Here is a 53,905-nt window from a genome sequence, read left to right as displayed (position 1 = left end):
GCGAGAGGTCGACCGTGAAGTGCCGGTAGTCGTCGTTGGTGACGTCCCAGTCGGGGGCGTACGCGAGCATCTCGCGGTCCCGGTAGCGCCAGGGGTACATGTTCTCGACGGCGAACCGGACGTCGGTCTCCTCCGCCATCCGCCAGATCCCGGTCACGAAGTCCTTGGCGTAGTTGCGCTGCCACCGGAACGGCGGGTGCACCACGACGGTGGAGGCCCCGAGCTTCTCGGCGGCGGCCCTGGCCCGCTGGAGCTTGACCCACGGGTCGGTGGACCAGACGCGCTGGGTGATCAGGAGGCAGGGGGCGTGCACCGCGAGGATCGGGACCCGGTGGTAGTCGGAGAGCCGGCGCAGGGCCTCGATGTCCTGGCTGACGGGGTCGGTCCAGACCATGACCTCGACGCCGTCGTACCCCAGGCGCGCGGCGATCTCGAAGGCCGTCGCGGTGGACTCGGGGTAGACCGAGGCCGTTGACAGGGCGACCTTCGCATCGGGGATGCGCACCACTGGTTCTGCCACCTGGACAGCGTACGGGCACGGGTGCGCCGCGCCGAGGGCTCCTGGCGGAAAGTGACCAGGGCCATGGGGTCGTCACCGTACGTCACCGAGCGGTGCGGTTCGTTCCGTCGTACGTCCTCCCGGCGGTACGGTCCGGGGCCCGCCGGCGTACGCCGTCACCCCAGCAGTGCGGCGCGTTCCGCGGGGAGGTGGTCCAGGCGGCGCAGGATGACGCCCTCGCGCAGGGCCCAGGGGCAGATCTCCAGCTCCTCGACGCCGAACAGGTCCATCGCGCCCTCGGCGACCAGGGCCCCGGCGAGCAGTTGGGCGGACCGGCCCTCGGAGACCCCGGGGAGCCGGCCGCGCTCCTCGACCGTCATGGCCGCCAGCCTGGGCACCCAGTCCTCCAGCGCCTTGCGGCTCAGGGAGCGCTGGACGTACAGGCCCTCGGTGGAACGGGCGGCGCCGGCGATCCGGGCGAGCTGCTTGAAGGTCTTGGAGGTGGCGACGACGTGGTCGGGGCGGCCGGCCCGGCTGAACTCGCCGACCGTCCGCGCGATGCTGGTTCTCACGTGCCGGCGCAACGCCCTGACCTGCTCGGGGTCGGCCGGGTCGTCCGGCAGCCAGGCGGCGGTGAGGCGGCCCGCTCCGAGCGGCAGGGAGACGGCGGTGTCCGGCTCCTCGTCGATGCCGAAGGCGATCTCCAGGGAGCCGCCGCCGATGTCGAGGACGAGCAGCTTCCCCGCCGACCAGCCGAACCAGCGGCGGGCGGCGAGGAAGGTCAGCCGGGCCTCCTCCTCACCGCTGAGGACCGCGAGGTCGACGCCGGTCTCGACCCGTACGCGCTCCAGGACCAGGTCGGCGTTGGTCGCCTCGCGGACGGCGGAGGTGGCGAAGGCGAGCACGTCCTCGCACCCCTTGTCCTCGGCGGCCTGGACCGCCCCGGCGATCGTCGCCACGAGCCGGTCCACGCCGAGGGGGCCGATCGCGCCGTCCTCGTCGAGGAGTTCGGCGAGCCGGAGCTCGGCCTTGTGCGAGTGCGCGGGCAGCGGGCGGGCGCCGGGGTGGGCGTCGACCACCAGCAGATGAACCGTGTTCGATCCCACGTCGAGGACTCCGAGTCTCATGGGGGAACGCTACTGCGCCACGGGACTTACGCTGTCCGCGTGCCAAAGACGAAAAAGGCTAAGCAGGACAAAGCCACGAAGAAGCAGAAGTCGAACAAGCAGGCAGCACAGCCGGAGGCGAGCGGACCGGACCCGTCCGACGAGAAGGGCGTCGACTTCGCGCGGGCCTGGGTGGAGTTCCCCGACCCCGCCGACGACGAGCAGGTCTTCCGCTGCGATCTGACCTGGCTGACCTCCCGGTGGACCTGCATCTTCGGCAGCGGCTGCCAGGGCATCCAGGCGGGCCGCGCGGACGACGGCTGCTGCACCCTGGGGGCGCACTTCTCCGACGAGGACGACGAGAAGCGGGTCGCGGGGCACGTGGCACGGCTCACTCCCGAGCTGTGGCAGTTCCACGACGTCGGTACGGAGACGGGGTGGGTCGGCGTCGACGAGGACGGCGAACGCCAGACGCGCCGCTGGGAGGGCTCCTGCATCTTCCAGAACCGGCCCGGCTTCCCCGCCGGGGCGGGCTGCTCCCTGCACATCCTGGCGCTGCGGGAGGGCAAGGAGCCGCTGGAGACCAAGCCGGACGTCTGCTGGCAGCTGCCGGTGCGGCGGACGTACGACTGGATCGACCGGCCCGACGACACCCGCGTGCTCCAGGTGACGATCGGGGAGTACGACCGCCGGGGCTGGGGCCCGGGCGGGCACGATCTGCACTGGTGGTGCACGTCGGCGACCTCGGCGCACGGGGCGGGTGACCCGGTGTACGTCTCCTACCGCCCGGAGCTGATCGAGCTGATGGGCAAGGAGGGGTACGACCGGCTCGTCGAGCTCTGCGAGGAGCGGCTGTCGTCGCTGCTGCCCATGGCCCCGCATCCGGCGGACCCGCCGCTGCCGGCGCCTTCGAAGAAGGGCTGAGGCTCGGGAGGCCGGGGCTGGGCCGGGGGCCTGGCCTCCCCAGCCTCTTGGGCCGTCAGCCCGTCAGCCTCCAGCCCGTCGGGCACCGGACGGTGAGCCCCTCAGTCCGTCGGCCCGTGAGCCCGTCAGCCTGTGAGCCTGTGAGCCTGTGAGCCCGTGAGCCCGTGAGCCCGTGAGCCCGGCATGGGCCCCTCAGTCCGTCGGCCCGTCAGCCCGTCGGGTCGGGTGCGGAGGGGCCGGGGTCGGTCGGGGGCGGGTCCGTGGGGCCCGGGTCGGTCGGGTCCGGTGTCGGTTCGGGTGGGCCGGTCGGGTCCGGCGGGTCCGTGGGATCCGGCGGACCGGTGGGATCGGTCGGGCCCGGTCCGGGATCGGTGGGGCCGGGGTCCGTGGGACCCGGATCGGTCGGGCCCGGGTCGGTCGGGGCGGGACGGGTCGGGCCGGGGCCCGTGGGGTCCGGGTCCGTGGGCCGGGGAGAGCCCGGCCGGGTGGGGCGCGGGCCGCCCGTCGTCGGGGGCGTGCCCCCGCGGCCGTCGACGAGCACGGCGGAGCCCGAGGGCGTCAGCGAGATCCGGGCCCGCCACGGCCCGCCCGGCTGCGCGTCCCTGATCACCGTGACCGCGATCGTGGTGCTCCCCCCGGCCGCGAGCGTGCCGGACGTGCGGCTGAAACGCAGCCACGGGGCGTCCGTCGCCGCCGACCAGCTGACCGGACCCCGGCCGGAGGCGGTCAGGGTGAGCGTCGTGACGGCACCGGAGCTCCGGGCCGTCACCGTGAGCCGGGCGTCGCCGCTCGGCACGCCGCCGGTGCTGACCACCTCGGCGGTGATGTCCGGGACGCGGGCGCCGAAGCGGTTGCCCGGGCTCCCGTCGCCGGTGTCGTCGGAGGGAGCGCCGCTCATACCCCCGGCGCCGTCGACCTCCGTGGCGGTGACCGAGGTCCCGTCGTGGCCCTCGCCGGTCTGGGGCGCTCCCCGGTAGGCGGCCCACAGGGCGATGACGGGGGCGGCGACCACCGTCGCGACGACCGTGGTCGTCACGACCCGGGCGCGCAGCCGGTCCCGGCGGGCGGCCTGGTCCTTGGGGTCGAGCGGATACCCGGCCCGGTCGAAGCGCGGGCTCGCGGCACGGGAGCGCTGGGCCTGGGCCATCGCGACGTACACGGAGGGGCGGGGGGCCTCGACGACGGGCAGGGCGCCGGCCGGGGCCGGGGCCGCCCCGGGCCAGGGCCCCGCGGCGTCGGCCCGCTCGGCGGCACGGCGGCAGCGGGGGCAGTCGTCGACGTGCCGGACGAGCTCGCGGCGCAGGGCCGCGGAGAGCAGCACCCGGTGGTCGCCGGTGATCCGGGCGACGGTGGGGCAGCCGCCGCCCTCGACGACGGCGAGGGCGGCGCGGGTGCGCTCCACCTCGCAGGCCGCGCCGGCCAGCAGCTCCCGGGCGGTGGACGGCTCCAGACCGAGGACGGCGGCGACGGCGCGCGGGGCGAGCCCGTGGCGTACGGCCAGTTCGAGGGCCTCGCGCTGCTCCGGGGTGGTGCCCGCGGCCTCGGGCCAGGCGAGCGTGGCGAGCTCCCGGCGGCGGGCCTCGGCGGCCGGTGACTCGGAGGGGGCGGGCGCGGCGGCGTCCTCGGGGGTGGCGGGCGAGCTCCGCGCGGGGGTGGCGGGCGAAGTGTGCTCCGGCGTGCGCCGGGCGGTGTGCGCCCCGTGGGGCCAGGGCGGCGCGGAGTTCGTGGAGCCCGTCCGCGTATCGGAGCCCCTGCGCGACTCGGAGCCCTGCCGCGCCTCGGAGGCCCTGGCGGTGGCGGAGGCCTTGGCCGTGCGGGGCGGTTTGACCGTCCCGGAGGGGCGGCGGTGGGCCTGGCGGCCGCGCCTGCGCTCGGCGAGGGCGCGCAGGCAGGTCCAGCGGGCCAGCGCGTACAGCCAGGATTTACGTTCCTCCTCGGCCGTGGGACCCCGGGCGTCCTGCCGGTCCGCGACCGACAGGGCGGCGCCGAGCGCGTCGGCGGCCGCGTCGTGGTCGCAGAGCACGGAGAGGCAGTAGGTGAAGAGTCCGTCGAGATACGGCTCGTAGCGTGCGGGCGGTCGCTGAGCCGGGGCGTGGGGTGCTCGGCGGTGCGCCCGGTGTGCGCCGGTGGTGTGCGTCGGGGTCTCCAGCCTGCTGCTCATCACCCGGCGACCGTAGGCAAAGGAGCGTATGTCCCATGTGCCCCTTGAGCACATTTAATCCTTACGGGTGAATGTATCCCTCGAAAGAGGACACAGATCATGGATTCCACCCGAAGTGCTCCGATGTGCTTCCGTGCGCCCTGCGCGCGGAGGGGCCGCGCACGCCGCCGCCCGCGGGGCGTTGTCGTACCCCACCTATACGGTGGCGCCATGGCTGCCCGTACGAAATCCACGAAGGACCGGCCGTCCTACCGCTGTACCGAATGCGGCTGGACCACCGCCAAGTGGCTCGGCCGTTGCCCCGAGTGCCAGGCGTGGGGGACGGTCGAGGAGTTCGGCGGCGCCCCCGCCGTGCGCACCACCGCGGCCGGCCGGGTCTCCACCGCCGCACTGCCGATCGGCCAGGTCGACAGCCGCACGGCCACCGCCCGTTCGACCGGCGTCGGTGAGCTGGACCGGGTGCTCGGCGGCGGGCTCGTGCCGGGGGCGGTCGTCCTGCTGGCGGGCGAGCCGGGGGTCGGCAAGTCGACGCTGCTGCTGGACGTGGCGGCCAAGGCGGCGAGCGACGACCACCGCACGCTCTATGTGACCGCCGAGGAGTCCGCGAGCCAGGTCCGGCTGCGGGCCGACCGGATCAGGGCGATCAACGACCATCTGTACCTCGCCGCGGAGACGGACCTGTCGGCGGTGCTCGGCCATCTGGACGCGGTGAAGCCGTCGCTGCTGATCCTGGACTCGGTGCAGACGGTCGCCTCGCCCGAGATCGACGGCGCGCCCGGCGGGATGGCCCAGGTGAGGGAGGTCGCCGGGGCGCTGATCCGGGCCTCCAAGGAGCGCGGCATGGCCACGCTGCTGGTCGGCCACGTCACCAAGGACGGCGCGATCGCCGGGCCCCGGCTGCTGGAGCACCTGGTGGACGTGGTGCTGTCCTTCGAGGGCGACCGGCACGCCCGGCTGCGGCTGGTGCGCGGTGTCAAGAACCGCTACGGGGCGACCGACGAGGTCGGCTGCTTCGAACTGCACGACGAGGGCATCACCGGCCTCGCCGACCCGTCGGGCCTCTTCCTGACCCGCCGCGACGTGGCGGTGCCGGGCACCTGCCTCACGGTGACGCTGGAGGGCAAGCGGCCCCTGGTCGCCGAGGTGCAGGCGCTCACCGTCGACTCGCAGATCCCCTCGCCCCGGCGCACCACCTCGGGCCTGGAGACCTCCCGGGTCTCGATGATGCTCGCCGTGCTGGAGCAGCGCGGCCGGATCAGCGCGCTCGGCAAGCGGGACATCTACAGCGCCACGGTGGGCGGCGTGAAGCTCACCGAGCCCGCGGCCGACCTGGCGATCGCGCTCGCGCTGGCCAGCGCGGCCAGCGACACCCCGCTCCCGAAGAACCTGGTCGCGATCGGTGAGGTGGGGCTCGCGGGCGAGGTCAGGAGGGTCACCGGGGTGCAGCGGAGGCTGTCCGAGGCCCACCGGCTGGGCTTCACCCACGCGCTCGTCCCGACGGACCCGGGGAAGGTACCGGCCGGCATGAAGGTCACGGAAGTCGCCGACATGGGCGACGCCCTGCGGGTCCTCCCGCGCCGGTCTCGTCAAGAGGCGCCGCAGCCTCGTCAGGAAGACAACGCGCGCCGGTAGACTTTGCCCTGGTCTCGCCCGCCCGTGGACACGGCACGGGGGACGCAAGGGCACCGCAACCTGTGACCGGAGGAGTGCAGTGGCAGCCAACGACCGGGCGACGACGCCCGGAAAGTCCGGCCAAGGCACCGGTAACGAGGCGCTGATGCGCGCCTCGTTGAGCGCGGTCGCGCCCGGAATGGCCCTGCGGGACGGCCTGGAGCGGATTCTCCGCGGCAATACCGGTGGCCTGATCGTGCTGGGCATGGACAAGACCGTCGAGTCGATGTGCACCGGCGGATTCGTGCTGGACGTGGAGTTCACGGCGACGCGCCTGCGCGAGCTGTGCAAGCTCGACGGGGCGCTGATCCTCGACAAGGACATGACCAAGATCCTGAGGGCCGGCGTGCAGCTGGTCCCGGACGCCTCGATCCACACGGAGGAGACGGGCACCCGGCACCGCACGGCGGACCGGGTCTCCAAGGCGTGCGGCTTCCCCGTCGTCTCGGTCTCCCAGTCGATGCGTCTGATCGCGCTGTACGTGGACGGGGAACGGCGGGTCCTGGAGGAGTCGTCCGCGATCCTGTCCCGGGCCAATCAGGCACTCGCCACGCTGGAGCGGTACAAACTGCGCCTCGACGAGGTGGCGGGCACGCTGTCCGCGCTGGAGATCGAGGACCTGGTCACCGTCCGGGACGTAACGGCGGTGGCGCAGCGGCTGGAGATGGTGCGGCGGATCGCCACCGAGATCGCGGAGTACGTGGTCGAGCTCGGCACCGACGGACGGCTCCTCTCGCTCCAGCTGGACGAGCTGATCGCGGGGGTGGAGCCGGAGCGGGAGCTGGTCGTCCGGGACTACGTCCCCGAGCCGACGGCGAAGCGGTCGCGCACGGTGGCCGAGGCGCTGACCGAGCTGGACGCGCTGAGCCACACGGAGCTGCTGGAGCTGCCGGTGGTGGCGCGGGCGCTGGGATACAGCGGCTCGCCCGAGACGCTGGACTCGGCGGTCTCCCCGCGGGGCTTCCGCCTGCTGGCGAAGGTGCCGCGGCTGCCGGGGGCGATCATCGAGCGGCTGGTGGAGCACTTCGGCGGTCTGCAGAAGCTGCTGGCGGCGAGCGTGGACGACCTCCAGACGGTGGACGGCGTCGGCGAGGCTCGGGCGCGCAGCGTGCGGGAGGGGCTGTCGCGGCTGGCGGAGTCGTCGATCCTGGAGCGGTACGTCTGAGATCGGCCGCGCCCGTGGAGCCCTGCCGCGCCCGGGGACGCCCCTCGGCCTACGGCCCGCATGGCTGAGCCCGGGTGCCCCGGCCCGTCCGGCGCCCGAGCGCCGGCCGGGACCACGACCAGCCCGCCGGGCACCTGAGGGCTGGGCCCGGACCACCACCAGCCGGTCCGGCGTCTGAGGGCGGAACCCTGCTGCCCGGTGGGCGGGCCTGTACGGGCCGGCCCGGACCCTTGGGCGCATCGCTCGTCCATGGGGACGGTTCCGTCCTCAAACGCCGGACGGGCTGCGAACACAGGCCCGCCCCGACCCCGAGCCCCACGCCCGCCCACCTCGACGGTTCCGTCCTCGAACGCCGGACCGGCTGGGAACACGGACTCACCCCCACCCCGAGCGCAACGTCCCTCCACCTCGACGGTTCCGTCCTCGAACGCCGGACCGGCTGGGGTCAGGGGCCCGTCGGGGTCGGGATCAGTCCTTCGCGAGGACGAATGACGCTCGCTGGACCGGTCCGCCCGGAGCCTTCGCCTCCAGGAGGTACGTCCCCGGGCCGGCCTTGCCGGCCGGCGGGGTCGCGCAGCCGGGCGTGGACAGCGTGCGGTTCCAGTCGACCGTGTGGATCACCGTCGCACCCGCCGGAACCTTCAGGAACAGCGGACCGGCCGCGGCGGGGCAGTCCTTCGAGGACCAGATCGGATCGTCGTCCTCCCCACCCGCCTCGGTGACCGTGAGGACCGCGCTCTTGGGTCCGAGGTCGGCCTTGCACGCGGCCGACGAGGTGTTCTTCGCGATCAGTTCGAACGTGGGCTTGTCGTCGGGGCCGTAACTGACCTTCGTCCGCAGGCTCAACCGCACCGCGTCGGGCCTGCACTCGGGGAGCGGGGAGCCGGCCGGGACCTGCTGGCCCGCCGTGCCGCCGCCGCCCGCACCCGAACCGGCCGTGCCCGCACCGCCCGTTGACGCCCCGTCGGACGATGACCCGTCACCCGCGCCGCCGGAGGACGCGCCCGCGCCGCCGTCGGCACCGCCCGTCCCACCGGAGCCGCCGGAGCCGCCGTTCTCGCCCGACTCGTCCCGGCCGCCCGGCTGTTGACTGATCGCGGGGCCCGAGCCGGACGGCCCGGGAGTGATCGACTCGACCGGGTCGGAGCCGCCGGGCTTGCCGTCGTTCCGGCTCTCCCCACCGCCTCCGGACGTCACGCCCCAGGCGATCAACACGGCGAGCAGCGCAACCAGAAGTCCCGCTACCGCCCTTCGTCGCCAGTAGATGCTGGAGGGAAGCGGACCGACCGGATTGCGCATAGATCCCACGCTCCGAACTCTACGAGAGATCCGGGCCGACTCAGGCCCCACCCGCCGCTCCGGCGGCAAGTTTTGCCGATCATCATCACGGGGATCCGGTCACAGGGGACAGAACGGGTGGCGTTGTCACCCCCTGGGCCGCCGCGTGGGCCGACACTCCCGTCCCCGTGACCGCCGCTCCCTCTTCCGTGCCAGGATCGTCCGTGCGATGACTGCCATGACTTCGACACAGACGCCCCCCGCCGCCTCCCTCCACGCCCCCGTCATCGGGTGGTTCGAGCAGCATGCCCGCGATCTGCCCTGGCGCCGCCCCGAAGCGGGCGCCTGGTCCGTGATGGTCAGCGAGTTCATGCTGCAGCAGACCCCGGTGAGCCGGGTCCTCCCGGTGTACGAACAGTGGATCGCCCGCTGGCCCCGCCCCGCCGACCTGGCCGCCGAGGCGCCCGGAGAGGCCGTCCGGGCCTGGGGCCGGCTCGGCTACCCGCGCCGTGCGCTGCGCCTGCACGGGGCCGCGCAGGCGATAACGGAACGGCACGGCGGCGACGTGCCGAGCGAGCACGCCCAGCTGCTGGCGCTGCCCGGGATCGGCGAGTACACGGCGGCGGCCGTGGCCTCGTTCGCGTACGGACAGCGGCACGCGGTGCTCGACACGAACGTCCGCCGGGTGTTCGCCCGCGCCGCGTCCGGGGTCCAGTACCCGCCGAACGCGACCACGGCCGCCGAGCGCAAGCTCGCGCGGGCGCTGCTGCCCGAGGAGGACGAGCGGGCGGCGAAGTGGGCGGCGGCCACGATGGAGCTGGGCGCCCTCGTGTGCACCGCGCGCAACGAGGACTGCGACCGGTGCCCGATCGCCTCGCGGTGCGCCTGGCGGCTGGCCGGGAAGCCCGCGCACCAGGGTCCGCCGCGCAAGGGCCAGACGTACGCCGGCACCGACCGCCAGGTCCGCGGCCGACTGCTGGCGGTGTTGCGGGACTCGGTGGGCCCCGTGGCCCAGGCCGCGCTGGACGCGGTGTGGGAGGAGCCGGTGCAGCGGGCCCGTGCGCTGGACGGGCTGGTGGCCGACGGGCTGGTCGAGCCGCTGGCCGACGGCCGGTACCGGCTGCCGCTGACCTGACCCCCGGTCCCGGACTCCGGGGCCGGGACTCCGGGGCCGGGACTCCGGGGCCGCAGGCCCGGGTCCCCTGGCCGCGGGGTGCCGTCCTCCTGCGCTGTTACACAACCGATGGGCAGCCGTGCAACGGCCTACGGCTGCTCCGCACATCGCCGTGACAACGCCTCCGTAGCGTCTCCGACAACAGGACGGCCGGACCGCGCAACATCCGCGGCCCGGTGCCGACACGGGGATGTTCGGGGACGGAGGCGGTTGTCATGGCGCAGGGCGAGGTGCTCGCGTTCGAGGACTACGTACGCACACGGCAGGAGGCGCTGCTGCGCAGCGCACGCCGTCTGGTCCCCGACCCCGTCGACGCCCAGGACCTGCTCCAGACCGCCCTGGTGCGCACCTACGGCCGCTGGGACGGCATCGCCGACAAGTCCCTGGCCGACGCCTACCTGCGCCGCGTCATGATCAACACCCGTACGGAGTGGTGGCGGGCGCGCAAGCTCGAAGAGGTCCCGACCGAGCAGCTGCCCGACGCGAGCGTCGACGACGGCAGCGAGCAGCGCGCCGACCGCGCCCTGCTGATGGACGTCCTGGGCATTCTGGCTCCCAAGCAGCGCAGCGTCGTCGTGCTGCGACACTGGGAGCAGATGAGCACGGAGGAGACGGCCGCGGCGCTCGGCATGTCGGCCGGTACGGTCAAGAGCACGCTGCACCGGGCCCTGGCACGACTGCGCCAGGAGCTGGAGAGCCGCGATCTGGTCAGCCGCGAGGAGGTCGCCCGGGAGACCGGGGGCCACCGGCGCGCGGCGCCGGTCTCCTCCGCCCGTGTACCCGCCCAGCGGTCGCCCGTGAAGACGGTGCCGGGGGCGAGGGCACACACGACGGCGCACCGCAACGGGCGTCACGACGAGCGGGGGATGGAGCGGTGCGCGGCCTGAGAGGCAGCAGCGGCGGCGGGGGCGGCTTCGGGGACGATTCCCCGGGCAGCGTTTCCAGGAGTGGCTCCGCGTCGAGCGGTTCCTCCCTGGGCGGTTCCCCCTTGAGGGGTTCTCCCCTGAGCGGTTCCTCCCTGGGCGGTTCCGGGGGCTCGGACGACGGCGACGATCCGGGGAGATCGGGCCGGAGCCGGGGGTTCCGGAGCGGTATGGCGGCGAGTGGCACGGCCTTGGCCGGACTCGTCGCCTTCGGGCTGTTCGGCGTCGGCTGCTCCACGGGCGGCACCGGCACCCGGGACGAGGGCCCCGCCGGCAGTCAGCCGGTCGCCCAGATCACCCCCCAGGCCAGCCCCTCCGGCACGACCCCGCCCGTCCGGCGGGTCGACGCCGTGCGGCTGCTCAAGGGCGACCCCAAGGTGGGCGAGCAGGTCCGGGACGGACTCAAGCCCTGCGCGGGCAAGGCCTACCCGATCGACACCTCCTACGGGTCGATGACGGGGGGCCGGACCGCAGACGTGGTGGTCAACGTGATGAGCTGCGCCGACTCGGTGGGCGTCGGAACGTATGTGTACCGGGCCGACGACGACGGCTCGTACGAGAACGTCTTCACGGCCGAGGTCCCCGCCGTCTACGGAACGATCGACCGGGGCGACCTGGTGGTGACGACCCAGGTCTACGGGTCGAAGGACCCGCTGGCCTACCCGTCCGGCTCGGAGGTGGTCACCTACCGTTGGGCGAGCGACCGCTTCACCGAGCACGACCGGGTGCACAACGACTTCAGCCGTGCCGTCGAGGGCACGGACGGCGACCTGCCGGTGCAGTCGGAGCCGGTGGAGCCGATGGAGCCGGTTCCGTCGGAGGCTCCGGTGGATCAGGGCAGGAATTGATACCGGGCAGGCACGGAGCCGTGCCGGTGGAACCGGGCGGGAACGGAAAGCGAGAAGCAGCCCCATGGCCGAGACCCACGTCCTCTTCGTCGAGGACGACGACGTCATCCGCGAGGCCACCCAGCTCGCCCTGGAGCGGGTCGGCTTCACGGTCACCGCGATGCCCGACGGGCTCTCCGGTCTGGAGGCGTTCCGCGCCGACCGACCGGACATCGCCCTGCTCGACGTGATGGTGCCGGGCCTCGACGGGGTGAGCCTGTGCCGCCGTATCCGCGACGAGTCGACCGTCCCGGTGATCATGCTCTCCGCGCGGGCCGACTCGATCGACGTGGTGCTGGGCCTGGAGGCCGGGGCGGACGACTACGTCACCAAGCCCTTCGACGGGGCGGTCCTGGTCGCCCGCATCCGGGCGGTGCTGCGCCGCTTCGGCCACGCGGCCGGGCCGGACGGGCTGGGTCAGGGCGGTGCGGAGGGGGACGCCGAGACGTTCGGCGGGGTGCTGGTCTTCGGTGATCTGGAGGTCGACACGGACGGGATGGAGGTGCGCCGCGCCGGTGAGCAGGTGGCGCTGACGCCCACCGAGATGCGGCTGCTGCTGGAGTTCTCGTCCGCGCCCGGCACCGTCCTGTCCCGCGACAGGCTCCTGGAGCGGGTCTGGGACTACGGCTGGGGCGGCGACACCCGGGTCGTGGACGTCCACGTCCAGCGGTTGCGTACCAAGATCGGCCAGGACCGGATCGACACGGTCCGCGGCTTCGGCTACAAGCTGCGCGGATGAGGCGGCCCCCGAGGATGAAGCGGCCGGTGGGAGCGGAGCGGCCCGGGAGGACGGAGCGGCCGGTGGGGTGTGAGCGACCGGTGGAGCGCGAGCGGCCGGTGGGGCGCGCATGAAGCGGCTGGCCCTGCGGACCGGAGTCCGCTGGAAGATCAGCATCGCCATCGCGGCGGTCGGCGCGCTCGTCGCGGTGGCGCTGAGCCTCGTGGTGCACAACGCGGCCCGCGTCTCGATGATCGAGAACGCCCGCGAGGTGCAGTTGGAGCGGCTGCTGGGCGCCCAGCGCTTCTACGAGGCGACGAGCATGCAGAAGGGCGGGCCGAAGTTCGGGGCGAAGCTCAACGACCCGACGATCCCGCCGAGCCTGCGCGACGAGGTCCGCAAGAACCGCCGGGCCACCCACGTCGAGCAGGGCTCCGACGGGGTGCCCGAGGTGTGGGCGGCGGTGCCGCTGGCGGGCGGGGACGTGCTCTCGCTGCACTCCCGGTTCGCGGACCGCTCCGCCACGATCATGGACGACCTGGACCGGGCCCTGATCATCGGCTCGGTCTCGGTGGTCTTCGGCGGCTGCGCGCTCGGGGTCCTCATCGGCGGGCAGCTCTCGCGCCGGCTGCGCAAGGCGGCGGCAGCGGCGGGCCGGGTCGCCCAGGGGCAGACGGACGTACGGGTCAGGGAGGCCGTCGGCGGGGTCGTCCGCGACGAGACCGACGAGCTGGCGCGGGCCGTCGACGCCCTGACCGACGCGTTGAACGAGCGGATCGAGGCGGAGCGCCGGGTCACCGCGGACATCGCCCACGAGCTGCGCACCCCGGTGACCGGGCTGCTCACGGCCGCCGAGCTGCTGCCGCCGGGCCGCCCCACCGAGCTGGTACGGGACCGGGCACAGGCCATGCGGACGCTGGTCGAGGACGTGCTGGAGGTAGCCCGCCTGGACAGCGCCTCGGAACGGGCCGAGCTCCAGGAGCTGCCGCTCGGCGAGTTCGTCAGCCGCCGGATCGGGCTGCTGAACCCGGAGGTGACCGTGCGGGTGGTGCACGAGTCCTGGGTCTCCACCGATCCGCGCCGGCTGGAGCGCATCCTCGGCAATCTGCTGGGGAACGCGGCCAAGCACGGCTCGACCCCGGTGGAGGTCACGGTCGAGGGCCGGGTGGTGCGGGTCCGCGACCACGGTCCGGGCTTCCCGGAGGAGCTGCTGCGGGACGGGCCGAGCCGGTTCCGTACCGGAAGCATGGACCGGGCCGGGCACGGGCACGGTCTCGGCCTGACCATCGCGGCGGGCCAGGCGAGGGTGCTGGGGGCCCGGCTGACCTTCCGCAACGCCGCTCCCTCGGGCGCGGCACAGGGTACGGGCGGGGCGATCGCGGTGCTGTGGCTGCCGGAGCACGCGCCGACGGTCACCGGGAGCTTCCCGGTGCTGCGGATGGCGGACCAGCGGCAGCCGTCGGACTGAGCCGCACGCGCGGAGGGCGGCCGGACTCGGCCCCCCGCACGGGGAAACGGTGCGGTGGAACGCCGACGGCGACCCCGAGGAGTGAGCCGTGAGGCTGTCCTCGACGTCGCCGTCGGACGGGTGACCCGGGCGCACGCCCCGGGTACCGGGGTGTAACGGGTCCACTGACTCTTTTCGGTTGTGCTGCTCGCCCGCCGGGGCCCGGCGGGTGGGCGGTTACGCCGGCCGGATCAGATGGAGACGTGCACCGAGCGGAGGAACGCGGCCGGGTTCAGCGCCGAGCCGTAGTTCGGGGTGGTGCGGATCTCGAAGTGCAGGTGCGGGCCGCTGGAGTTACCGGTGTTGCCGGACAGGGCGATCTTCTCGCCCGTCTTCACGGTCTGGCCGATCTTCACGTTGACCTTGGACAGGTGCGCGTACTGCGAGTACTTGCCGTTGGAGTGCTTGATCACGACGGCGTTGCCGTACGCGGGGCCGTCGCCGGCGCCGTTCGGGCCGGCCTTCACGACGGTGCCCTTGTGGACGGCCGTGACCGTGGTGCCGATCGGCACGGCGAAGTCCTGGCCGGAGTGCTTGGCGGCCCAGCGGGCGCCGCCGGTGCCGTAGCTGGCGGTCAGCGTGTACTTCTTGACCGGGGTCTTCCAGGAGGCGGCGTTCTTCTTCGCGGCCTTCTTCTTGTCCTCGGCCTTCTTCTTCGCGTCGGAGGCCTTCTTCGCCGTCGCCTTCTTGGCGGCGTCGGCGGCCTTGCCCTGCGCGGTCGCCTGGGCGGCGACGGAGTTGGCGGTCGTTCCCGCGGCCAGGGGCGCGGCAGCGGCTTCACCGCCGCTGGACGCGAACGCCGATCCGGCACCCAGCACCACGGACGCTCCCAGGCCGGCGGCCAGGACGGCGCCACGGACGCGGAAGGCGGACGGGCGGATGGTGTGCTGGTTCGTTGCGCGCTTCATACGAGGAAGTCCTCCGAAGGTGAGTGGACCCGGCGTGCTGTCCGGGCTTGCTCCACCTTGGTAACCCGCACCCCCGCCAGTGCTCAAACACCCCATCTACGAAGAAAAGCCGTAGAGAGGGCAGGGGGAATTGACCGAAGTTGTCCCCCTGTGAGGGATCCTCCCGGGCGACGAAATCCCTCGCGCCGAACACGTTTAGCGCCTGTTCCGCAGCGCCCTTTCCGGACATGGCACCGCGAAACGGCCGTATCGCCCAGGATCGCGCCACGGCCTCCCGACGCCGGGCCGAAGGTCCCGCGGCGGGCCGCGGCACCTTCTCCTAGCCCGGGTAGTACCCCTGTTTCGGCCTGTGCGCCTTGTCACCGCCGGTGGGACCTCGGTCCGTCCGTTTCAGGACCTTCGACCCGCTACTTCACTACGCTGACGGGAAAGCGAACCGGACCCGGGGGGACCCATGACGGCCGAGAACACCCACGCACTGGACGGCGTCGAGCTCGCCGACGCCGTCGCGTCCATCCGCGACCAGCTCATCGAAGCGGCGACCCGGGCCACGGACCACCCGGTGTCCTTCGCGGTCGGCGACATCCAGATGGAGTTCACCCTCGAACTGCGCCGGGAGGCCAGGGCGGGCGGCAAGGTGAGGGCGTGGGTGGTCGAGGCGGGCGCGGACGCCGCGCACAGCACGGGCCGCACGCACAAGGTGGCCTTCACCCTGACCCCGCGCAACGCCGCAACGGGCGAGGCCTGGGAGATCGGGACGGAGGACGACGGGTCCACCGCGGGGTTCGGTGACGGGGCGGCGAGGCCGTGAGCGGGCCGCACCCCGCCGTCGCCCACCTCGCCGACCGCACGGTGGTCGTCTCCGGCGATCTCCAGGGCAGCGGGGTCCTGCTCACCGACCGGCAGGTCCTGACCTGCGCCCATGTGGTCAAGTCCGGCTCCGTCCTCATCGCCCACCCCGCGCTCCCGGACCGGATCAGGGCCACCGTCACCTGGATCGACTACCGGCTGGACGTGGCCCTGCTGGAGGCCACCGAGACGGTGCGGCCGGTCCCCCCGGCGCGGCTCGGCGTGCTGGACACCCGCGAGGCGATCCCCGGCTGCGAGATCACCGGCTTCCCGCGCGTGCAGCGCTACGGCGGCGTCCGCCGCAAGAGCCTGGAGGTGGACCAGTACACGGTGACCGTCCTGCCCATGGCCGGCCGGGTGCGCGACCTGCTGGTCTGCGACCTGGACAGCCCGCCCGCCGCCCGCCCGGACGACGAGCCCCCGCCCCTGTCCGGACTCTCCGGCGGTCCGGTCTTCGCCGGGGACATCCTCCTGGGCCTCGCCCGCCGGATTCCCCGGGAGCGCGGAGGCCGCCGCGTCGAGTGCGTACCGCTCGGCCCGGTCCTCGCGGCGGAGCGCTTCGTCCGGGCCTACCGCAGGACCGGCGCCCTGCTGCGGGAGGAGCGCGTCCACGGCAACTTCCCCCGGGACCTGCGGTACGAGGCGGAGTACGCGCAGGCCCTGGGCGTCGCCTACCGCCGTACGAAGATCTTCGGCCTCGACGAGCTGAGCCGGCACGACTCCGAGTGGGACCTGGACACCGCCTACCTCGGCCTGGAGGCGCAGGCCGAGGACCGGGCCGCCCCGGGCCAGCCCCTCCCCCAGCGCATCGACACCCTGCTGACCGACCGCCCCCGCGTCCTGCTGCGCGGCGAGGCGGGCGCGGGCAAGACGACGCTGCTGTGGTGGCTGGCTGCCCACGCCTCGGCCCGCACCCTGGACGAGGATTTGGCCCCACTGAACGGGCTGGTCCCCTTCGTGGTGCCGCTGCGCACCCTGCGGGCCCGCGGCGGCACGTTTCCCGGCCCCGCGGAGCTGACCGGCGCGGCGGGCCTGGTGGTCGACGCGGCCCCCCGGGGGTGGGCGGGCCGCGTCCTGGAGTCCGGCCGGGCGCTCCTGCTGGTGGATGGCCTCGACGAGGTGCCGCCGGAGGACCGCGAACAGGCGCACGACTGGCTGTCGCAGCTCCTGACCCGCTTCCCCGAGACCCGGTGCGTCACGACCGTGCGGCCGCTCGCCGTCGAGCAGGACTGGCTGCGCTCGGAAGGCTTCGCGGAGTTACGCCTGCTGCCGATGCGGAACGAGGACATCCAGGCGTTCGTCTCCTCCTGGCACCGGGCGGCCCGGCTGTCGGAGGAGGACGACGCCGAACGGCTGGACGGACTGGAGCGCGACCTCTCCCGCCAGTTCGAGCAGAACCCCACGCTCCGTGACCTGGCCCGTACGCCGCTGCTCTGCGCGGTGATCTGCGCCCTGCACCGCCGCCGCGACGGCTTCCTCCCGGAGACCCGCTGGCGGCTGTACCGCTCGGCCCTGGAGATGCTGCTGGGCAACCGCGACCACCGCCGGCGGATCGGCGACCCCGAGGGCGTCGAGCTGGACGTGGAGGAGCACACACAGCTGCTCCAGCGCATCGCGGTGTGGCTCGTCCGGGAGGGCCAGTCGGAGTTCACCCGCGACCAGGCCCTGCGCCAACTCGGCCGTGCGCTGGCGGGGATGGAACGGGTCAGGACCCAGGGGCCGCCCGAGAGGATCCTCACCCACCTGCTCAACCGCAGCGGACTGCTCCAGGAACGCGCCGAGGACACCTACCAGTTCATCCACCGCACCTTCCAGGACTACCTGGCCGCGAAGGAGCTGATCGAGGACGACCACCTCCACGAGCTGCTGCGGCACGCGGACGAGGAACCCTGGCAGGACGTGGTCCTGCTGGCGGCCGGCCACTGCGGCCGGCGCGAACTCGCGGTGCTGGTCGGCGGGTTGATGGATGTGGGCGAGGCGCACGCGAAGGGTTCCGCCCAGCGCACCACCCTGCACGTCCTCGCCGCCCTGTGCGCGCAGCACGCGGCCTGGCTGGACGGGCCGGTACGGGAGAGGGTCCGGGACACCGTGCAGGCGCTGTTCCCGCCCGCCGACGACGACCAGGTGCACGCGCTCGCCCGGCTCGGCGAATCGGCGCTGGCCTTCCTGCCCGCGCCCGGCAGCCTGGAGGCGGACGGCCCGCACGCCCGGCACGTGGTGCAGTTGCTCGGCAGGATCGGCGGCAGCGCGGCCATCCCGCACGCCCGGGAGTGGTCGGCGGCGCATCCGTCCGTGATCAGCCGCCTCGCGACGAACTGGTCCGCCTTCCCACCGGAGGAGTTCGCCGCCGGTGTGCTGGCCCACTACGACCTGACCGCGCACTTCGTACTGGCCCAGCGCGGCCAACTGGGCGCCCTGCGCCGCCTTCCGACCCTGAGACACCTCATCGTCTCCGGCGAACTGCCGCAGGACGAGCTCCGCGCGGCGCTCGCGGAACTCCGGCTGGAGGTTCTCTACCTCCATATGAACCCGCACATCACCGACCTCTCCGCGCTCGCCGCGCAGGCGGACACGCTCCAGCAGCTGGGGCTGGACACCTGCCCCGCGGTGCGGAGCCTCGCGCCCCTGGCCGCACTGCCCTCGCTCCTCGCGCTGAGCGTGGACGTGATGAGCCGGCCCGCCGATTTCCTGGCGCCGGTCACCGGTGTTCCGGCGCTGAACTATCTGGAGATCAGCCGCCTCGCGTCGGGCCAGGTGAGCCGGATCCCCGTCCATCCCGGGGTGCGGCACCTGAAGGTGAGCAGCGACCGCCCGGTGGCCCTGGACGGTCTCGCCGCCTGGGAGTCCCTCCGGGACCTCCAGGTCTCCCGGGCGATCTCGCTCGACGACGCGGTGGACGCGGTGCGGCGGCACGGCCGCATCACGCGGCTCAGGCTCGGCTCCACCTCCTGGAAGGGGCTGGTCTCCGACGACCGGCCGGTGCCCTCGCTCAGGGAGCTGACCATCACGGCCCCGCAGACCAGCGCGCACCTGGCGCTGCCCGGTCGGATCTTCCCCGGGCTCACCCATCTCACCCTGACCGCGCGCCGCGCTGACCCCGAGCTCGATCTGACGCCCCTGCTCGCGTCGCCCGATCTCCGGGTGACCGTCCGCAGGGGCCACACCCCGCTGCTCCTCGGCTGGGAGCAGCTGGGCGACCGGCTCAGGGTCCTCACCTACTGACCCGGGCCCCGGGGCCGGGACCTCCTGACCGCGCCTCGCCACCGAGAAGGAAAAGGGGCTGCCCCGGACCGGTACGGATACCGGTTCCGGGGCAGCCCCTCAGGTCGCGCCCTGCGTGCGCGTCACGCGTCCTTGGTGAGGTTCGGGCCGGCGCCGCCCGCCGCCTGCTCGATCGGCGGGACGTCGGGCAGAGCCGACTTCTCCTCGCCGCGGAAGGTGAACGTCTTGTCGTCACCCTCGCCCTCGGTGCCCACGACCACGATGTGACCGGGACGCAGCTCACCGAAGAGGATCTTCTCGGAGAGGACGTCCTCGATCTGCCGCTGGATCGTCCGGCGCAGCGGCCGGGCGCCCATCACGGGGTCGTAGCCCTTCTTCGCGAGCAGCGTCTTGGCCTCGCCACTGAGCTCGATGCCCATGTCGCGGTCCTTGAGACGCTCGTCGACCTTGGCGAGCATGAGGTCGACGATCTGGATGATGTCTTCCTCGGTCAGCTGGTGGAAGACGACCGTGTCGTCGACACGGTTGAGGAATTCCGGCCGGAAGTGCTGCTTGAGCTCCTCGTTGACCTTGGTCTTCATCCGCTCGTAGTTCGTCTTGACGTCGCCCTGGGCGGCGAATCCCAGGTTGAAGCCCTTCGAGATGTCCCGGGTCCCGAGGTTGGTCGTCATGATGATGACCGTGTTCTTGAAGTCCACGACCCGACCCTGGGAGTCGGTCAGGCGACCGTCCTCCAGAATCTGGAGCAGGGAATTGAAGATATCGGGGTGGGCCTTCTCGACCTCGTCGAAGAGGACGACGGAGAACGGCTTGCGGCGCACCTTCTCGGTGAGCTGCCCGCCCTCCTCGTAGCCCACGTAGCCGGGGGGCGAACCGAAGAGACGGGAAACCGTGTGCTTCTCGCTGAACTCCGACATGTCGAGGGAGATCAGGGCGTCCTCGTCGCCGAAGAGGAATTCGGCGAGCGTCTTGGAGAGCTCGGTCTTACCGACACCGGAGGGGCCGGCGAAGATGAACGAGCCGCCGGGGCGCTTCGGGTCCTTCAGGCCGGCCCGCGTACGGCGGATCGCCTGCGAAAGGGCCTTGATGGCGTCCTTCTGCCCGATGACGCGCTTGTGGAGTTCGTCCTCCATGCGCAGCAGACGGGAGGACTCCTCCTCCGTCAGCTTGAAGACCGGGATTCCGGTGGCCGTGGCCAGGACTTCGGCGATGAGCTCGCCGTCGACCTCGGCGACGACGTCCATGTCGCCGGCCTTCCACTCCTTCTCCCGCTTGGCCTTCGCCGCCAGCAGCTGCTTCTCCTTGTCGCGGAGGGAAGCCGCCTTCTCGAAGTCCTGGGAGTCGATGGCCGACTCCTTGTCGCGGCGGACGCCCGCGATCTTCTCGTCGAACTCGCGGAGGTCCGGCGGCGCGGTCATCCGGCGGATGCGCATGCGGGATCCGGCTTCGTCGATCAGGTCGATCGCCTTGTCCGGCAGGAAGCGGTCCGAGATGTACCGGTCCGCCAGCGTCGCGGCCTGGACGAGGGCCTCGTCCGTGATGGAGACCCGGTGGTGGGCCTCGTAGCGGTCGCGCAGCCCCTTGAGGATCTCGATGGTGTGCGGCAGCGACGGCTCCGCGACCTGGATGGGCTGGAAGCGGCGCTCGAGAGCGGCGTCCTTCTCCAGGTGCTTGCGGTACTCGTCGAGCGTGGTGGCACCGATGGTCTGGAGCTCACCGCGCGCCAGCATGGGCTTCAGGATCGAGGCCGCGTCGATGGCGCCTTCCGCGGCACCCGCGCCGACGAGCGTGTGGAGCTCGTCGATGAACAGGATGATGTCGCCGCGGGTGCGGATCTCCTTGAGGACCTTCTTCAGGCGCTCCTCGAAGTCACCCCGGTACCGGGAGCCGGCGACCAGGGCGCCGAGGTCCAGGGTGTAGAGGTGCTTGTCCTTGAGGGTCTCGGGCACCTCGCCCTTGACGATCGCCTGGGCCAGGCCCTCGACGACCGCCGTCTTGCCGACGCCGGGCTCGCCGATGAGGACCGGGTTGTTCTTGGTCCGGCGGGACAGCACCTGCATGACCCGCTCGATCTCCTTCTCGCGCCCGATGACCGGGTCGAGCTTGGACTCACGAGCGGCCTGGGTGAGATTCCGGCCGAACTGGTCGAGCACCAGGGACGTGGAGGGCGTGCCCTCGGCGGGACCGCCTGCGGTGGCCGCCTCCTTGCCGCCCGAGTACCCGGAAAGCAGCTGGATGACCTGCTGCCGGACCCGGTTCAGGTCGGCGCCCAGCTTCACGAGGACCTGGGCGGCGACGCCCTCGCCCTCGCGGATCAGGCCGAGCAGGATGTGCTCGGTGCCGATGTAGTTGTGGCCCAGCTGAAGGGCCTCGCGGAGCGACAGCTCCAGGACCTTCTTGGCTCGCGGGGTGAAGGGGATGTGCCCGGACGGAGCCTGCTGGCCCTGCCCGATGATCTCCTCCACCTGCTGGCGGACCGCCTCGAGCGAAATCCCGAGGCTCTCCAGGGCCTTAGCGGCGACACCCTCACCCTCATGGATCAGGCCCAGGAGAATGTGCTCGGTGCCGATGTAGTTGTGGTTGAGCATCCGGGCTTCTTCCTGAGCCAGGACGACAACCCGCCGCGCGCGGTCGGTGAACCTCTCGAACATCGTTAATCGCTCCTCAGAGCGGTCGGTCAGTGAGGGGTCGGTCCCCTCCCAGTCCTTCCGCATGCTAGTCCCGCAGGACGGGACAGCTCATTCCAACTGCCGACATCCGTCCGGATCACCCCGCGCCGGGCGGGGATTCTTACTGCCGAACAGCTGACAACTGCTCCAACCCGATGGTGCGAGACGATGTTCCCGCAGGCCAGGCAGATACCCCTTTCGCCAGTACGCCGATGGCGAACGTGAGACGTCTCGGCCGGCGTGTCGCCCCTTCCCACTAGGAAAGTCTTACCCGCAATCACCGACAGTCCATGCGGCGCGCCCCGGTTCCCTCCGCTACGGGCGAACAACCTTGCGCTGCCGAACGCTCTCGCGCGCCCCCACGGCCGGGACTGAACGTGACACCCCGGGAACCCTCCGTAACCCCGGCGGGGGTCGGGCGGTTCACCGGACATGTCTCCCACCGTCCCCCCGCCCCGATCGTCCCCCGACGCCGTGCCGGGTTCGGCCGATGCCGCACTCGCTCAGCGGTACGCGAGGGAGCTGGGCTGGACCACCGCGGGGCGGGCTCCGCTGCGACTGCTCACGGGGGCGGTCTTCGATGTGCTGGAGCTGCCGGCCGAGGCCGGCCGCGCCGTGCTGCGGCGCGGGGTGCGCACCGGCCCCGTGCTGCTGTCCGGTACGCGGATGGGGCTGCTGGTCGCCGCGGGCGGGGCCGATGAGCTGCCGGGGCTGCTCGACTGGCTGGAGTGGGGCCCGGTCGCGCTGGACCTGACCGCCGTGGGCGCGGGGGGCCGTGTCACGGCCCCGCCTCTCCCCGGCGCCCCGGGGGACTCGCCGGGGGCCGCTGTCTGGTTGCGGCCCCCAGAGCCGAGGCGTGCGCCCGAGAGCGTGCTGCCGGCCCTCTCGGGCCTCGGGAGCAGCGGTGGGGATGCCCCCGATCTCGTACGCCTGGTGGACGCCGCGGCAACCGAATGCCATCGGGTCCGACTGTCACGCCCCCGTTCCGGGGCGCGGACAAGGGGTGGAACGGATCAGCCGTTGGCCTTCTCGTAAGCCTCGCGGATCTCGGCGGGAACGCGGCCGCGGTCATTCACATTGTGGCCGTTCTCCCGGGCCCACCGGCGGATTTCCGCGGTGTCCTTGTTACCCCCGGCCACGGCGCGGCCCTTGCCACGGCCCGTGGCGGCGCGGCCACCGGTGCGACGTCCACCCTTGGTGTAGGGCTCGAGAAGGCCGCGAAGCTTGTCCGCGTTGGCCGTGGTGAGGTCGATCTCGTACGTCTTGCCGTCAAGGGCGAACGTGACGGTCTCATCGGCCTCGACGCCGTCGAGGTCATCGACAAGAAGGACCTGAACCTTCTGTGCCACGGGATTTCCTTTCATCGAAAATGGAGTACGCGGAAAGGAAACCGCTTTTCCCTCGAAAACACAAACCCCCTGCAGAGGTTCAGCAGCCCGAGAAGACGGGAAACGTGCGCGATTCGGACATAGGGTTGCAGGTCCTTCTGCAGATCACAGGTGCAGAAGCATCCGGCTGTTGCCCAAGGTGTTCGGCTTCACTCGTTCGAGACCGAGGAACTCTGCGACACCCTCGTCGTACGAACGCAGGAGCTCACTGTAGACATCGGTGTCAACAGGCGTCTCCCCGATCTCGACGAAGCCGTGCTTCGCGAAGAAGTCCACTTCGAAGGTGAGACAGAAAACCCTGCGGACACCGAGCCATCGCGCGGTCTGCAAGAGCTTGTCCAGTACGTGATGCCCGACTCCCGCACCCCTGATCCGGGGGTCGACGGCGAGGGTTCGCACTTCCGCCAGGTCTTCCCACATGACATGAAGTGCGCCGCAGCCGATGACCGCGGCGTCCTCGTCGCGTTCCGCGACCCAGAACTCCTGGATGTCCTCGTAAAGGGTGACGGTCGCTTTGTCGAGCAGGATGCCCCCGGACACGTAGCCGTCGAGGAGTCGTCGTACGGACGCGACATCACTCGTCCTCGCCCGGCGGACAGTGATGGCGGGCTTATTTACCGACGGGTCGGTATGGAGTTCGGTATCCGGATCGTTTTGCGGCTGCTCTGAGGACATGCCCCGACGCTATCTCCCGCTCTCCGGCGGCACGTCATCGGCCGGGGCCTCATCTCTGGTGGCGCCGGCGGTCGGTTCCGCGGGGTTGCCGGGGGTTTCGGTGAGGTTGGGGGAAACCATGCGAACAGCGTCCTGGAGCGCCTCGCGCTGTTCGGCGGACATCATGCCGAAGAACGCGACAAGCGCGGCGGCGGGGTTGTCACTGCGCGACCACGCTTCGTTCATCAGTGCGGCCGAGTAGGCGGCCCGGGTGGAGACGGCCGTATATCGATAGGCCCGGCCGTCGACTTCCCTGCGGACCCAGCCCTTCTGATGGAGATTGTCCATTACCGTCATCACGGTCGTGTAGGCGATGGACCGATCCTGCTGAAGGTCCTCAAGGACTTCCCGCACGGTGACCGGTCGGTTCCATTGCCAGACGCGTGTCATCACGGCGTCTTCGAGGTCTCCCAATGGGCGGGGCACGGGATCACCTTAGTGCCAGATGTCCCGAATGTTCTCGTATTTACGCAGCGAAAGAGCGCACGGCTCCGACGAGCCGTGCGCTCCGGGACGCGCTTCGGGGGGATCGTGGGGCGGGCGGACCGCTCGCGCGATCAGACATTCTCCGGACGAGCGGTCTGCTTCACCGTTTCCGCGCGGGCGAGCGCCGCGTCCACCACGGCGTCCTCCTTGGTCTTGTTCGGACCGCCCTGGCTCTTGACGATGATCACGATCAGGGCGATGAAGAAGACGGCCATCACCACGGGGGGCACGAGCGCGGATACGTAGTCCATGCCGTCCAGGGTAGCGAGCCCGGAACGGCCCGACGCGGCGACCTCCCGGTGGGAGTCCGCCGCGTCGGACGCCGTACGGAGGTCAGCCGGCCGCCCGCTCCTCGGACGGCGGGGGCGCGGGACGGCGGCGCGGCGGGAAGACCTCGGAGGGCTTGGGCATCGGACGGTCGCCGGGCTTGCGCGGCCGGTCCGGGGCGGCGGGGGCCCCGGGCCGGTCCGGTTCCCGGTCGGCGGCGCGACCGCCGGGCAGGGCGAGCAGCCGGCTGCGGGGCCCGGGGGCGGTGAGCCCCGCGGAGCGCCCGGCCAGCCTGGCCCGCACCGAGCGCTCGGCGAGCACCTGGCAGCGCTCCAGGAGGGCCGCGGCGAGCCGCCCGCCGCGCAGGGCCCGCAGGGCGGCCAGATCGTCCGGGCGGGGGTCGTAGCCGGCCGCCAGGGCGTCCTGGAGCAACTCCAGGTAGCCGGCGGCGGAGCCGGGAAGGGCGTCGCGGTAGCGGGCGAGGTCGGCGAGGAGGAACGCTCGCAGCCGACCCGCCTCGCCTACCGCCTCGTCCACGGAGCCGGCGAGCCGCAGGCAGTCCTGGACGTCCTCGTCGGACAGGGGCATGGGGTGGAGGGCGATGGCGAGGGCACGTCGGAGCACCCGCAGCTCGTCCGCGCTGAACGCCATGCCGCCTCGTGAACCGTAGGGCGTGGGCATGACGCGACAATACGTGCTAAATGGACAAAATCCGTTTAACTGGTCGTCGGTGGCGCGGCGCACCCCGACGGCGTACCGGGCCGCGCCCCCGGCCGTCGCCGCAGGTGCCGCCCGGTCGCGGCGGGGCGCCGCCTACGCGCGGGAGACGTTCCGCTCGTAGACCAGGCGCAGCCCGATGAGCGTCAGCCACGGCTCGTGCTCGTCGATGACCGAGGACTCCCCCAACACCATCGGAGCAAGGCCGCCCGTCGCGATGACGGTGACGTCGTCCGGGTCGGCGGCCAGCTCCTTCTTCATCCGGGCCACCACCCCGTCGACCTGGCCCGCGAAGCCGTAGACGATGCCGGACTGCATGGCCTCGACGGTGTTCTTGCCGATGACGCTGCGCGGCCGGGCCAGCTCGATCTTGCGGAGCTGGGCGCCCTTGACGCCGAGTGCCTCGACCGAGATCTCGATGCCGGGGGCGATCACCCCGCCGGTGTACTCGCCGCGCGGGGAGACCGCGTCGAAGGTGGTGGCGGTGCCGAAGTCGACGACGATCGCCGGACCCCCGTACAGCTCGACGGCGGCGACCGCGTTGATGATGCGGTCCGCGCCGACCTCCTTGGGGTTGTCCATGAGGATCGGCACGCCCGTCTTGACCCCGGGCTCCACCAGGACGGCGGGGACGTCGCCGTAGTAGCGGCGGGTGACCTCGCGCAGTTCGTGCAGGACCGAGGGGACGGTGGCGCAGATCGCGATGCCCTCGATGCCGTCGCCCAGCTCCATGCCGAGCAGCGGGTGCATGCCCATCAGCCCCTGGAGCAGGACGGCCAGCTCGTCGGCGGTGCGGCGGGCGTCCGTGGAGATCCGCCAGTGCTCGACGATCTCCTCGCCGTCGAACAGGCCGAGGACCGTGTGCGTGTTGCCGACGTCGATGGTGAGCAGCATCAGGCGTCGGCCCCGTCGGTGGCGGCGGCGTCGCGGAAGTCCAGGCCGATGTCGAGGATCGGCGAGGAGTGGGTGAGCGCCCCGACCGCGAGGTAGTCGACGCCGGCGTCGGCGTAGGCGCGGGCCGAGTCGAGGGTCAGCCGGCCCGAGGACTCCAGGATCGCCCGGCCGGCGACGAGGGCGACGGCCTCGGCGGTCTCGGCCGGGGTGAAGTTGTCCAGCAGGATCAGGTCGACGCCCGCGTCCAGCACCTCGCGGACCTGCTCCATCGTGTCGACCTCGACCTCGATGGGCAGCTCGGGGAACTCGGCGCGGACCCGCTTGAAGGCCTCGGCCACGCCGCCCGCGGCGATCACGTGGTTGTCCTTGACCAGCGCCGCGTCGGAGAGCGACATCCGGTGGTTGACGCCGCCGCCGCAGCGCACCGCGTACTTCTCCAGCGCGCGCAGGCCCGCGGTCGTCTTGCGGGTGTCGCGGACCTGGGCCTTGGAGCCCTCCAGCACGTCCGCCCAGGCACGGGTGGCGGTCGCGATGCCCGAGAGGCGGCAGAGCAGGTTCAGCGCGCTGCGCTCGCCGGTCAGCAGGTCGCGGGTGCGGGTGGTGACGGTCAGCAGCTTCTCGCCGGGGGCGACCCGGTCGCCGTCCTCGACGTGCCGCTCGACCTCGAACTCCTCGGTGCAGACGATCGACAGGACCGCCTCGGCGACCCGGAGCCCGGCCACCACGCCCGCCTCGCGGGCGGTGAAGTCCCCGGTGGTCACGGCGTCCTCGGGGACGGTCGCCACGGTCGTGACGTCCACCCCGCCGTCGAGGTCCTCCTCGATCGCCACATGGGCGACGTCCTCGACCTGGACGGGGTCGAGTCCCGCCCGGGCCAGCAGCAGGGCGAGCGCGGGGTCCAGGCCGCACTCCAGGTCTTCGGGGTCGAATCCCTCGTCACCGCCGCAGCCGCAGCCGTCGCCGCAGCCGCCTCCCGCCGGTGCGGAGGACGCGGGCGCGCCGACGCTGATCAGCGGTACGTCCACGGGTGTGGGGCGCGGATTCTCTTCGGGCGTGCTCACGGTGACGGCTCCTCGGGGCGTGGCGGGTGGTGCGGGTAGGGCGGGTGTTTCTCGTGTGCTGCCGGTGCCGCCCTGTGGTGTCCGGCGGTGCGGCCCCCACAGGGCGGTCCGCGTGCGGCTGCTTCCCGGCCAGTCTGCTCAATCCGACGGGCGTACGGGTGGGAACGCGGCGGTCTCCGTACGGTGGACGACCGGGGTGCGGTCCGGTGCGATACGGACGACCAGGTGGCGGCGGCCGTGGGCGTCGTCGCGGTCGGGCCGGTCCTCGCGCCAGTGGCAGCCGCGGGTCTCCTCGCGGTCCCGGGCGGCGGCGACCAGGACGCGGGACACCAGGAGCAGGTTGGCGACCTCCCAGGCGTCGACCCCGGGGACGACCGCCTTGGCGCCGCTCGCTCCCTCCGCGTCGGCGGCGGCGTCGCGGTGCAGGGCCTCCAGCTCCTCGGCGGCGGCGGCCAGGCTGTCGGCGGAGCGCAGGACTCCGGCGCCCCGGGTCATGGCGCGCTGGATCGCCGCACGGGTCTCGGGGGCCGGCAGCGGGACGGGGGCGTCCCACGCCCCGGGGCCGTTCGCCGGTTCGGTGCGGGACGGGCGGGCCTCGGCGATGTCGGCGGCGATGCGCTCGGCGAAGACCAGGCCCTCCAGGAGGGAGTTGGACGCGAGGCGGTTGGCCCCGTGCACCCCGGTGCAGGCGACCTCGCCGCAGGCGTACAGGCCGGGGACGGTGGTGCGGCCCCGCAGGTCGGTGCGGACGCCGCCGGAGGCGTAGTGCGCGGCCGGGGCGACCGGGATCGGCTCGGTCACCGGGTCGATGCCGTGGGAACGGCAGGCGGCCAGGATGGTGGGGAAGCGCTGCTCCCACATGGCCGCCCCGAAGTGCCGGGCGTCGAGGTACATGTGCTCGGCGCCCCGGTCGAGCATCCGGCGGGTGATCGCCTTGGCGACGATGTCGCGGGGGGCCAGCTCGGCCAGCTCGTGCTGGCCGAGCATGAAGCGGACGCCGTCGCCGTCGACGAGGTGCGCGCCCTCGCCGCGTACGGCTTCGGAGACCAGCGGCTGCTGGCCCTCGGAGTCGGCGCCGAGGAACAGCACGGTGGGATGGAACTGGACGAACTCCAGGTCGGAGACCTCCGCCCCGGCCCGCAGCGCGAGCGCCACCCCGTCGCCGGTGGAGACGGGCGGGTTGGTGGTGGCGGAGAACACCTGGCCCATGCCGCCGGTGGCCAGGACGACCGAGGGGGCCCGGACCGCGCCGACGCCGTCGTGCTGGCCCTCGCCCATGACGTGCAGCGAGACGCCCGCCGTACGGCCTTCGGCGTCCGTGAGCAGGTCCAGGACGAGCGCGTTCTCGATGGTGTGCAGGGCGGCCTCGCGGACCGCGCCGACCAGGGCGCGGGAGATCTCCGCGCCGGTCGCGTCGCCGCCCGCGTGGGCGATGCGGCGGCGGTGGTGGCCGCCCTCGCGGGTCAGCGCGATGTCCCCGCTGTCGGTGGTGTCGAAGTGCGCGCCGGTGCTGATCAGCCGGCGGACGGCGTCGGGGCCCTCGGTGACCAGGGTGCGCACGGCCGCCTCGTCGCAGAGGCCCGCGCCCGCGACGAGGGTGTCGTCGAGGTGCTGCTCGGGGGTGTCGCCCTCGCCGAGCGCCGCGGCGATGCCGCCCTGGGCCCAGCGGGTCGAGCCGTCGTCCAGGCGGGCCTTCGTGACGACGACGGTGTCCAGACCGGCGGCGGCGCAGCGCAGCGCGGTGGTCAGCCCGGCGACGCCGGAGCCGACCACCACGACGTCCGCGTCGATGGCCCAGCCGGGGGCGGGGGCGGTCAGCCGTATTCCGGTCACGTCAGGGCTCCGAAGGTGAGGGGGATGTTGTCGATGAGGCGGGTGTCGCCGACCCGGGCCGCGACGGCGAGGATCGCCTCCCCGCTCTCGCGGTCGTCCGGGATCTCGGTGAAGTCCGCCGGGTCCACCAGGGCCAGGTAGTCGAGGGCGAGCGGCGCCCGGTCCCGGGCGGCGGCCTCCTCCAGCACCGTCCGCGCGGCGGCCCGGACGGCGGCGGGCGCCCCGCCCGGCCGGACCAGCGCGACGGCCTGGGCGTCGGCGGCGGCGCGGGCCTCGCCCAGCCTGTTGAGTCCCGCGGCCCGGTCGCCGCCGGGCGCGGTGGCCCGGGCCCGCTCGTGCAGGGCCTGCTGGGCGGCGAGCCGGTCGCGGGCCGCGAACAGGGCGCGGGGCAGGGCGAGCGCGGTGTGCCGCTCCGGCGGGGAGAGGAAGCGGTTGCGGCTGGAGAGCGCCAGGCCGTCCGCGTCGCGGACGGTGGGGACGCCGGTGATCCGGACGCCGAAATTCAGGTCCCGGACCATGCGGCGGATCAGGGCGAGCTGCTGGGCGTCCTTCTGCCCGTAGAACGCCTCGTCGGGGCGGGTGAGGTGGAGGAGCTTGGCGACGACGGTGAGCATCCCGTCGAAGTGCCCGGGGCGGGCCGCGCCTTCGAGTCGCTCGCCCATGGGGCCCGCGGTGATCCGGACCTGGGGCTCGCCGCCGGGGTAGACCTCGTCCACGCCGGGGGCGAAGACCGCGTCGGCCCCCGCGGCGGCGGCGACCTCCAGGTCGGCGTCCAGGGTGCGCGGATAGCGGTCCAGGTCGGCCGCCTCGCCGAACTGGAGCGGGTTCACGAAGACGGTGGCCACGACCTGTCCGTCCGGGCCGGCCGCCGCGCGGGCGGCCCGGATCAGGGCGGCGTGGCCCTGGTGGAGCGCGCCCATCGTCATGACGACGGCCCGCTCGGCCCCGGCGGGGCGGGACAGCGCGTCCAGCTCGGCGGCGGTGCGCAGGAGGGCGGGCCGGGCCGTGCGGGTCATCGGGGCTCCCCCGTTCCGGAGCCGCCCGGGCGGCGCTCCTGGTCGGCCAGGGCGACGAGGAGGTCCTCGGCCAGCTCGGCCTTGAGCAGGCCGTGGGCGAGCGCCCGGTCGGCCGTGGCGCGGGCCATCGCGATGTATCCGGCGACCGCCTGCGGGGCGTGCGCGCGCAGCTCGCCGATGTGCGCGGCGACCGTGCCGGCGTCACCCCGGGCGACCGGGCCGGTCAGCGCGGCGTCGCCGGAGCGCAGGGCGTTGTCCAGGGCCGCGCCGAGCAGCGGGCCGAGCATCCGGTCGGGGGCCGCGACCCCGGCCTTGGCCAGCAGCTCCATCGACTGGGCGACCAGGGTGACCAGGTGGTTCGCGCCGAGGGCGAGGGCCGCGTGGTAGAGCGGGCGGGACTCCTCGGCGATCCACTCCGGCTCACCGCCCATCTCGATGACCAGGGCCTCGGCGGCGAGCCGCAGCTCCTCGGGGGCGGTGACGCCGAAGGAGCAGCCCGCGAGCCGCTGCACGTCGACGCCGGTGCCGGTGAACGTCATCGCCGGGTGCAGCGCGAGCGGCAGGGCCCCGGCCCGCAGCGCGGGGTCCAGGACCCCGGCCCCGTACCGCCCGGAGGTGTGGACGAGCAGCTGGCCCGGCCGCACGGCGCCGGTCTCGGCGAGGCCCTCGACCAGGGTGGGCAGCACGTCGTCGGGGACGGTCAGCAGCACCAGCTCGGCCCGGGCCAGCACCTCGGCGGGCTCGACCAGGGGAACGTCGGGGAGCAGGGCCGCGGCGCGGCGGCGGGAGGCGTCGGAGACGCCGGAGACGGCGACCGGGCGGTGCCCGGCGAGCCGGAGCGACGCGGCGAGGGCGGGCCCGACCCGGCCCGCGCCGACGACGCCGACCGTGAGGCGGGCGGGGCGGTCCCTCGCGTCGAGGGGTTCCTTCGAAACTGATGCGTTCACGCGGCGACGGCCTTCCGTTCCAGTCCGCGGGGGGTACCGGACGATTTCTCTGCATGCTACGCCAGCGTTTCGGGGAAGCACTTCCACTGCCCACAGGCTGTGGATAACTTCGCGGGCCGGGCGGAACCCGGCGGGCGCCGACGGCGAAGATCCGGGTGAGGATCGTCCCACGGGGACGGTGGATGAGCCGGAGCGGCGGCGGCGCGGGGCGACCGCGTGGCGGGGCGGTGGGGCGGGACTGCCCGGCCTCGGGGCCGCGCCGGAACGGCCCTCCCCGGGTTCACAGGCCGGTTTCCGGCCCCGGGTTCCGGCCCCGAACGCCGGACGGGCCGAGTGTGCCGGGTGTGCCGTACGGACCGGGTGTACCGGTCCGACCGGCCTCGCCGGGCTGCCGGTCCCGCCGGAGGCTCCGGTACAGGTCGCGCAGGACCGAGCGGTCGTGGCGCCCCGGCGGCGGAGGCGCGGGCCGCGACAGCCGGGCCGCGCGGTGGAGGTCGAGAAGATGCTGCTGGGTGGCGTTCACGCGGCCCAGCCTGTGCTGGTCACGGCGGCATCGCGCGCGGATTGACGACCCCCGTCAAATGAAGCGACGGCCCATCCGCGTACCCCCACTATGGAGAGGTGAGCGTGCACATAGACATCGCGGGGCTCCCCGCCGACCGCGTCGTTTTCGCGACCTCCCCGCTGGCCGAGCTGGGCCTCGCCCTGCACGCGCTCTCCGAGCCCGGCCACCATCCGGGGCTGCACGGCTGGGCCACCGCGACCGCGACGGCCCTGGAGCCCGACCTCGCGGACCGGCTCCTGGAGGCGGAGTTCCTCTGGCGGAACACCTTCTCCGACGTGTTCATGCCGTTCTCCGGGATCCGGGGCGGTGACGGCACGACCGGGGCGACGCTCGCCGAGGACCTGGACCTGCTGGACAAGCTGGACGACGAGCGGTTCGTCGCCGCGGCCCTGGAGTTCACCTGCGCCGGCCACTACGGGGCCGGCTCGCCGTCACCCCTGGACGACGCGGGGATGCGGGGCCGCGCCCTGGACCTGGCGGCGGCGCGCGGCCCGCAGCAGATGGACTTCACCCGGCGGCTGCTGGCCGACCCCGCCTCCGTGCGCGGCTGGATCCGGCGCCTCTTCGAGGACTGCGACCAGGCGTTCTTCGCCGACACCTGGCGCCGGGTCTCCGTCCAGCTGGTCGCCGACGCCCGGCACAAGACGGAGTTGCTGCGGCGCAAGGGGCTGGCCGACGCGGTCGGGGCGGTGTCGGCCGCCGTGACGCTGGACGAGGACGCGGGCCGGATCAACGTGGACAAACTGTCCGAGGGCCGGACCACCGCCGTGGACCCGGGTGTCGGCCGGGGCCTGACGCTCATCCCGACCAGCTTCGGCTGGCCGCATCTGATGGTGCTGCACGCTCCGGGCTGGCGGCCGGTGATCCACTACCCGGTCCATCTGCCCGACCTGCCGGCGCCCGCCTCCGTGGAACAGCTCCAGCTGCGCCTGGAGGCGCTGGCCCACCCGATGCGGATGCGGCTCTGCCGCAACCTGGCCCGCTCCCCGTACACCACCGGCGAGCTGGCCGACTCCAACGGGATCACCTCCCCCGAGGTCTCCCGCCACCTCTCCGTGCTCAAGAAGGCGGGCCTGGTCACGACGCGCCGCCGGGGCCGCTACGTCCTGCACCAACTGGACCTGACGGTCGTCGCCCGGCTCGGCAGCGACTTCCTGGAGGGCGTCCTGCGCTGAGCCGCCCCGGCCGCCGCCGCGTCGTTCAGCCCGCGCCGCCGCCGGCCCGCACCAGACCGGTCTCGTAGGCGAGGACGACGACCTGCACCCGGTCGCGGAGGTTCAGCTTGGTGAGGATCCGGCCGACGTGCGTCTTGACCGTGGCCTCGGAGAGCACCAGCCGGGCCGCGATCTCCCCGTTGGAGAGGCCCTGGGCGACCAGGAGCATGACTTCCCGCTCCCGCTCGGTGAGCTTGCCGACGTGCTTGTTCTTCGGCTCCTTGTCGCCGCTGGGCAGCATCGGCGAGAAGCGGTCGAGCAGCCGGCGGGTGGTGGACGGGGCGACGACCGCGTCGCCGCTGTGCACCGAGCGGATCGCCGCGAGCAGTTCGGCGGGCGGCACGTCCTTGAGCATGAAGCCGCTGGCCCCCGCCTTCAGCCCGGAGAAGGCGTACTCGTCGAGGTCGAAGGTGGTCAGGATGAGCACCTTCGGCGGGTCCTGCTGCGCGCAGATGCGACGGGTCGCCTCGACGCCGTCCAGCCGGGGCATGCGGACGTCCATCAGGACCACGTCGACGGCGGTGGACCGCAGGATCTCGATCGCCTCCGCCCCGTCCCCGGCCTCGGCCACGACCTCCATGTCGGGCTGGGCCGCGAGCACCATCCGGAAACCGGTCCGCAGCAGCACCTGGTCGTCGACGAGCATCACGCGGATGGCCGTGGTCATGGGGATCGTGTCCTGTCCTGGGGTCGTCGTGATCGTCGTGGCGCCGGGGTCGCCCGGGCGTCGGGGTCGTGGTGCTGGGCGTGGTGCTCGTGGCGGAGGGGGCAGGAGGGGCGGGGTCAGCCCGGGGGCTTCAGCGGCAGCAGGGCGCTGATCCGGAACCCCCCGCCGGGCCGGGGCCCCGCGTCCAGGGTGCCGCCGACCATGCCGACCCGCTCCCGCATCCCGATCATCCCGTGCCCGGCGCCGTCCGCGCCGCCGTCCTCGTACAGCTCGTGCGCCGCGCCCCGGCCGTCGTCCTCGATCAGCAGCCCGAGGCCGTCGTCGAAGTAGACCAGCCGGACGCTGGCCCCGGCGTCGGGCCCGCCGTGCTTGCGGGTGTTGGTCAGGGCCTCCTGGACGACCCGGTACGCGGTCAGCTCCACGCCGCTGGGCAGCGGGCGGGGCGTGCCCTCCACCTTGAAGTCGACCGTCAGTCCGGTCTGCCGCACCTGCGCGACCAGGTCCTCGATCTGCTCCACATCGGGCTGGGGGACGTACTCCCCGCTCTCCGGGGCGTCACCGGTCCGCAGCACACCGAGCAGCCGCCGCATCTCCGCGAGCGCCTGGCGGCCGGTGCTGGAGATGGTCTCCAGGGCCTGCCTGGCCTGGTCGGGGGCGGCGTCCATGACATAGGCGGCGCCGTCGGCCTGGACGACCATCACGGACACGTTGTGCGCGACGACGTCGTGCAGCTCGCGGGCGATCCGGGCCCGCTCGGCGGCGACCGCGACCTTGGACTGCGCCTCCCGTTCCCGCTCCAGCCGGGCGGCCCGCTCCTCCAGCTGGTCGAAGTAGGCCCGCCGGGTCCGCAGCGAGTCCCCGAGCACCCAGGCCAGCACGAACGGCACGGTCATGATGATCGTCACGAAGACCACCTGGGCCCAGGAACCCCCGGGCTCGGCCTCCCACCGCAGCTGGGACAGGGCCGCCGCGCTCAGGCTGCAGACCAGGGCGAGCCGGGACGCCCAGCGCTCCCCGATCGTGGCGACGGTGTAGGTGATGACCAGCATCGCGAAGTCCCCGATGCCGGGCCTGACGTCGAACACCAACTGCACGAGGCCCACCAGGATGGCGAGCAGCAGCATCTTCTCCGGGGCCCTGCGGCGCAGCGCCACCACGGTGGAGAGCCCCAGCGCGACCGGAACCGCGACGATCTCCTCGCGCCCGGCGTCGTACATGCCCGACACCATCGACACGCCGGAGAGCCCGAGGAGGAAGACGGCCCAGAAGACGTCGACGCCCGTCGGGTGTCTGCGGATGAAATCGTAGAGGCGCTGCACGTAACCCAGCGTAGGGACAGCGGATCGGTGCCCGGGTCAACCGGAGGGCCGATCCGGGTCCCGGGACCGTACTCCCCAAGGTGGAGACTTGGCCAGGTGACGGACGAGTGGCGCGGTTGGCGGGAGGCGGCTCAGGCCGCTCTGTACGGGGACGAGGGCTTCTATCGCAGCCCGTCGCGGAGCCCGCGGGGGCCGGCGGGCCACTTCCGTACGTCGGTCCACGCCTCGCCCCTCTTCGCGGCGGCGGTGGCCCGGCTGCTGACCGGAACGGCGCGGGAGCTGGGCACCGGCACGGTCGCCCTGGTCGACGTCGGGTCGGGGCGGGGCGAGTTGCCGACCGGGGTCCTGGCGGCGCTGGACGCGCTGCCCTGGCGGCCGGACGTGACCGCGTACGCCGTCGAGGTCGCCGCCCGGCCGCCCGGCCTGGACCCCCGGATCGAGTGGTGCGCGCAGCCGCCCGAGGGGGTCACCGGGCTGCTGTTCGCCAACGAGTGGCTGGACAACGTTCCGGCCGAGGTGGCGGAGGCGGACCCGGACGGCGTCCCCCGGTACGTCCGGGTGCGGGCCTCGGACGGCGCCGAGCGCCTCGGCGAGCCGGTGAGCGGGGCGGACCTGGCGTGGCTGGAGCGCTGGTGGCCGCTGACCGCGCCGGGCGAGCGGGCGGAGATCGGCCGGACCCGGGACGCGGCCTGGGCGCGGGCGGTCGGCTCCCTGACCGCCGGTCTCGCGGTGGCGGTGGACTACGCGCATGTGCGGGGCGCCCGGCCGCCCTTCGGGACGCTGGCCGGGTTCCGGGACGGGCGCGAGGTGCGCCCGGTGCCGGACGGCTCGTGCGACCTGACCGCGCACGTGGCGCTGGACGCCTGCGCGGCGGCGGTGGCGGCGGCGGTGCCGGGGGCGGGCGCCGAGCTGACCGATCAGCGGGCGGCGCTGCGCCGGCTGGGCGTCGGCGGCGGCCGGCCGCCGATCGGCCTGGCCGCGACCGACCCGGCGGGTTATGTGCGGGCCCTGGCGTCCGCGGGGGAGGCGGCGGAGCTGACCGCGCGCGGCGGACTCGGCGACTTCGGCTGGCTGCTGCACCGGGTGGGGCTGCCGGCCCCGCCCCCGTGACCCCCGCCGCCGACCCCGGTCAGGGAATACTGTCCCGCATGACGGAGACGACGATCGGCATCGGCGGAGCGGCGGAGAGCACCGACATGGTGCTGAACATCGGTCCCCAGCACCCCTCGACGCACGGGGTCCTCCGGCTGCGGATCGTGCTGGACGGCGAGCGCGTCCAGCACGCGGAGCCGGTCATCGGCTACATGCACCGGGGCGCGGAGAAGCTCTTCGAGGCCCGCGACTACCGGCAGATCATCATGCTCGCCAACCGGCACGACTGGCTCTCCGCGTTCTCGAACGAGCTGGGCGTGGTGATGGCCGTCGAGCGGATGCTCGGCATGGAGGTCCCCGAACGCGCCGTGTGGACGCGGACGCTGCTCGCCGAGCTGAACCGGGTCCTCAACCACCTGATGTTCCTCGGCTCCTACCCCCTCGAACTCGGCGGCATCACCCCGGTCTTCCACGCCTTCCGGGAGCGCGAGGAGCTCCAGGCGGTGATGGAGGAGGTCTCCGGCGGACGGATGCACTACATGTTCAACCGGGTCGGCGGGCTCAAGGAGGACGTCCCGGCGGGCTGGGCCGGCCGGGTCCGCGACGCCGTCGCCTCCGTCCGCTCCCGCATGGACGTGTACGAGAACCTCGTCCTCGGCAACGAGATCTTCCGGGGCCGTACGCGCGACGTGGGCGTGCTGTCCGCCGCGGCGGTGCACGCGTACGGGGTGTCGGGGCCCATCGCCCGCGCCTCGGGCGTCGACTTCGACCTGCGGCGCGACGAGCCCTATCTCGCGTACGGGGAGCTGCGGGACACCCTGAAGGTGGTCACCCGGACCGAGGGCGACTGCCTGGCCCGCTTCGAGTGCCTGCTGGAGCAGACCCTCAACTCCCTGGACCTGGCGGACGCCTGCCTGGACCGGATGGCCCACCTGGCGCCGGGGCCGATCAACCAGCGGCTGCCCAAGGTGCTCAAGGCCCCCGAGGGCCACACCTACGCCTGGACGGAGAACCCGCTCGGCGTCAACGGCTACTACCTGGTCTCCAAGGGCGAGAAGACGCCCTACCGGCTGAAGCTGCGCTCCGCGTCGTTCAACAACATCCAGGCGCTCACCGAACTGCTGCCGGGCACCCTGGTCGCCGACATGGTGGCGATCCTGGGCTCGCTGTTCTTCGTCGTGGGCGACATCGACAAGTAGGGGTCCTCAGACCGCGCCGCGCAGTTCCGCCACCTCGATCTGCTCGGTCTCGTCGTGCGCGGTGAGGTCGATGACCTTGCCCACGGCCCGGTTGTCGACGGCTCCCGTGCGGTGGGCCGCGAGCGCCTCCTCGCCGACGACGTCCGCGAGGTCCTCGTTCTGCACGGACTCGATCGCGGCGTTCACCTTCTGGGCGTTCGCGGCGCTGTGGGCGTTCGCGGCACTCTGGCCGTTCTGGGCGTGCTGGCCGTTCTGGGCGCCGAAGAAGTCGAAGTTGCCCTGGGGTGCCGGGTTGCGGCGCGCGGCGTACGGGACGACGGCGGACGCGGCCGGAATCGCGCGCGGCACGGGCACCGGCGCGACGGAGGCCGGGGCCTGCGCGCTCGGGAGCGCCGGGGCGGGCACGGGGGTGGCGGGGCGGCGGAGCTGCTCGTCCCGTTGCCCGCCCGGCCCGGGGGCCGCCGCGTGCTTCCCCCGCGGGCCCTCGCCCTCCGTGTCCTGGTGCCGGTCCTCGTCCTGGTGCCGGTCCTCGACGGCGGCCTGGCGCCGCCGGACCGCCTCCACCGTCCTGCGGGTCTCCTGGAGGGCCGCGTTGCGCGTGAGGTTCATCAGGGCCTCGTCCGCGCGCCGGTACGACTCGGGGGTCGGCGTGGACCGTGCGGGCAGCAGCTCCTTGGGGGCCGCGGCCTCGATGGCGAGCTGCCTGCGGCCCTCCAGCGCGCTGGCCCGCTCGGTCTCGGCGTTGGCGTAGCGGCGGAGCAGTCCGGCGTGCTCACCGCGCAGCCCGGCGAGCTCGACGCGCTTGCGGCGGAGCTTGGTCTCCAGCCGGGTGCGCAGCTCGCGCGACTCCTCCAGATCCTGCTCCAGCTCGGCTATCCGCTCCTCGGCCCGCCACTCGTCACCGGCGCGGGCCCGGGTCAGCTCGGCGACCCGCAGCCCCGCCGCCCGGTCCCAGCTGCGCATCAGATACGCGCCGGTGACGGCGGCGGCCGCCACGGCGGCCACCAGGCCGCGCAGGACCAGGGGTTCGGTCAGGAGCCAGGCGCCGGCGGCACCGACGACCGACACTCCCGCCACCACGGAGGGGGGCAGGATTCTGTGGAGGGGTGGCGAATGGCGGTGGCGTCCACGTGGCATGGCCTGAAATTTACCGTGTGTACGCGCCACTTGGGGGCCGGTCGGCAATCTGTTCTCCGCCGGTTACCTCACGGCCCCCGAAATGCCCTCCGTCCGAGCCCTACTTCTCGATCAGCCCCTTCGTCTCCAGATACTCCTTGGCCACATCGGCGGGCTTCGCGCGCTCGGCGTCGACCTTGCGGTTCAGCTCCGCGAGATCCTCCGTGGTGAGCGCGTCGGTGAGCTTTCCGAGCGCGGCGGCGATCTCCGGGGAGCCCGCGTCCTTGGCGTTGAGGACCGGCAGGACGTTGTCGGCGTTCTGCAGCTTCTTGTCGTCCTCCAGGAAGACCAGCCCGTCCAGCACCGCGTCCGTGGTCGTCGTCAGGACCAGCTGGACCTTGCCGTCGCGGACCGCCTGCTTGGACTGCGGGGTGCCGACGCCCTTGGGGTCGATACCGGTGACGTCGATGCCGTACGTCTTCTTCAGACCGGGTGCGCAGAACGGCCGCACCTCGCACTCGTCGCCCGCCGCGATCTTCACCTCGAGCTTCGACTTCCCGAGATCGGAAAGGGTCGTGAGCTTGTTCTTCTCGGCGAATTCCTTCGAGACCGCGAAAGCGTTCTGGTCGACGGCCTTCCCGGCCGGGAGCACCTTGAGGCCCAGCGGGCCCGCGAGCTTCTCCAGCGCGGCGACCGTGGCGTCGGCGTCAGGGGATGCGAGGGGGGTGCTCTGGGCCTTCTCCGCCCCGTTCACCTTGGCGTTGAGGAATTCGGTGATCGTCGCGGCGTATTCGGGGACGACGTCGATCTCGCCCTTCTCCAGCGAGGGCTCGTACAGCTCGCGGTTCTTCACCGTGGTGATCGAGGTGTCGTACCCGGCGTCGCCGAGGATCTGCGCGTACAGCTCGGCGAGCACCTTGGACTCGGTGAAGGAGGCCGAGCCGACGACGAGGGAGCCCTTCTCGCTGCCGCCGCCCGAGGAGCCGGAGCCCTTCTCCTGCTCCAGGCTGTCGCCGCCGCAGGCCGCCAGCGACCCTGCCAGGGCGACCACGCCGATGACCGCTCCGGCTATGCGCGAGGTTCTGCTCATGTCTGTTCTCCGTCCGAACCGAAAAGGATGACCAAAGGAAGTCGAGGGGGCCGCCCGGCCCGTCACACGGTCCGGCGGCGGCGCAGCGGTGAGAGCACCCGGTCCAGCGCCACCAGCGCCCCCTCCACCAGCAGGGCCAGCGCGGCGACCAGGATCGCGCCCGCGAAGACCTGGGCGGTGTCATAGGTGTTGAACCCGGCGGTGATGATCCGGCCGAGACCGCCGAGGCCCACCATCGCGGCGATCGACGCGGTGGCCACGACCTGGACGGCGGCGGACCGCAGCCCGGTCATGATCATCGGGTAGGCGAGCGGCAGCTCGACCCGGACGAAGAGTTGCCCGCCCGACATCCCCATGCCGCGCGCGGCCTCCACCACGGCTCGGTCCACCTCCCGCATCCCGACGTAGGCGTTGGTCAGCAGCGGCGGCACCGCGAACAGCACCAGCGCGATGATCGTGGGCCAGTAACCTGAGTTGCGCAGGGGGGTGAGCATGAACAGGGCGAGCACCGCGAAGACCGGGACGGCCCGCCCCACGTTGGAGATGTTCACCGCGAGCGCTCCGCCCCTGCCGACGTGCCCCAGATACAGGGCGAGCGGCAGGGCTATCGCGCAGGCCACCGCGAGGGCGACCCCGCTCACGTACAGATGCTCGCCGAGCCGGTGCGCGGCCCCGCCGTCGCCCGACCAGTTGGCCCCGGTGGTGAGCCAGGTCCAGGCGTCGCCGATGACTCCCACGGGTCAGCCCGCCTTCACTGTCGCCGGGGCGGGCGGTCCCGCGTCCGTCTTCGCCGGGGCGGCCCCGACCGCTCCGGATATCCGGGTCCAGGGCGTCAGCAGCCGCTGGAGGCCGAGCAGCAGCAGGTCCGCCGCCACCGCGAGCAGCACGCACAGGACCGCGGCGGTGAGCACCTGGGCCTTGAAGAAGCTGGGCAGCGCGTCCTCGATGAGATTGCCGAGGCCCCCCTTGCCGACGAGCGAGCCGACCGTGGTCAGCGCGACCGTCGACACGGTGGCCATCCGCAGCCCCGCCATCACCGCGGGCAGTGCCAGCGGGAGCTCCACCTCCCACAGCAGCCGCCCCGGCCCGTACCCCATGCCGCGGGCGGCGTCCCTGGCCTCCTCGGGCACCGCTTCGAGCCCGGCCAGGATGTTGCGCACGAGGATGGTCAGCGAATAGAGCACGAGCCCCGTGACCACGAGCGCGGCCGACAGTCCGAACAGGGGCAGCAGCAGCGAGAACATCGCCAGCGAGGGCACCGTGTAGAGCACGGTCGTCAGCCCGAGCACCGGCCCGGCGAAGCGCCGGCCCCGGCGTGCCAGCAGCGCCAGCGGAAAGGCCACCGCGAGCCCGATCAGCACCGAGACCACCGTGATCCCGATGTGCTGCACGGTCGCGTCGGTCAGCTCCTGGCCGCGGGAGCGCAGATACTCCCCGCAGATCCAGTCGTTCGTCACCAGGCAGTTCTGCTCGGCCATCCGCCCCCACCTCCTGCTTTCCCCGTCTGCCCGGATCGCCCGGGATCGAACTGATGACTGGCGAGCCTATCCTCGACCACTGACCATCGCGGAGGGCTGTCGCATTCCGGCAACATGGCCTTCACGATTCGCCCTCCACAATGGGGAACCATGATCCGTTTCGAGCACGTCACCAAGCGGTACGCCGACGGCACCACCGCCGTCGACGACCTTTCCTTCGAGGTCGCCGAGGGTGAACTGGTCACGCTCGTCGGACCTTCCGGATGCGGCAAGACGACCACCATGAAGATGGTGAACCGGCTGATCGAACCGACCGAGGGCGTGATATTCCTCGACGGGGACGACATATCCACCATCGACCCCGTCCAACTGCGCCGTCGCATCGGCTATGTGATCCAGCAGGTCGGCCTCTTCCCGCACAGGACGGTGCTGGAGAACACCGCGACCGTTCCCCATCTGCTGGGCTGGAAGCGCGGAAAGGGACGCGAACGCGCCGCCGAACTCCTCGACCTCGTCGGACTCGATCCGTCCGTTTATGGCGACCGCTATCCGGAACAGCTTTCCGGCGGCCAGCGCCAACGCGTCGGCGTGGCCCGCGCATTGGCCGCCGATCCGCCCGTCCTCCTGATGGACGAGCCTTTCGGGGCGGTGGACCCGGTCGTCCGCGAACGCCTCCAGAACGAATTCCTGAAACTCCAGGCCCAGGTCCGCAAGACCGTGTTGTTCGTCACGCACGACATCGAGGAGGCCGTCCGCCTCGGCGACCGGATCGCCGTCTACGGGCAGGGCCGCATCGAGCAGTTCGACTCCCCGGCCACCGTGCTCGGCGCCCCCGCGACCCCGTACGTGGCCGACTTCGTCGGCGCGGACCGCGGGCTCAAGCGGCTCTCGGTGACGCCCATCGAGATGAGCGACCTCGACCAGCCGCCGGTCGTCCACCTGGACGACCCGCTGGCCGCGGCCACCGAGCGGCTCAGGTCCGAGGGCGCGCGCTGGGCGGTCGTCCTGGACGGCCGGGACAACCTCCACGGCTGGATCCCCGCCGACGCGGCCACCACCACCACCGCGAAGGGCACCGTCCGTGAGCACGCCCGCCGGATGGAGGCCTGGCTCCCGCTCGGCGCGCCCCTCAAGCAGGCGTTCGCCACCATGCTCCAGCACGACGCGGGCTGGATCGCGGTCATCGACGAGGAGAGCGAGGGCCGCTTCCTCGGGGTGCTGACGCCCTCCCGGCTGCACGAGGCCCTGCGCCGCTCGATCGACGCCGACGCCCAGGACGTACCGCGCGCGGAGGTGGCGGTGGAGACGGTGGCGACCGCGTAGGACGGACCGGACCGGGCCGGGCCGGACCGTCCGGTTCGCGGGGGCCGGGCCGTCCGGTTCGCGGGGACCGGCCCGCCTCAGTCCTCGCCGAGCCGGGCGCTCAGCCACTCCAGGGCCGGCGGGATCTCCCGCCGCCAGGTCGTGAAGTTGTGCCCACCGCTGTCGAGCACGATGGAGGACACCCTCGCGGGGGCCTTCACCTTCCCGATGAACTCCATCGTGCTCCCGAGGTTGTCCTCGCCCCGCCGGGAGGTCGTCACCAGGAACGAACCGCCGGACGGCGGCCGGTTCTCCAGGGTCCACAGCAGGTCGGCCCGGTCGCGCAGCTCCCCGTTCCCGTGGAACAGGTCGCCCGTCGTCGGGTCCTCGGCCGCCTTGTAGTACGCCGAGAGCCCGACGCTCGCCGCGTACCGGTCCGGGTGGTGCAGCCCGATCTTCAGCGCGCAGTAGCCACCGGTCGAGTTGCCGATGATGCCCCAGTCGCGGGCCCTCTCCCCGACCCGGTAGGACTGCCCGATCGCCTCGGGAAGGTCCTTCGCGAAGAACGTCTCCGTCTGCGGGCCGCCCGGCACGTCCACGCACTCGGTGTCCCGGGGCGGCGCGACCGTCGGCCGCAGCATCACCAGGATCATCGGCCGGGCCTTCCCCGCCTTCACCCGCTCATGCGCCGTCTGCGGGTAGCGCAGCCCCTTCAGCAGGTTCTCCGCCGTGCCCGGGTAACCGGTCAGAACCACGGCCGCCGGAAACGTCCGCCCGGCGTACGCCCCCTGGAAGTACTCCGGCGGCAGATAGACGTACGCCGGGGACTCGATGCCCGAGGTGCGCCCGGAGACCACCACCTTGTCGATCCGCCCGCCCACCGAGGGGACCCGGCCGCCCGGCACGTCCGGGTGCTGGGTGCCGATCCGCGTCATGTGCCGCGACGCCGACCCGTTCCCCGCGTGCTCGGTGACCACACCGAGGTCCTGCTGCCGGCCGAAGAGGTCGGCCCAGGAACCGTAGAAGAGGAAGGCGTTGTTGGCGGCCAGCCCCACCGCGGCGAACAGCGTCAACTGGGTCGCCAGCAGCAGCCCGACCCGGCCCGACACCGCGGCGGCCCCGGGCCGGGCCAGCCGCGGCCAGAGCCCGACCGTGGCGGCGAACAGCGCGACGGCGACCGCCGCCACGACCGCCAGAACGGCGGAGCTGGTGAGACCCATGAGCGTGCTTTCTCCGTGCTTCCTTACGCGGACCGGATACGGGAAATTTCCGGAATGTGGGTGAACCCGCGCTCCCCGACCCACGTCCTAGAGGGCGCACACCGTCCGCGGGGCTCCCCGCCGGGCTCAAGGAATCTCTCGCGAAGCCACGGGAAACGATGTCTGTCACGCTAGATGGGGATAATTCGGTGTCGGTTCCGCAGCGCGTACGCCGGTTGCTCCGCGGGCCGCGCCCCGAGTCCGTACCCGCGCTCGTCGGCACCGCCTGCACCGTCGTCGGCCTGATCGACGTCGCCGCCGGGGTGTTCCCCCGCTTCCGGCACAGCCGGATGCACACCCTCGCCGAGGTGCTCCCCGGAGCGCTCGGCCCGTTCGCCGCCGCGCTCTCGCTCAGCGCGGGCATGCTGCTGCTCCTGCTCGCCCACGGGCTGAAGCGGCACAAGCGGCGGGCCTGGCGCGCGGCGGTGATCCTGCTGCCCGCGGGGGCCGCGGCCCAGTTCGCGTACCGCCACTCGATCGTCGGGGTGATCGTCTCCCTGACCCTCTGCTGGCTGCTGGTGCGCCACCGGGACCAGTTCCGGGCGCTCCCCGACCCCCGCAGCCGCTGGCGCGCGCTCGCCAACTTCGTCCTGCTCGGGGCCGGTTCGCTGGGACTCGGGCTGATCATCGTGAGCGTGCACCCCGGCCGGGTCATCGGCGACCCGTCCATCGCCGACCGCCTCCAGCACGTGCTGTACGGCCTGTTCGGCGTCGAGGGGCCCATCGACTACGCCGGGCGTACCGGTTGGACCGTGGCCTACTCGCTGGGCGCGCTCGGCCTGCTCACCGCCGTCACCACCATCTACCTGGCCTTCCGCCCCGAACACCCCGCCGCCCGCCTCACCGAGGACGACGAGAGCCGGCTGCGGGCCCTCCTGGAGCGGCACGGCGGCCGGGACTCGCTCGGCCACTTCGCGCTCCGCCGCGACAAGGGCGTCGTCTTCTCCCCCAGCGGCAAGGCAGCCGTCTGCTACCGGGTCGTCTCCGGGGTGATGCTGGCCGGCGGCGACCCCATCGGCGACGTGGAGGCCTGGCCGGGCGCGATCGAACGCTTCATGGACGAGGCGCGGGCCCACTCCTGGACCCCCGCCGTGATGGGGTGCAGCGAGACCGGCGGCCAGGTCTGGACCCGCGAGACCGGACTCACCGCCCTGGAACTCGGCGACGAGGCGGTGGTGGACGTGGCGGATTTCTCCCTCTCCGGACGGGCCATGCGGAACGTGCGCCAGATGGTCAAGCGCATCGAACGGAACGGCTACGAGACCCGGGTCCGGCGGGCACGTGACATCGGCGACACCGAACTGGACCGGATCCGCCGCGCCGCCGCCGACTGGCGCGGCACCGACACCGAACGCGGCTTCTCCATGGCGCTGGGCCGGATCGGCGACCCGGCCGACGGCGACTGCGTCATCGCCACGGCCCACCTGACCGGCTCCGGCACGGACGACTCCCCGCACGGCGACCTGAAGGCCGTCCTCCACTTCGTCCCCTGGGGCCGCGACGGCATGTCCCTGGAGCTGATGCGCCGCGACCGGTCCGCCGACCCCGGCATGAACGAGCTCCTGATCGTCGCCTCCCTCCAGGCCGCCGGGAAGCTCGGCGTCGAGCGGGTCTCGCTGAACTTCGCGATGTTCCGGTCGGCGCTGGCCCGCGGCGAGCGGCTCGGCGCGGGACCGGTGCTGCGCTGCTGGCGGGGACTGCTGATCTTCCTCTCCCGCTGGTTCCAGATCGAGTCGCTGTACAAGTTCAACGCCAAGTTCAAGCCCCGCTGGGAGCCCCGCTTCGTGGTCTTCCGCACCAGTCGCGACCTGCCCCGCATCGGGATCGCGGCGATGCGGGCGGAGGGCTTCGTGAACCTCTCGCTGCCCCGCCCGTTCCGCCCCCGCCGCCCGCTCCCGTGCGGACACGCCCTCCACCGGTCCCAGGAGCACGGGGCGAGCGCGGCGTGACGGCGGCCTACGGGACGTGACGGCGTCGGACGCGGTGTACGACAGGTCCTAGTCTGGTCGTATGAGTACGACACGCACGCGGGGCACGGTCCGAGGACTGCCGGAGTGGGACCGCTGCGCGGTCATGGGCGTCGTCAACGTCACGCCCGACTCCTTCTCCGACGGCGGCCGGTGGTTCGACACCACGACCGCGGTCAAACACGGCCTGCACCTGGTGGCCGAGGGAGCGGACCTGGTGGACGTGGGCGGCGAGTCGACCCGCCCCGGCGCGAGCCGGGTGGACGAGGCCGAGGAGCTGCGCCGGGTCGTCCCGGTCGTGCGGGGGCTGGCGTCCGAGGGCGTCACCGTCTCCGTGGACACCATGCGCGCCCGCGTCGCCGAGCAGGCCGTCGCCGCCGGGGCCGTCCTGGTCAACGACGTCAGCGGCGGCCTCGCCGACCCGGACATGATCCCGGCCGTCGCCGCCGCCGAGGTCCCGTTCGTCGTGATGCACTGGCGCGGCTTCAGCGAGTCGATGAACAGCCGCGCGGTGTACGGGGACGTGGTCGCCGAGGTCCTCGACGAGCTGCGGCAGCGGATGGACGCGGTGGTCGCGGGCGGCGTCGCCCCCGAGCGCATCGTCATCGACCCCGGCCTCGGCTTCGCCAAGGACGCCGCCCACGACCTGTCGCTCGTCGCGCACCTGGCCGGGCTGCACACGCTGGGCCGCCCGCTGCTGGTGGCCGCCTCCCGCAAGCGTTTCCTCGGGCACGTGCTGGCCGGGCCGGGCTCGGCCCCGCCGCCCGCCCGCGAACGCGACGCGGCGACCGCCGCCGTCTCCGCGCTGTCCGCGTCGGCCGGGGCCTGGGCCGTCCGGGTCCACGAGGTACGGGCCACCGCCGACGCCGTCCGCGTCGCCCGCGCGGTCGAGGGAGCCGCGTGAACGAGGAACACGCACGGGCCGCCGCCGACATCGCGGAGGTCGAGGCGGCCAACACCGCCTTCTACGAGGCGCTGGAACGCGGCGACCACGACGAGCTCTCCGGCCGGTGGCTGCCGGGCGAGGACCTCACCGTCTCCTGCGTCCACCCCGGCTGGCCGGTCCTCACGGGCCGGGGCGACGTACTGCGCAGCTACGCCCTGATCATGGCGAACACCGAGTACATCCAGTTCTTCCTCACCGACGTCAACATCTCGATGACCGAGGACACCGCCCTGGTCACCTGCACCGAGAACATCCTCAGCGGCGGCCCCGCCGAGGAGGGCGACGCGCTGGGCCCGCTGGTGGGCCAGCTGGTCGTCGCCACGAACGTGTTCCGGCGCACCGCCGACGGCTGGAAACTCTGGTCCCACCACGGGTCACCCGTCCTGACCGAATCCGACGAGGAGGACGACGGGGAAACACCCTCCTGAGTGGGTACGGAGCCCCCAGGGGTTGGAACCGATGACCACCGGGTATGGGCGGCTACCAGCCCGGTGAGGCGCTGTCCATGGCCCCCACGGGCGAGCACCGTCGGTGCTCGCAGGTAGATTCGAAAGAAGGCACCTCGCCGCCCGCACGCGGCCGGGTGCCTCTCGACCAACGACAGCAGGAGTGATTCGCGTGGATCGTGTCGCGCTGCGCGGCCTCAAGGCCCGTGGGCACCACGGCGTCTTCCCCCGGGAACGGGAAGAGGGCCAGACCTTCATCGTCGACCTGGTGCTCGGCCTCGACACCCGCCCCGCGGCAGCCACCGACGACCTGGCCCGCACCGTGCACTACGGCGTGGTGGCCGAGGAGGTCGTCGACGTGGTGACCGGCGAACCCGTCGATCTGATCGAGACGCTCGCCGAACGCATCGCCCAGCAGTGCCTGAAGCACGAAGGCGTCCAGGAGGTCGAGGTCGTGGTGCACAAGCCGGACGCACCGATCACCGTCCCCTTCGACGACGTGACCATCACCATCACCCGGAGCCGAGCATGACTGCATTTTCCACCGCAGGGCAGAGCGACCCGACCGTACAGCCGGTTCCGACCGCCGTCGTCCGGCAGGTGGACGCGGCCGACGTCACGCTCTCCAACCCCAAGATGGCCGTGATCTCCCTCGGCTCCAACCTGGGCAACCGGCTGGAGACCCTCCAGGGGGCCGTCGACGCCCTGGAGGACACCCCGGGCCTCCGGGTCAAGGCCGTCTCCCCGGTGTACGAGACGGAGCCCTGGGGCGTCGAGGCGGACTCCCAGCCCTCGTACTTCAACGCCGTCATCCTCGTGAAGACGACCCTGCCCCCCGCCTCCCTGCTGGAGCGCGGCCAGGCCGTCGAGGAGGCCTTCGACCGGGTCCGCGAGGAGCGCTGGGGCCCGCGCACCATCGACGTCGACATCGTGGCGTACGCCGACGTCCTCTCCGACGACCCGGTGCTCACGCTCCCCCACCCGCGCGCCAAGGAGCGGGCCTTCGTCCTCGCCCCCTGGCACGACATCGACCCCGAGGCCCAACTGCCCGGCGCCGGCCCGGTGGCCCAGCTCCTCGCCGAGGTCGGCCGCGACGGCGTCCTGCCCCGCGCCGACCTGGAACTGCGCCTGCCGGAGTAATCGTTAGGCTCGACGGACGGTGGTCCGGCGCACGGCCGGACCGGGCACACGCGGCGCGAAGGGCGGCTCACTCGGTGAAGCAACTACGGCTCGGGGTACTGGCGGGCCTCTTCGCCGCCGCCGGCGTCCTCTCCTGGGGCGGGGCCCGCCTCTGGGACTCCGTCGGCACCCTGCCGAGCGTCCCGCTGGCCGCGTCGATCGTGCTCGCCGTGATCGCGGCGATCCTCCTCGCTACCGCGCTCTCCACCCGCACCCGCCTCCGCGCCCAGCGCGAGCGCCGCCCCGGCGCCAAGGGGGTCGAGCCCCTGTTCGCGGCCCGCGCGCTCGTCTTCGGCCAGGCGAGCGCGCTGGTCGCCGCCCTCGTCGCCGGCATGTACGGCGGCACGGGCGTCTTCCTTCTGAGCTACCTCGACATCCCGCCCCGCCGCGACCAGGCCATCTACGCGGGCGCGGCGGTGGTGGCCGGCATCGCGGTCGTCGCCGCCGCACTCTTCCTGGAACGCGTCTGCCGCCTCCCGGAGGACGGCAACGACCACGACGGCACGGGGGCGGCTGCGGCGTAGGGCGGTCGCCACGGGCGTACCGCGTGTTCCAGAGGTGTCAGCGCGCCATGATGAGGCTCATCGCCTCGGCGCGGGTCGCGGGGTCGCGGAGCTGGCCGCGGACCGCAGAGGTGAGCGTCTTCGCCCCGGGCTTGCGGATGCCTCGCATGGACATGCACATGTGCTCGCACTCGACGACGACGATGACGCCGCGCGGCTCCAGGATCGACATGAGCGACTCGGCGATCTGGGTGGTGAGCCGCTCCTGGACCTGGGGACGGCGGGCGTACACGTCGACCAGCCTGGCCAGCTTGGAGAGGCCGGTGATCTTCCCGGTGGTGGCCGGGATGTAGCCGACGTGCGCGACGCCCCTGAACGGCACCAGGTGGTGTTCACATGTCGAGAACACCTCGATGTCCTTGACCAGCACCATCTCGTCGTGGCCCAGGTCGAACGTGGTCGTCAGAACGTCCTCGGGCTCCTGGTAGAGGCCCGCGAATATCTCCTTGTACGCCCGCGCCACCCGCCCCGGCGTCTCCCGCAGGCCCTCGCGGTCCGGGTCCTCTCCGACGGCGATCAGCAGTTCGCGTACGGCCGCCTCGGCCCGCTTCTCGTCGAATGCGCCGATCGAACCCTGGCCGTCCAGCGTCACCGGGTCGGTCATCTGTGCCTCGTTCCTCTGTGCCGTGCGCGGGTTCGCGATCGGACATCGCGGGCATACGGAAAAGCCGCGCCCCCACAGGCTAGAACCTGGGGGGCGCGGCGTGCATTCCGGAACCGGTGCGGTGGCCCGTGACGGGCGTCTCACCGGACCGGAGCGCTCACTGACCGTTGCTGTCGGGACGCTCCTCGGGGATCGCCTCGGTGGACGGGGCGATGTCCTTCGTCAGGTCCGTCGGGGCGATCTCCGGCGGGGTGGCCGAACCGTTGGCGACCGACGCGCCGTTGGTGAGGGCCAGCTCCTTGGGAGAGAGCACCGGGGGCCGCGTCGACGGGGTGCGCCGGGCGGATCCGGTCCATGCGGGCCGGGCGGGACGCCGGACGAGGGGGGCGAAGATCTCCGCGATCTCGTCCTTGCCCAGCGTCTCCTTCTCCAGCAGTTCGAGCACCAGGGCGTCGAGGATGTCGCGGTTCTCGACGAGGATCTCCCACGCGTCGTTGTGGGCGGTCTCGATGAGCTTCTTGACCTCCTCGTCGACCAGGGCCGCGACCTCTTCCGAGTAGTCGCGCTGGTGGCCCATCTCGCGGCCCAGGAAGGGCTCCGAGTTGTCGCCGCCGAACTTGATCGCGCCGAGACGCTCCGTCATGCCGTACTGCGTGACCATCGCGCGGGCCGTCGCCGTGGCTTTCTCGATGTCGTTCGCGGCGCCGGTCGTCGGGTCGTGGAAGACCAGCTCCTCGGCCGCGCGCCCGCCCAGCATGTACGCCAGCTGGTCGAGCATCTCGTTGCGGGTCGTGGAGTACTTGTCCTCCTCCGGGAGCACCATCGTGTAACCGAGGGCGCGGCCGCGGGAGAGGATCGTGATCTTGTGGACCGGGTCCGACTGGGGGGAGGCCGCCGCGACCAGGGCGTGTCCGCCCTCGTGGTACGCGGTGATCTTCTTTTCCTTCTCGGACATGATCCGGGTCCGCTTCTGCGGGCCCGCCACGACGCGGTCGATGGCCTCGTCGAGGCTCTCGTTGTCGATGAGCTTCTTGTCGCTGCGCGCCGTCAGGAGCGCGGCCTCGTTGAGCACGTTCGACAGGTCGGCGCCGGTGAAGCCGGGCGTGCGCCGGGCGACGGCGCCGAGGTCGACGCCCTCCGCGACAGGCTTGCCCTTCTGGTGCACCTTGAGGATCTCCAGGCGGCCCTGCATGTCCGGGCGGTCGACCGCGATCTGCCGGTCGAAGCGGCCCGGGCGCAGGAGCGCCGGGTCGAGGATGTCCGGGCGGTTCGTGGCGGCGATCAGGATGACGCCGCCCTTCACGTCGAACCCGTCCATCTCGACGAGCAGCTGGTTGAGCGTCTGCTCGCGCTCGTCGTGACCGCCGCCCATGCCGGCGCCGCGGTGGCGGCCGACGGCGTCGATCTCGTCGACGAAGACGATCGCCGGGGCGTTCGCCTTGGCCTGCTCGAAGAGGTCGCGCACCCGGGAGGCGCCGACGCCGACGAACATCTCGACGAAGTCGGACCCGGAGATCGAGTAGAACGGCACGCCCGCTTCGCCGGCGACGGCGCGCGCGAGCAGCGTCTTGCCCGTGCCGGGCGGTCCGTAGAGCAGGACGCCCTTGGGGATCTTGGCGCCGACGGCCTGGAACTTGGCCGGCTCCTGGAGGAACTCCTTGATCTCGTGGAGCTCCTCGACCGCCTCGTCGGACCCCGCCACATCGGCGAAGGTCGTCTTGGGGGTGTCCTTGGTGATCAGCTTGGCCTTGGACTTGCCGAACTGCATGACCTTGGAGCCGCCGCCCTGCATCTGGTTCATCAGAAACAGGAAGACGACCACGATGAGGACGAAGGGCAGCAGCGAGAGGAGGATCGAGACGAACGGGGACTGCTTCGACGGCGAGACGGTGTAACCCTTCTCGATGTCGCCGTTCTCGAACTTCTGCTGCAACGTGTCGGCGAGCTCGACGCCCTGGTTGCCGATGTAGCTCGCCTGGAACTTGCTGCCGGACTCGCCTTCGAGCTTCTGGCCCTTCTTCAGCTCGATCTTGAGGATTTGTTCGTCACCGGTGGTCAGCTTGGCCTGCTCCACCTGGTCCTTGCTGATCGCCTGGATCACCTTGGCGGTGTCCACCGTCTTGTGGCCGCCGGACGAGCCGACGACCTGCATCAACACGACCACGGCGAGGACGGCCAGCACGATCCACATGACGGGCCCACGGAAGTATCGCTTCACGTCCATCCATACGGAGCGAAGACGCCCCGTCCCTCCTGCCCGTAGGTAAATGCTGCTGTTTGAAAAGACTGTTCTTCGGACGGTACCCCAGCATCGTCACCCGCGACTGCCGGGTACGGCGGAGAAACCTGCTTTCGCAGCTTCAACGGCCCGACAGCGGTGAGGGTTCCCCGGCGGTTCGGCCGGGGTCAGCCGCCGTAGACGTGCGGGGCGAGCGTGCCGACGAAGGGCAGGTTGCGGTACTTCTCCGCGTAGTCCAGCCCGTAGCCGACGACGAACTCGTTGGGGATGTCGAAACCGATCCACTTCACATCGATCGCGACCTTTGCGGCATCCGGCTTGCGCAGCAGGGTGCAGACCTCCAGCGAGGCCGGCTCCCGGGAGCCCAGGTTGGACAGCAGCCAGGACAGCGTCAGACCGGAGTCGATGATGTCCTCGACAATCAGGACGTGCTTGCCCTTGATGTCGGTGTCGAGGTCCTTGAGGATCCGGACGACGCCGGACGACTGGGTGCCCGCCCCGTACGAGGAGACGGCCATCCAGTCCATCGTGACGGGGGTGGACAGCGCGCGCGCCAGGTCCGCCATGACCATCACCGCGCCCTTGAGGACGCCGACGATCAGCAGGTCCTTGCCCGCGTACTCCGCGTCGATCTTCGCGGCCAGCTCGACGAGCTTCGCGTCGATCTCTTCCTTGGTGAGGAGCACCGACTGAAGGTCGGTACCCATGTCCTTCTCGTTCACCCACGTCTCTTTCTCTGCCTGCCGGCCCGGGAAAGCGCCCCGGGCCGGGCCGGCTGTTCGCCTGCACTTCAGCCGCTCGCGCGTCAGCTCTGCCGAATGACCAGTCTGCCACCCTGCCGCATCGCCTCGACGCGGCCGGGCAGGTTGATGGCCCGCTGGCCGCGCCAGCCGGTGATCAGGCGGTCGACTTCTTCGAGGTGCCGGGCGAAGAGGGAGCCGGCGGGCGCCCCGGCCTCGATCAGCGCGCGGCGCAGCACCCGGCGGCGCACCGCGGGCGGCAGGACGTAGAGCTTGGCGCACTCCAGGCGGCCGGTCTCGTCGCGTACGGAGAGCTCGGCCTCGGCGGCCCAGGTGTCCAGGGCGTCGGCGTCGTCGCGGGAGAGCTGGGCGGTGCGGGCGAGGGCTTCGACGACGCCTTTGCCGAGCGCCTTCTCCAGGGCGGGCAGGCCTTCGTGGCGGAGCCGGGAGCGGGTGTAGGCGGGGTCGATGTTGTGCGGGTCGTCCCAGACGGGCAGGGACTGGACCAGGCAGGCCTTGCGGACGGCCTGCCGGTCGAGCTGGAGGAAGGGGCGGCGGTAGCGGCCGGCCGGCCCGGAGGCGGCGGCCATGCCGGAGAGCGAGCGGATGCCGGAGCCGCGGGCGAGGCCGAGGAGGACCGTCTCGGCCTGGTCGTCGCGGGTGTGGCCGAGCAGGACGGCGGCGGCGCCGTGGCGTTCGGCGGCGGCGTCCAGCGCGGCGTAGCGGGCGTCGCGGGCGGCGGCCTCGGGGCCGCCCTCGCGTCCGACGTGCACGGCGACGGCCTCGACGGGGTCGAGGTCCATGGCGGTGAGCCGGGTGACGACCTCGGCGGCGCGGAGGCCGGAGCCCGGCTGGAGGTTGTGGTCGACGGTGATGCCGCCCGCCCGGACGTCGAGCTTGCGGGCCTCGAACGCGAGGGCGGAGGCGAGTGCCATGGAGTCGGCGCCGCCGGAGCAGGCGACGAGGACGAGCGGGGTCCCGGGCCGGTCGGGGAGGGCGGTGCGGGGGGTTCCCGCGGTGCCGGCCTCGGCATAGCGGGAGCGGGCGGCGTGCGCGGGGCGCCTCGCCGCGTCGGCCGGCCGGCCGAGGTCGGCGTGCCGGTGGAATTCGGTGAGTACGTCGTGGAGTACGCGGCGGACCGCCAGGCGTATCGCCGCGACCGCAGGATGGGGACCCATGTCCGGTGCCCTTCGTGGAGTTCGGGAGGAGCGTCGAGCGCCGGAACGGGTGCGTCCCGTCACTCAGAGTGCGTCGATGGTGACAGAGGTGAGCTGTTCATCGAGCATTGCACGCCTTCCCATGCCTCCATGGTCCCTCGGATGGGTGATTGGAGGGCCAATATCGGTCCTCCGGGAGTATCCGGACGGTCCGGCGGTCAGGATTCGGCCTTACGGTGCACCCGCGCGACCCAGTCGGCGGGCTGGGCGATCTCGGCCTTGGTCGGGAGGGTGTTCGGTGAGGTCCAGACGCGGTTGAAGCCGTCCATGCCGACCTCTTCGACGACCGATCGTACGAACTTCTCGCCGTCCTTGTACTGCCGGAGTTTGGCGTCCAGGCCGAGGAGCCTGCGCAGGGCCTGGTCGAGGCGGCCGGCGCCCTGGGCGCGGCGCTGCTGGAACTTCTCGCGGATCTCGGAGACGGAGCCGACGACGTCGGGGCCGACGCCGTCCATCACGAAGTCCGCGTGCCCTTCGAGGAGGGACATGACGGCCGTGAGGCGGCCGAGGACTTCGCGCTGGGCGGGGGTCTGGACGATGTCGACGAGGCTCCGGCTGTCGCTCTCGCCCTGTTCGCCCTCGGGCCGTCCGGCGCCGGAGAGGGACTGGGCGGCCTCGCGGAGGCGTTCCAGGAAGGTCATGGGGTCGACGTCGGTCTCGTCGAGGAACGTCTGGATCTCGCCCTGGAGGTGGTCGCGGAGCCAGGGCACCGCGGTGAA

General features: G+C 72.7%; 49 protein-coding genes. 21 read left to right on the top strand and 28 right to left on the bottom strand.

Going from position 1 to position 53,905, the window contains the following annotated elements; all coding sequences use genetic code 11:
• Together DTB53_RS29805 and DTB53_RS29800 are read right to left on the bottom strand one after the other, a co-directional pair.
• A partial coding sequence (locus tag DTB53_RS29805) for a sugar phosphate isomerase/epimerase family protein (protein ID WP_146777733.1) occupies positions 1-520 on the bottom strand: 520 nt, incomplete at its 3' end.
• Between the two features lie 155 nt (positions 521-675).
• Positions 676-1,626 (bottom strand): Ppx/GppA family phosphatase, encoded by a 951-nt coding sequence (locus tag DTB53_RS29800; RefSeq protein ID WP_003968315.1) that lies wholly within the window; start codon positions 1,624-1,626, stop codon positions 676-678.
• Between the two features lie 39 nt (positions 1,627-1,665).
• Between DTB53_RS29800 and DTB53_RS29795 the strand changes: the two genes are divergently transcribed.
• Positions 1,666-2,529 carry a DUF3109 family protein gene (locus tag DTB53_RS29795; protein WP_012380376.1) on the top strand — a complete coding sequence of 288 codons (864 nt, stop codon included), beginning with the start codon at positions 1,666-1,668 and terminating at the stop codon, positions 2,527-2,529.
• 208 nt (positions 2,530-2,737) lie between these two features.
• On the opposite strand, the gene DTB53_RS29790 is transcribed toward DTB53_RS29795, so the two are convergent.
• On the bottom strand, positions 2,738-4,690 hold the full coding sequence (locus tag DTB53_RS29790) for a BACON domain-containing protein (RefSeq protein WP_012380375.1): 1,953 nt from the start codon (positions 4,688-4,690) through the stop codon (positions 2,738-2,740).
• 210 nt (positions 4,691-4,900) lie between these two features.
• Here DTB53_RS29790 and radA point away from each other — a divergent pair, with 210 nt between their 5' ends.
• Together radA and disA are read left to right on the top strand one after the other, a co-directional pair.
• Positions 4,901-6,322, top strand: coding sequence for a DNA repair protein RadA (radA, locus tag DTB53_RS29785; protein WP_003968312.1), 1,422 nt, complete (start codon positions 4,901-4,903; stop codon positions 6,320-6,322).
• 79 nt (positions 6,323-6,401) lie between these two features.
• Complete coding sequence (gene disA / locus DTB53_RS29780) at positions 6,402-7,526, top strand: DNA integrity scanning diadenylate cyclase DisA (RefSeq protein WP_003968311.1); 1,125 nt, start codon at positions 6,402-6,404, stop codon at positions 7,524-7,526.
• 468 nt (positions 7,527-7,994) lie between these two features.
• Here disA and DTB53_RS29775 read toward each other — a convergent pair whose 3' ends face one another.
• A complete protein-coding gene (locus DTB53_RS29775) occupies positions 7,995-8,741 on the bottom strand; it encodes a hypothetical protein (RefSeq protein WP_012380374.1) in 747 nt (248 codons plus the stop codon).
• A 292-nt stretch (positions 8,742-9,033) separates the two neighbouring features.
• Between DTB53_RS29775 and DTB53_RS29770 the strand changes: the two genes are divergently transcribed.
• From DTB53_RS29770 to cseC, 5 genes are all read left to right on the top strand, one after another.
• Positions 9,034-9,939, top strand: a complete 906-nt coding sequence (locus DTB53_RS29770; protein WP_003968309.1) for an iron-sulfur binding domain-containing protein — start codon at positions 9,034-9,036, stop codon at positions 9,937-9,939.
• 254 nt (positions 9,940-10,193) lie between these two features.
• A complete protein-coding gene (locus DTB53_RS29765) occupies positions 10,194-10,865 on the top strand; it encodes a SigE family RNA polymerase sigma factor (RefSeq protein WP_012380373.1) in 672 nt (223 codons plus the stop codon).
• Between the two features lie 206 nt (positions 10,866-11,071).
• On the top strand, positions 11,072-11,749 hold the full coding sequence (locus DTB53_RS29760; protein ID WP_003968307.1) for a hypothetical protein: 678 nt from the start codon (positions 11,072-11,074) through the stop codon (positions 11,747-11,749).
• Between the two features lie 64 nt (positions 11,750-11,813).
• Positions 11,814-12,527 (top strand): two-component system response regulator CseB, encoded by a 714-nt coding sequence (gene cseB, locus DTB53_RS29755; protein ID WP_003968306.1) that lies wholly within the window; start codon positions 11,814-11,816, stop codon positions 12,525-12,527.
• A gap of 109 nt (positions 12,528-12,636) precedes the next feature.
• On the top strand, positions 12,637-13,974 hold the full coding sequence (gene cseC, locus DTB53_RS29750) for a two-component system sensor histidine kinase CseC (RefSeq protein WP_003968305.1): 1,338 nt from the start codon (positions 12,637-12,639) through the stop codon (positions 13,972-13,974).
• 230 nt (positions 13,975-14,204) lie between these two features.
• Here the strand turns inward: cseC and DTB53_RS29745 are convergent, their stop codons facing one another.
• Positions 14,205-14,921: a M23 family metallopeptidase gene (locus DTB53_RS29745; RefSeq protein ID WP_003968304.1), complete on the bottom strand. Its 717-nt coding sequence runs from the start codon at positions 14,919-14,921 to the stop codon at positions 14,205-14,207.
• A gap of 454 nt (positions 14,922-15,375) precedes the next feature.
• On the opposite strand from DTB53_RS29745, the gene DTB53_RS29740 reads away from it, so the two are divergent.
• A complete protein-coding gene (locus DTB53_RS29740) occupies positions 15,376-15,732 on the top strand; it encodes a trypco2 family protein (RefSeq protein ID WP_012380371.1) in 357 nt (118 codons plus the stop codon).
• Complete coding sequence (locus DTB53_RS29735) at positions 15,729-18,992, top strand: serine protease (RefSeq protein ID WP_012380370.1); 3,264 nt, start codon at positions 15,729-15,731, stop codon at positions 18,990-18,992. The genes DTB53_RS29740 and DTB53_RS29735 overlap by 4 nt, the downstream gene beginning before the upstream one ends.
• Positions 18,993-19,114: 122 nt before the next feature.
• Here DTB53_RS29735 and DTB53_RS29730 read toward each other — a convergent pair whose 3' ends face one another.
• Complete coding sequence (locus DTB53_RS29730; RefSeq protein ID WP_012380369.1) at positions 19,115-21,643, bottom strand: ATP-dependent Clp protease ATP-binding subunit; 2,529 nt, start codon at positions 21,641-21,643, stop codon at positions 19,115-19,117.
• A gap of 450 nt (positions 21,644-22,093) precedes the next feature.
• Between DTB53_RS29730 and DTB53_RS29720 the strand changes: the two genes are divergently transcribed.
• Complete coding sequence (locus DTB53_RS29720) at positions 22,094-22,696, top strand: SCO3374 family protein (protein WP_012380368.1); 603 nt, start codon at positions 22,094-22,096, stop codon at positions 22,694-22,696.
• Here the strand turns inward: DTB53_RS29720 and DTB53_RS29715 are convergent.
• The 10 genes from DTB53_RS29715 to DTB53_RS29670 all read right to left on the bottom strand — a co-directional run bounded on the left by DTB53_RS29715 (position 22,675) and on the right by DTB53_RS29670 (position 30,984).
• Positions 22,675-23,010 (bottom strand): histone-like nucleoid-structuring protein Lsr2, encoded by a 336-nt coding sequence (locus DTB53_RS29715; RefSeq protein WP_003968298.1) that lies wholly within the window; start codon positions 23,008-23,010, stop codon positions 22,675-22,677. The two genes, DTB53_RS29720 and DTB53_RS29715, sit on opposite strands and share 22 nt — an antisense overlap.
• A gap of 144 nt (positions 23,011-23,154) precedes the next feature.
• Positions 23,155-23,724 (bottom strand): amino-acid N-acetyltransferase, encoded by a 570-nt coding sequence (locus DTB53_RS29710; protein ID WP_003968296.1) that lies wholly within the window; start codon positions 23,722-23,724, stop codon positions 23,155-23,157.
• 9 nt (positions 23,725-23,733) lie between these two features.
• Positions 23,734-24,189 carry a BlaI/MecI/CopY family transcriptional regulator gene (locus tag DTB53_RS29705; protein WP_075025213.1) on the bottom strand — a complete coding sequence of 152 codons (456 nt, stop codon included), beginning with the start codon at positions 24,187-24,189 and terminating at the stop codon, positions 23,734-23,736.
• Between the two features lie 131 nt (positions 24,190-24,320).
• Positions 24,321-24,500 (bottom strand): hypothetical protein, encoded by a 180-nt coding sequence (locus tag DTB53_RS29700; protein ID WP_003968294.1) that lies wholly within the window; start codon positions 24,498-24,500, stop codon positions 24,321-24,323.
• A gap of 82 nt (positions 24,501-24,582) precedes the next feature.
• Positions 24,583-25,167 carry a hypothetical protein gene (locus DTB53_RS29695; protein WP_003968293.1) on the bottom strand — a complete coding sequence of 195 codons (585 nt, stop codon included), beginning with the start codon at positions 25,165-25,167 and terminating at the stop codon, positions 24,583-24,585.
• A 162-nt stretch (positions 25,168-25,329) separates the two neighbouring features.
• Positions 25,330-26,127, bottom strand: a complete 798-nt coding sequence (locus tag DTB53_RS29690) for a type III pantothenate kinase (protein ID WP_003968292.1) — start codon at positions 26,125-26,127, stop codon at positions 25,330-25,332.
• Positions 26,127-27,188, bottom strand: a complete 1,062-nt coding sequence (gene nadC / locus DTB53_RS29685; RefSeq protein WP_003968289.1) for a carboxylating nicotinate-nucleotide diphosphorylase — start codon at positions 27,186-27,188, stop codon at positions 26,127-26,129. Before nadC ends, DTB53_RS29690 begins: the two co-directional genes overlap by 1 nt.
• A gap of 138 nt (positions 27,189-27,326) precedes the next feature.
• Positions 27,327-29,021 carry an L-aspartate oxidase gene (locus DTB53_RS29680; RefSeq protein WP_012380364.1) on the bottom strand — a complete coding sequence of 565 codons (1,695 nt, stop codon included), beginning with the start codon at positions 29,019-29,021 and terminating at the stop codon, positions 27,327-27,329.
• The gene (gene panC, locus DTB53_RS29675) at positions 29,018-30,037 is read right to left on the bottom strand and encodes a pantoate--beta-alanine ligase (protein ID WP_012380363.1); all 1,020 of its coding nucleotides are present in this window, start codon (positions 30,035-30,037) and stop codon (positions 29,018-29,020) included. The genes DTB53_RS29680 and panC overlap by 4 nt, the downstream gene beginning before the upstream one ends.
• Positions 30,034-30,984, bottom strand: coding sequence for a Rossmann-like and DUF2520 domain-containing protein (locus DTB53_RS29670; protein ID WP_003968285.1), 951 nt, complete (start codon positions 30,982-30,984; stop codon positions 30,034-30,036). The genes panC and DTB53_RS29670 overlap by 4 nt, the downstream gene beginning before the upstream one ends.
• A gap of 627 nt (positions 30,985-31,611) precedes the next feature.
• Between DTB53_RS29670 and DTB53_RS29660 the strand changes: the two genes are divergently transcribed.
• Positions 31,612-32,724 (top strand): DUF5937 family protein, encoded by a 1,113-nt coding sequence (locus tag DTB53_RS29660; RefSeq protein ID WP_003968284.1) that lies wholly within the window; start codon positions 31,612-31,614, stop codon positions 32,722-32,724.
• A 25-nt stretch (positions 32,725-32,749) separates the two neighbouring features.
• On the opposite strand, the gene DTB53_RS29655 is transcribed toward DTB53_RS29660, so the two are convergent.
• Complete coding sequence (locus DTB53_RS29655; protein WP_003968283.1) at positions 32,750-33,430, bottom strand: response regulator transcription factor; 681 nt, start codon at positions 33,428-33,430, stop codon at positions 32,750-32,752.
• 116 nt (positions 33,431-33,546) lie between these two features.
• The gene (locus DTB53_RS29650) at positions 33,547-34,749 is read right to left on the bottom strand and encodes a sensor histidine kinase (RefSeq protein ID WP_012380361.1); all 1,203 of its coding nucleotides are present in this window, start codon (positions 34,747-34,749) and stop codon (positions 33,547-33,549) included.
• A 96-nt stretch (positions 34,750-34,845) separates the two neighbouring features.
• On the opposite strand from DTB53_RS29650, the gene DTB53_RS29645 reads away from it, so the two are divergent.
• Both DTB53_RS29645 and DTB53_RS29640 read left to right on the top strand, forming a co-directional pair.
• The gene (locus DTB53_RS29645; protein WP_012380360.1) at positions 34,846-35,859 is read left to right on the top strand and encodes an SAM-dependent methyltransferase; all 1,014 of its coding nucleotides are present in this window, start codon (positions 34,846-34,848) and stop codon (positions 35,857-35,859) included.
• 38 nt (positions 35,860-35,897) lie between these two features.
• A complete protein-coding gene (locus DTB53_RS29640) occupies positions 35,898-37,040 on the top strand; it encodes an NADH-quinone oxidoreductase subunit D (RefSeq protein WP_003968280.1) in 1,143 nt (380 codons plus the stop codon).
• A 6-nt stretch (positions 37,041-37,046) separates the two neighbouring features.
• Here DTB53_RS29640 and DTB53_RS29635 read toward each other — a convergent pair whose 3' ends face one another.
• The 4 genes from DTB53_RS29635 to DTB53_RS29620 form a co-directional block, all read right to left on the bottom strand.
• Positions 37,047-38,177, bottom strand: coding sequence for a hypothetical protein (locus DTB53_RS29635; protein ID WP_012380358.1), 1,131 nt, complete (start codon positions 38,175-38,177; stop codon positions 37,047-37,049).
• Positions 38,178-38,277: 100 nt separating this feature from the next.
• Entirely contained in the window at positions 38,278-39,246 is a 969-nt protein-coding gene (locus tag DTB53_RS29630) for an ABC transporter substrate-binding protein (protein ID WP_012380357.1), read from the bottom strand.
• Between the two features lie 62 nt (positions 39,247-39,308).
• Positions 39,309-39,983 carry an ABC transporter permease gene (locus tag DTB53_RS29625; RefSeq protein ID WP_003968277.1) on the bottom strand — a complete coding sequence of 225 codons (675 nt, stop codon included), beginning with the start codon at positions 39,981-39,983 and terminating at the stop codon, positions 39,309-39,311.
• Between the two features lie 3 nt (positions 39,984-39,986).
• Positions 39,987-40,724 (bottom strand): ABC transporter permease, encoded by a 738-nt coding sequence (locus tag DTB53_RS29620; RefSeq protein ID WP_003968274.1) that lies wholly within the window; start codon positions 40,722-40,724, stop codon positions 39,987-39,989.
• A 150-nt stretch (positions 40,725-40,874) separates the two neighbouring features.
• On the opposite strand from DTB53_RS29620, the gene DTB53_RS29615 reads away from it, so the two are divergent.
• On the top strand, positions 40,875-42,047 hold the full coding sequence (locus DTB53_RS29615; protein WP_012380356.1) for an ABC transporter ATP-binding protein: 1,173 nt from the start codon (positions 40,875-40,877) through the stop codon (positions 42,045-42,047).
• A gap of 77 nt (positions 42,048-42,124) precedes the next feature.
• On the opposite strand, the gene DTB53_RS29610 is transcribed toward DTB53_RS29615, so the two are convergent.
• Positions 42,125-43,246, bottom strand: coding sequence for an alpha/beta hydrolase (locus tag DTB53_RS29610; protein WP_012380355.1), 1,122 nt, complete (start codon positions 43,244-43,246; stop codon positions 42,125-42,127).
• A 158-nt stretch (positions 43,247-43,404) separates the two neighbouring features.
• On the opposite strand from DTB53_RS29610, the gene DTB53_RS29605 reads away from it, so the two are divergent.
• The 6 genes from DTB53_RS29605 to DTB53_RS29580 all read left to right on the top strand — a co-directional run bounded on the left by DTB53_RS29605 (position 43,405) and on the right by DTB53_RS29580 (position 48,347).
• Complete coding sequence (locus tag DTB53_RS29605) at positions 43,405-45,234, top strand: phosphatidylglycerol lysyltransferase domain-containing protein (protein WP_012380354.1); 1,830 nt, start codon at positions 43,405-43,407, stop codon at positions 45,232-45,234.
• A 61-nt stretch (positions 45,235-45,295) separates the two neighbouring features.
• Positions 45,296-46,156 carry a dihydropteroate synthase gene (gene folP / locus DTB53_RS29600; protein ID WP_012380353.1) on the top strand — a complete coding sequence of 287 codons (861 nt, stop codon included), beginning with the start codon at positions 45,296-45,298 and terminating at the stop codon, positions 46,154-46,156.
• Positions 46,153-46,626 (top strand): nuclear transport factor 2 family protein, encoded by a 474-nt coding sequence (locus DTB53_RS29595; protein WP_012380352.1) that lies wholly within the window; start codon positions 46,153-46,155, stop codon positions 46,624-46,626. Before folP ends, DTB53_RS29595 begins: the two co-directional genes overlap by 4 nt.
• Before the next feature lie 190 nt (positions 46,627-46,816).
• Positions 46,817-47,176: a dihydroneopterin aldolase gene (gene folB, locus DTB53_RS29590; protein ID WP_003968268.1), complete on the top strand. Its 360-nt coding sequence runs from the start codon at positions 46,817-46,819 to the stop codon at positions 47,174-47,176.
• A complete protein-coding gene (gene folK / locus DTB53_RS29585; RefSeq protein ID WP_003968267.1) occupies positions 47,173-47,784 on the top strand; it encodes a 2-amino-4-hydroxy-6-hydroxymethyldihydropteridine diphosphokinase in 612 nt (203 codons plus the stop codon). The genes folB and folK overlap by 4 nt, the downstream gene beginning before the upstream one ends.
• Positions 47,785-47,858: 74 nt before the next feature.
• A complete protein-coding gene (locus DTB53_RS29580; RefSeq protein WP_003968266.1) occupies positions 47,859-48,347 on the top strand; it encodes a DUF3180 domain-containing protein in 489 nt (162 codons plus the stop codon).
• 37 nt (positions 48,348-48,384) lie between these two features.
• On the opposite strand, the gene folE is transcribed toward DTB53_RS29580, so the two are convergent.
• The 5 genes from folE to DTB53_RS29555 form a co-directional block, all read right to left on the bottom strand.
• Positions 48,385-48,990, bottom strand: coding sequence for a GTP cyclohydrolase I FolE (gene folE, locus DTB53_RS29575; protein WP_003968265.1), 606 nt, complete (start codon positions 48,988-48,990; stop codon positions 48,385-48,387).
• A gap of 157 nt (positions 48,991-49,147) precedes the next feature.
• A complete protein-coding gene (ftsH, locus tag DTB53_RS29570; RefSeq protein ID WP_003968264.1) occupies positions 49,148-51,214 on the bottom strand; it encodes an ATP-dependent zinc metalloprotease FtsH in 2,067 nt (688 codons plus the stop codon).
• A 182-nt stretch (positions 51,215-51,396) separates the two neighbouring features.
• Entirely contained in the window at positions 51,397-51,936 is a 540-nt protein-coding gene (gene hpt, locus DTB53_RS29565) for a hypoxanthine phosphoribosyltransferase (RefSeq protein ID WP_003968263.1), read from the bottom strand.
• A gap of 98 nt (positions 51,937-52,034) precedes the next feature.
• Positions 52,035-53,147, bottom strand: a complete 1,113-nt coding sequence (gene tilS, locus DTB53_RS29560; protein ID WP_003968261.1) for a tRNA lysidine(34) synthetase TilS — start codon at positions 53,145-53,147, stop codon at positions 52,035-52,037.
• A 197-nt stretch (positions 53,148-53,344) separates the two neighbouring features.
• The coding region (locus DTB53_RS29555) for a zinc-dependent metalloprotease (RefSeq protein ID WP_172595307.1) at positions 53,345-53,905 on the bottom strand (561 nt) is incomplete at its 5' end.

This window comes from Streptomyces griseus, assembly GCF_900460065.1.
GTDB lineage: Bacteria > Actinomycetota > Actinomycetes > Streptomycetales > Streptomycetaceae > Streptomyces > Streptomyces griseus.
This window is presented reverse-complemented; position numbering and strand designations above follow the sequence as displayed.

Bases quoted from the DNA above. Each gene is read 5' to 3' on its own strand.
- DTB53_RS29620 (WP_003968274.1), bottom strand. From the start codon at position 40,724: ATGGCCGAGCAGAACTGCCTGGTGACGAACGACTGGATCTGCGGGGAG.
- DTB53_RS29610 (WP_012380355.1), bottom strand. From the start codon at position 43,246: ATGGGTCTCACCAGCTCCGCCGTTCTGGCGGTCGTGGCGGCGGTCGCC.
- DTB53_RS29630 (WP_012380357.1), bottom strand. From the start codon at position 39,246: ATGAGCAGAACCTCGCGCATAGCCGGAGCGGTCATCGGCGTGGTCGCC.
- DTB53_RS29640 (WP_003968280.1), top strand. From the start codon at position 35,898: ATGACGGAGACGACGATCGGCATCGGCGGAGCGGCGGAGAGCACCGAC.
- DTB53_RS29770 (WP_003968309.1), top strand. From the start codon at position 9,034: ATGACTGCCATGACTTCGACACAGACGCCCCCCGCCGCCTCCCTCCAC.
- folP (WP_012380353.1), top strand. From the start codon at position 45,296: ATGAGTACGACACGCACGCGGGGCACGGTCCGAGGACTGCCGGAGTGG.
- DTB53_RS29710 (WP_003968296.1), bottom strand. From the start codon at position 23,724: ATGTCCTCAGAGCAGCCGCAAAACGATCCGGATACCGAACTCCATACC.
- DTB53_RS29760 (WP_003968307.1), top strand. From the start codon at position 11,072: ATGGCGGCGAGTGGCACGGCCTTGGCCGGACTCGTCGCCTTCGGGCTG.
- DTB53_RS29765 (WP_012380373.1), top strand. From the start codon at position 10,194: ATGGCGCAGGGCGAGGTGCTCGCGTTCGAGGACTACGTACGCACACGG.
- folK (WP_003968267.1), top strand. From the start codon at position 47,173: ATGACTGCATTTTCCACCGCAGGGCAGAGCGACCCGACCGTACAGCCG.
- panC (WP_012380363.1), bottom strand. From the start codon at position 30,037: ATGACCCGCACGGCCCGGCCCGCCCTCCTGCGCACCGCCGCCGAGCTG.
- DTB53_RS29690 (WP_003968292.1), bottom strand. From the start codon at position 26,127: ATGCTGCTCACCATCGACGTCGGCAACACGCACACGGTCCTCGGCCTG.
- cseC (WP_003968305.1), top strand. From the start codon at position 12,637: ATGAAGCGGCTGGCCCTGCGGACCGGAGTCCGCTGGAAGATCAGCATC.
- ftsH (WP_003968264.1), bottom strand. From the start codon at position 51,214: ATGGACGTGAAGCGATACTTCCGTGGGCCCGTCATGTGGATCGTGCTG.
- DTB53_RS29720 (WP_012380368.1), top strand. From the start codon at position 22,094: ATGTCTCCCACCGTCCCCCCGCCCCGATCGTCCCCCGACGCCGTGCCG.
- hpt (WP_003968263.1), bottom strand. From the start codon at position 51,936: ATGGGTACCGACCTTCAGTCGGTGCTCCTCACCAAGGAAGAGATCGAC.
- DTB53_RS29615 (WP_012380356.1), top strand. From the start codon at position 40,875: ATGATCCGTTTCGAGCACGTCACCAAGCGGTACGCCGACGGCACCACC.
- tilS (WP_003968261.1), bottom strand. From the start codon at position 53,147: ATGGGTCCCCATCCTGCGGTCGCGGCGATACGCCTGGCGGTCCGCCGC.
- cseB (WP_003968306.1), top strand. From the start codon at position 11,814: ATGGCCGAGACCCACGTCCTCTTCGTCGAGGACGACGACGTCATCCGC.
- DTB53_RS29740 (WP_012380371.1), top strand. From the start codon at position 15,376: ATGACGGCCGAGAACACCCACGCACTGGACGGCGTCGAGCTCGCCGAC.
- DTB53_RS29605 (WP_012380354.1), top strand. From the start codon at position 43,405: ATGTCTGTCACGCTAGATGGGGATAATTCGGTGTCGGTTCCGCAGCGC.
- DTB53_RS29655 (WP_003968283.1), bottom strand. From the start codon at position 33,430: ATGACCACGGCCATCCGCGTGATGCTCGTCGACGACCAGGTGCTGCTG.
- DTB53_RS29790 (WP_012380375.1), bottom strand. From the start codon at position 4,690: ATGAGCAGCAGGCTGGAGACCCCGACGCACACCACCGGCGCACACCGG.
- DTB53_RS29695 (WP_003968293.1), bottom strand. From the start codon at position 25,167: ATGGCGTTCAGCGCGGACGAGCTGCGGGTGCTCCGACGTGCCCTCGCC.
- DTB53_RS29800 (WP_003968315.1), bottom strand. From the start codon at position 1,626: ATGAGACTCGGAGTCCTCGACGTGGGATCGAACACGGTTCATCTGCTG.
- folE (WP_003968265.1), bottom strand. From the start codon at position 48,990: ATGACCGACCCGGTGACGCTGGACGGCCAGGGTTCGATCGGCGCATTC.
- DTB53_RS29745 (WP_003968304.1), bottom strand. From the start codon at position 14,921: ATGAAGCGCGCAACGAACCAGCACACCATCCGCCCGTCCGCCTTCCGC.
- DTB53_RS29730 (WP_012380369.1), bottom strand. From the start codon at position 21,643: ATGTTCGAGAGGTTCACCGACCGCGCGCGGCGGGTTGTCGTCCTGGCT.
- DTB53_RS29700 (WP_003968294.1), bottom strand. From the start codon at position 24,500: ATGGACTACGTATCCGCGCTCGTGCCCCCCGTGGTGATGGCCGTCTTC.
- DTB53_RS29635 (WP_012380358.1), bottom strand. From the start codon at position 38,177: ATGCCACGTGGACGCCACCGCCATTCGCCACCCCTCCACAGAATCCTG.
- radA (WP_003968312.1), top strand. From the start codon at position 4,901: ATGGCTGCCCGTACGAAATCCACGAAGGACCGGCCGTCCTACCGCTGT.